The organism is Mucilaginibacter rubeus (assembly GCF_014643835.1).
In the GTDB taxonomy this organism is placed as follows: Bacteria; Bacteroidota; Bacteroidia; order Sphingobacteriales; family Sphingobacteriaceae; genus Mucilaginibacter; species Mucilaginibacter rubeus.
Genome location: NZ_BMKD01000015.1, coordinates 1 through 50426 on the forward strand (window position 1 = coordinate 1; position 50426 = coordinate 50426).

General features: G+C 43.9%; 39 protein-coding genes. 16 read left to right on the forward strand and 23 right to left on the reverse strand.

The features are described from left to right. Positions 1-429: 429 nt before the first annotated feature. The 4 genes from IEX80_RS27355 to rhaT all read right to left on the reverse strand — a co-directional run bounded on the left by IEX80_RS27355 (position 430) and on the right by rhaT (position 6638). A complete protein-coding gene (locus IEX80_RS27355) occupies positions 430-1818 on the reverse strand; it encodes an FGGY-family carbohydrate kinase (protein ID WP_188834793.1) in 1389 nt (462 codons plus the stop codon). Between the two features lie 4 nt (positions 1819-1822). Next, the gene (locus tag IEX80_RS27360; RefSeq protein ID WP_188834794.1) at positions 1823-3097 is read right to left on the reverse strand and encodes a sugar isomerase; all 1275 of its coding nucleotides are present in this window, start codon (positions 3095-3097) and stop codon (positions 1823-1825) included. 250 nt (positions 3098-3347) lie between these two features. Then, complete coding sequence (locus IEX80_RS27365; protein ID WP_188834795.1) at positions 3348-5468, reverse strand: bifunctional aldolase/short-chain dehydrogenase; 2121 nt, start codon at positions 5466-5468, stop codon at positions 3348-3350. 33 nt (positions 5469-5501) lie between these two features. Then, positions 5502-6638, reverse strand: a complete 1137-nt coding sequence (gene rhaT, locus IEX80_RS27370; protein WP_090528196.1) for an L-rhamnose/proton symporter RhaT — start codon at positions 6636-6638, stop codon at positions 5502-5504. Between the two features lie 218 nt (positions 6639-6856). On the opposite strand from rhaT, the gene IEX80_RS27375 reads away from it, so the two are divergent. Then, positions 6857-8350: a gluconokinase gene (locus IEX80_RS27375; protein WP_188834796.1), complete on the forward strand. Its 1494-nt coding sequence runs from the start codon at positions 6857-6859 to the stop codon at positions 8348-8350. A gap of 19 nt (positions 8351-8369) precedes the next feature. Here IEX80_RS27375 and IEX80_RS27380 read toward each other — a convergent pair whose 3' ends face one another. Then, positions 8370-9008, reverse strand: coding sequence for a phosphatase PAP2-related protein (locus tag IEX80_RS27380; protein ID WP_229701782.1), 639 nt, complete (start codon positions 9006-9008; stop codon positions 8370-8372). 144 nt (positions 9009-9152) lie between these two features. Here IEX80_RS27380 and IEX80_RS27385 point away from each other — a divergent pair, with 144 nt between their 5' ends. From IEX80_RS27385 to IEX80_RS27395, 3 genes are all read left to right on the forward strand, one after another. Continuing rightward, a complete protein-coding gene (locus IEX80_RS27385) occupies positions 9153-9572 on the forward strand; it encodes a MerC domain-containing protein (RefSeq protein ID WP_188834797.1) in 420 nt (139 codons plus the stop codon). A gap of 214 nt (positions 9573-9786) precedes the next feature. After that, positions 9787-10233, forward strand: a complete 447-nt coding sequence (locus IEX80_RS27390; protein WP_091175311.1) for a Fur family transcriptional regulator — start codon at positions 9787-9789, stop codon at positions 10231-10233. After that, the gene (locus IEX80_RS27395; protein WP_176628932.1) at positions 10230-11039 is read left to right on the forward strand and encodes an N-acetylmuramoyl-L-alanine amidase family protein; all 810 of its coding nucleotides are present in this window, start codon (positions 10230-10232) and stop codon (positions 11037-11039) included. The genes IEX80_RS27390 and IEX80_RS27395 overlap by 4 nt, the downstream gene beginning before the upstream one ends. Positions 11040-11156: 117 nt before the next feature. On the opposite strand, the gene IEX80_RS27400 is transcribed toward IEX80_RS27395, so the two are convergent. Together IEX80_RS27400 and IEX80_RS27405 are read right to left on the reverse strand one after the other, a co-directional pair. After that, a complete protein-coding gene (locus IEX80_RS27400; RefSeq protein WP_112653632.1) occupies positions 11157-11993 on the reverse strand; it encodes an aminotransferase class IV in 837 nt (278 codons plus the stop codon). Between the two features lie 75 nt (positions 11994-12068). Further along, positions 12069-13103 (reverse strand): RluA family pseudouridine synthase, encoded by a 1035-nt coding sequence (locus IEX80_RS27405; RefSeq protein WP_090528176.1) that lies wholly within the window; start codon positions 13101-13103, stop codon positions 12069-12071. Positions 13104-13178: 75 nt separating this feature from the next. Between IEX80_RS27405 and IEX80_RS27410 the strand changes: the two genes are divergently transcribed. Further along, a complete protein-coding gene (locus IEX80_RS27410; RefSeq protein ID WP_188834798.1) occupies positions 13179-14075 on the forward strand; it encodes a 1-aminocyclopropane-1-carboxylate deaminase/D-cysteine desulfhydrase in 897 nt (298 codons plus the stop codon). Between the two features lie 141 nt (positions 14076-14216). Here IEX80_RS27410 and IEX80_RS27415 read toward each other — a convergent pair whose 3' ends face one another. Further along, positions 14217-16241: a PAS domain S-box protein gene (locus IEX80_RS27415; protein WP_188834799.1), complete on the reverse strand. Its 2025-nt coding sequence runs from the start codon at positions 16239-16241 to the stop codon at positions 14217-14219. 334 nt (positions 16242-16575) lie between these two features. Here IEX80_RS27415 and lat point away from each other — a divergent pair, with 334 nt between their 5' ends. Continuing rightward, the gene (lat, locus tag IEX80_RS27420; RefSeq protein ID WP_188834800.1) at positions 16576-17907 is read left to right on the forward strand and encodes an L-lysine 6-transaminase; all 1332 of its coding nucleotides are present in this window, start codon (positions 16576-16578) and stop codon (positions 17905-17907) included. Between the two features lie 224 nt (positions 17908-18131). After that, positions 18132-18569, forward strand: coding sequence for a hypothetical protein (locus IEX80_RS27425; protein WP_090528165.1), 438 nt, complete (start codon positions 18132-18134; stop codon positions 18567-18569). Between the two features lie 103 nt (positions 18570-18672). Here the strand turns inward: IEX80_RS27425 and bshB1 are convergent, their stop codons facing one another. The 3 genes from bshB1 to IEX80_RS27440 are packed head-to-tail and all read right to left on the reverse strand — an operon-like array spanning position 18673 to position 20537. After that, positions 18673-19398 carry a bacillithiol biosynthesis deacetylase BshB1 gene (gene bshB1, locus IEX80_RS27430; RefSeq protein WP_176628936.1) on the reverse strand — a complete coding sequence of 242 codons (726 nt, stop codon included), beginning with the start codon at positions 19396-19398 and terminating at the stop codon, positions 18673-18675. Between the two features lie 13 nt (positions 19399-19411). Next, entirely contained in the window at positions 19412-19918 is a 507-nt protein-coding gene (locus IEX80_RS27435; protein ID WP_090528159.1) for a glutathione peroxidase, read from the reverse strand. A 4-nt stretch (positions 19919-19922) separates the two neighbouring features. Then, positions 19923-20537, reverse strand: a complete 615-nt coding sequence (locus IEX80_RS27440; protein ID WP_091175285.1) for a DUF4294 domain-containing protein — start codon at positions 20535-20537, stop codon at positions 19923-19925. A 109-nt stretch (positions 20538-20646) separates the two neighbouring features. On the opposite strand from IEX80_RS27440, the gene IEX80_RS27445 reads away from it, so the two are divergent. The 5 genes from IEX80_RS27445 (at position 20647) to IEX80_RS27465 (ending at position 28452) form a co-directional block, all read left to right on the forward strand. After that, entirely contained in the window at positions 20647-22869 is a 2223-nt protein-coding gene (locus IEX80_RS27445; protein ID WP_090529622.1) for a RelA/SpoT family protein, read from the forward strand. Between the two features lie 158 nt (positions 22870-23027). Beyond that, positions 23028-23495 (forward strand): Fur family transcriptional regulator, encoded by a 468-nt coding sequence (locus IEX80_RS27450; RefSeq protein ID WP_112567234.1) that lies wholly within the window; start codon positions 23028-23030, stop codon positions 23493-23495. Positions 23496-23541: 46 nt separating this feature from the next. Further along, positions 23542-24819, forward strand: a complete 1278-nt coding sequence (locus tag IEX80_RS27455) for an adenylosuccinate synthase (protein WP_188834801.1) — start codon at positions 23542-23544, stop codon at positions 24817-24819. 171 nt (positions 24820-24990) lie between these two features. After that, the gene (locus tag IEX80_RS27460) at positions 24991-26256 is read left to right on the forward strand and encodes an anthranilate synthase component I family protein (RefSeq protein ID WP_229701783.1); all 1266 of its coding nucleotides are present in this window, start codon (positions 24991-24993) and stop codon (positions 26254-26256) included. A 237-nt stretch (positions 26257-26493) separates the two neighbouring features. Further along, the gene (locus IEX80_RS27465) at positions 26494-28452 is read left to right on the forward strand and encodes a M1 family metallopeptidase (RefSeq protein ID WP_188834802.1); all 1959 of its coding nucleotides are present in this window, start codon (positions 26494-26496) and stop codon (positions 28450-28452) included. 356 nt (positions 28453-28808) lie between these two features. On the opposite strand, the gene fmt is transcribed toward IEX80_RS27465, so the two are convergent. Together fmt and IEX80_RS27475 are read right to left on the reverse strand one after the other, a co-directional pair. After that, positions 28809-29726, reverse strand: coding sequence for a methionyl-tRNA formyltransferase (gene fmt / locus IEX80_RS27470; protein ID WP_175490000.1), 918 nt, complete (start codon positions 29724-29726; stop codon positions 28809-28811). A gap of 33 nt (positions 29727-29759) precedes the next feature. Further along, positions 29760-31001, reverse strand: a complete 1242-nt coding sequence (locus IEX80_RS27475; protein WP_188834803.1) for an exo-beta-N-acetylmuramidase NamZ family protein — start codon at positions 30999-31001, stop codon at positions 29760-29762. A 155-nt stretch (positions 31002-31156) separates the two neighbouring features. Between IEX80_RS27475 and IEX80_RS27480 the strand changes: the two genes are divergently transcribed. After that, entirely contained in the window at positions 31157-32308 is a 1152-nt protein-coding gene (locus tag IEX80_RS27480; protein ID WP_308421713.1) for an ABC transporter permease, read from the forward strand. 3 nt (positions 32309-32311) lie between these two features. On the opposite strand, the gene IEX80_RS27485 is transcribed toward IEX80_RS27480, so the two are convergent. The 5 genes from IEX80_RS27485 to mazG all read right to left on the reverse strand — a co-directional run bounded on the left by IEX80_RS27485 (position 32312) and on the right by mazG (position 36596). Next, complete coding sequence (locus IEX80_RS27485) at positions 32312-33058, reverse strand: outer membrane beta-barrel protein (protein WP_188834805.1); 747 nt, start codon at positions 33056-33058, stop codon at positions 32312-32314. Then, positions 33055-34575 carry a hypothetical protein gene (locus IEX80_RS27490; protein WP_176628946.1) on the reverse strand — a complete coding sequence of 507 codons (1521 nt, stop codon included), beginning with the start codon at positions 34573-34575 and terminating at the stop codon, positions 33055-33057. Before IEX80_RS27490 ends, IEX80_RS27485 begins: the two co-directional genes overlap by 4 nt. After that, the gene (locus IEX80_RS27495; RefSeq protein ID WP_090528126.1) at positions 34568-35122 is read right to left on the reverse strand and encodes an RNA polymerase sigma factor; all 555 of its coding nucleotides are present in this window, start codon (positions 35120-35122) and stop codon (positions 34568-34570) included. The genes IEX80_RS27490 and IEX80_RS27495 overlap by 8 nt, the downstream gene beginning before the upstream one ends. Before the next feature lie 167 nt (positions 35123-35289). Continuing rightward, a complete protein-coding gene (locus IEX80_RS27500) occupies positions 35290-35718 on the reverse strand; it encodes a hypothetical protein (protein WP_090528123.1) in 429 nt (142 codons plus the stop codon). A gap of 74 nt (positions 35719-35792) precedes the next feature. Beyond that, positions 35793-36596: a nucleoside triphosphate pyrophosphohydrolase gene (gene mazG, locus IEX80_RS27505; RefSeq protein WP_090528120.1), complete on the reverse strand. Its 804-nt coding sequence runs from the start codon at positions 36594-36596 to the stop codon at positions 35793-35795. Positions 36597-36734: 138 nt separating this feature from the next. On the opposite strand from mazG, the gene IEX80_RS27510 reads away from it, so the two are divergent. Then, positions 36735-37565, forward strand: a complete 831-nt coding sequence (locus IEX80_RS27510) for a hypothetical protein (RefSeq protein ID WP_090528116.1) — start codon at positions 36735-36737, stop codon at positions 37563-37565. Between the two features lie 8 nt (positions 37566-37573). Here IEX80_RS27510 and mnmC2 read toward each other — a convergent pair whose 3' ends face one another. The 4 genes from mnmC2 to IEX80_RS27530 form a co-directional block, all read right to left on the reverse strand. Then, entirely contained in the window at positions 37574-38251 is a 678-nt protein-coding gene (gene mnmC2 / locus IEX80_RS27515; RefSeq protein WP_090528114.1) for a tRNA (5-methylaminomethyl-2-thiouridine)(34)-methyltransferase MnmC2, read from the reverse strand. Between the two features lie 111 nt (positions 38252-38362). Then, on the reverse strand, positions 38363-39712 hold the full coding sequence (locus IEX80_RS27520; RefSeq protein WP_090528111.1) for an MBL fold metallo-hydrolase: 1350 nt from the start codon (positions 39710-39712) through the stop codon (positions 38363-38365). Between the two features lie 266 nt (positions 39713-39978). After that, positions 39979-40425, reverse strand: a complete 447-nt coding sequence (locus tag IEX80_RS27525) for a DinB family protein (protein WP_090528107.1) — start codon at positions 40423-40425, stop codon at positions 39979-39981. 159 nt (positions 40426-40584) lie between these two features. Then, entirely contained in the window at positions 40585-42660 is a 2076-nt protein-coding gene (locus IEX80_RS27530) for a M13 family metallopeptidase (protein WP_229701784.1), read from the reverse strand. A gap of 756 nt (positions 42661-43416) precedes the next feature. Here IEX80_RS27530 and IEX80_RS27535 point away from each other — a divergent pair. Next, positions 43417-46113, forward strand: coding sequence for a valine--tRNA ligase (locus IEX80_RS27535; protein WP_188834809.1), 2697 nt, complete (start codon positions 43417-43419; stop codon positions 46111-46113). A gap of 99 nt (positions 46114-46212) precedes the next feature. Continuing rightward, positions 46213-48024 carry an ATP-binding protein gene (locus IEX80_RS27540; RefSeq protein ID WP_090528104.1) on the forward strand — a complete coding sequence of 604 codons (1812 nt, stop codon included), beginning with the start codon at positions 46213-46215 and terminating at the stop codon, positions 48022-48024. Positions 48025-48260: 236 nt separating this feature from the next. On the opposite strand, the gene IEX80_RS27545 is transcribed toward IEX80_RS27540, so the two are convergent. Next, on the reverse strand, positions 48261-50072 hold the full coding sequence (locus IEX80_RS27545; RefSeq protein WP_090528101.1) for a glycoside hydrolase family 2 protein: 1812 nt from the start codon (positions 50070-50072) through the stop codon (positions 48261-48263). Positions 50073-50426 lie beyond the last annotated feature (354 nt).

A 50426-nucleotide genomic window follows, 5' to 3' on the forward strand; every position in this document is an offset into this window, starting at 1 on the left:
TATCAAATAATTTAAACGCGATGCTGCGGCCCGTAATGGTGTCTGCTTATAGGAGATTGATTGGTATTTATCGGTGCATTAACGTAATTGAAAATCGGTGAAGGTTTTCTTAGCCATAGGCGAAAAGATAAAATAAAAAAGTCTCCTGTTATAGAGACTTCTTTTATCTGATTCGGCAGATCATATTGCTGGCAGGTTGCTCCCCAGCAGAGCCTGTTTCCTCTTCTGATCTGCAAAGGAAAATTAAGAAAACATGGTCACGGTTTGCTTAGTCATTTATATATTATAACTTTATATAATCTATTACCACGCTTTTTAGGACTTTTTGCCTTTCTGTAGCAGATTTTCATCATAGGAGATTTCTCCTCACCCCAACCTTTAGCCCCCCGCCATTCGTTCGAAATGACATCGGTTTTTACCGAAATAGAGCTATACTACCTCGCTCTGCACCCCCGAATAATATTTCAGCTCGATCAGGTCATGCGGCAACGTTTTGGTATTCCATGCATGATGGATAGCCAATGCCGTACCTACGGCAGTTGCCTGTGCCATCGACGCGGCGTATACTTCCAAATGGGGGAAGGCCAGCGCCAGCAGGTGCATGAAAACGCTATTTTTACTAAAGCCGCCATCTACAAAAATGCGCTTTACTGTACAGCCGTTTAAAACATAATTGGTTGATATGGTTTGCTGGGCAACAATATCAATCATGAGTTGGTGGTAAGCTTCAACATCATCAGCAAAGCTGTTTAAGTCGCGCTGCTCAAATGCCGATTTCTGTAACTGGCCTTCATTTTCATTTGCCTGTAATGACGGCTGATTATTTAACCGGGCCGCGATGACCGGATCATAATTTATGGTACGGTACCTGATCTCGTCCTGGTTAAAATGGGCGGCAATCCGTTTTACCTGATGCTCATATTCATATCCTGTAAACAGGCGTGATGCTTTTACCGGACTGCCCTTATATTGCAGGTAGTTAAGGCAATCATGCTTCAGTTCATCAGCCGTAAGCGGTGTTTGGTTAAAAGGGTTAAGACTGATTGACCAGGTACCCGTTGAGATCAATACAAAGGGCATATTAAAGCTCACGAGGTAAGGGATGAGCGCTGCCGAACTATCATGCAACCCAATACCAACCTTATAAGTGCTGCCCGGAAATTCGGCCGGAAGCACACTATCCGCGGGATGCAGCGGAGCCATTTTGGGCAGGATCCCTTCATCATTAAGCCAGTTGTGATAGGTGTTCTTAGCAAAATCCCAAAGGGCAGTGTGGCAGCCGATACTGGTTAAGTCGCTCACCATTTGCCCGCTAATAAGATAGCTCATATACTGGGGTAGGTGTAAGGCATACTTTATCCGCTTAAACACTTCGGGCTGTTGATATTTAAGCCTGTATAACTGCAATCCCGAATTAAGGTTGCCCAAAACCGGCGAGGCGGTTTCTAAAGCAAACCTGGCTTCATCCCCATAGTTTTCATAAAACTGCCTGCCCAGTTCAGGCGAATATGGTTTGAGGTAATTATACAGTGGGGTAAGCGGCTTGCCATATTCATCAACATACACAAAGCTGGCCCCGTAAGTTGAAAAGTTGACCGCTTTAAGATCAAACTCCTTATGCTTAAAAATTTCGCGCAATGAGTCAAACACCGATAACCTGAGGCTGTCGAGGTTTTCACATGCGTCGCCATCTTCATCGTGGGTTTCCAAAAAACGGGCTGTCCGTTCAAAAACTATTTTGTAGTTCTCATCGAACAGGAACAGCTTCTTGTTGGTTTTACCCACATCAAAAACGGCTATAACAGGTATCGGCTCCATAGGCTTACAATCCGGTTGATACTGCTTTTGCTCCTCGTTCGTTTATCAGTTGCTGCCTGATAGTTTGCTGCCTGTAAACTGCCAGCGGGTTCAGCGCACCGCCTGCCCTTAAGCGGGCTTCGGCCAGTAACGAACGGACGTCAGTGCGGTAAGCCTGCTGCAATATTTCCTGGGCAAGTACTACATCATTATCCTGTTGTGCCTGTACCAATGCTGGAGTATCTACTAACAATGCCTGTGCATAGGCTATCTTAATGGCTTCTACTGATTGTAACAGGTCTTCAATCGGGTCTTTTACATTGTGTGAAGCATCGATCATCCAGCCAATGGATGTAGCGTGTGCCATGCCGCGGGCATCCATACCTTCAACCAGTTCGTTAAAGATCAGGAACAACTGATATGGGTTGATGCTGCCAACGGTAAGGTCATCATCACCATATTTTGAATCGTTAAAGTGGAAACCGGCCAGCTTGCCTTCCATCAGCAGTAATGAAACTATCTGCTCAATGTTTACCCCCTGTAAGTGGTGACCAAGATCAACTAATGTTTGTGCTTTTTGTCCCAGTTTTGATGATAACAGGTATGATTGCCCCCAATCGCCGATAGTGGTTGAATAGAAGTTAGGCTCATAAGGTTTGTACTCTACCCAAACTTTCCAGTCATCAGGCAAGGCCTCATAAATTTCCTGTAAGCTTTCTAAAGTGCGTTCAAACGCGCCGCGCATGTTTAACTGCCCGGGGAAGTTTGATCCGTCCGACAGCCAAACAGATAATGCTTTGGAATCAAGCTCAACGCCGTATTTGATCACCTCAATATTGTGGGCAACAGCCTGTTTGCGGACCGCTTTATCTACATGGTGCAATGAGCCAAATTTGTAGCTCAATTCCTGATTAGGCTGATCCTGGAAGGTGTTGGAATTAACCGCGTCAAAATGCAAGCCCAATTGTGCTGCATGGGCTTTGATAGCTGAGGCGTTGGATGGGATATCCCAGGGAATATGCAGCGAAATAGAGTTGCTGCTACGGTTAATCGTGTGGATCAAACCTACATCTTCAATTTTTTCTTCCAGGCTACGCGGCTCACCACCGCCCGAAAACCTGCCGAAACGTGTACCGCCGGTACCTAAAGCCCAGCTTGGTATAGCAATATTAAAATCAATTAATTTTTGCAGGATGGTATCCAGATTTTTCACATCGCCGGCAACAAAATCAAATTTGCGCTGATGATCATTCAGCTGCTGATGATTGGCTTCATCAATTTTATATTTTTCTAACTGCATAATTGGTATTGGTTTAAAGCAAGTTCAAGCGTGGACGCTTAAACTTGCTAAGTTTATTTTGTTACCTCCTTCGGGAGGGGCGCGTAGGGCTGTGCATTGGCAGGGAGGGGTTATACGCCTTGCTTAATTAATAAGCTTATCGAAGAAACCCCTCCCTACACCCTCCCAAGGGAGGGAATCGCGCAACCCAACGCTTCTTAATTTATCTTAAGCGATGACCATGAACCATAATCTATCAACCATGAACTAACTATCTCACAAACGCCATCGCCACACCGCCATCAACATTCAACACGTTACCGGTTGATTTGTTAAGCAAACCGCCGGTAAAGGCAAAGCAGGCATTAGCTATATCGGCAGGTAAAATCACCTCGTTTAATAAAGTACGTTTTGCGTAGTACGCTGGCAGTTCATCTACGGTAACGCCGTAAGCTTTAGCACGGCCTTCGGCCCATCCGCCGGCCCAAATGTTGCTGTCGCTGATTACGGCATCCGGGTTAACAACGTTCACACGGATTTTATCGGTGCCAAGCTCGGCCGCGTTCAGTCTGCTCAGGTGTAACTGGGCAGATTTTGCCGAGCCGTAACCGGCGTTGTTCGGTCCGCTCACTAAGGCGTTTTTGCTTACAATGTTGATAATGTCGCCGCCAATGTCTTGTTTTTTCATCACAGCAACTGCCGCCTGGGTAATAAAGAACTGGCCTTTAACCAATACATCGTACAATAAGTCCCAGTCTTTTTCAGTATGGTCGGCAATTGATTTAGAGATGGATAAGCCGGCGTTGTTCACCACAATATCAACGCCGCCAAAAGCTAAAGCAGCAATTTCAAGCGCTTCGTTGATCTGATCGGCTTTGGTTACATCCAGTACGGCTGTGGTGTATGAATCTTTGCCGTATTGTTTTTTGAACTCTTCACCTGCACCTTCCAAACGCTCGGCGTTCATGTCATTCAGAATAACTACAGCGCCTTCATCAACAAATTTTTTGGCGATAGCTTTACCTATGCCGCCTGCGCTACCGGTGATCAGGGCAATTTTACCTGATAAGGCTTTTGGCTTAGGCATACGCTGTAGTTTGGCTTCTTCCAATAACCAGTACTCAATATCAAACGCTTCCTGGCGTGGGAGGGAAGTATATTCTGAAATTGCTTCAGCACCTTTCATTACGTTGATGGCGTTGGTATAAAACTCGGCAGCAACACGGGCGGTTTGTTTATCTTTTGAAAAAGAGAACAAGCCTACACCCGGATACAGGATGATCACCGGGTTGGTATCCCTGATAGCCGGGCTGTTATCATGTTTGCAGGTATTGTAATAATCAGTATACATCTGGCGGTAGGCCTCAAAGGCAGGAGCCAAACGTGCTTTTAAAGCGGTAACATCGCTCAGATCTTCACCTGGTGCAAGGTCAAGCACCAGCGGACTGATCTTTGTACGCAGGAAGTGATCAGGGCAACTGGTACCCAATGGAGCCAGGCGGTCAAGATCATTTGAGTTGATAAATTCCAATACACGGGCATCATCAGTAAAATGGCCAACCATGTGCCTGTAGCTTGAGCAAAAACCACGTAATATAGGTGCAAGGGCAGCCGCCTGTTTTTTACGGTTGGTCTCGTCTAGGCTTTCAACTTTTTGACCACCGAAAACAGGGCCTTTTTTTCCGTAGTTTTCTTCAAGGTATTCAGCACAGCGCTCAATAACCTCAAGTGTGTTCATGTAGCTTTCGTAAGCTGTATCGCCCCAGGTAAATAAACCATGCGAGCCCAGCATTATACCACGGATGCCGGGATTTTCGTCAAGGCATTGTTTTAATTGCAGGCCGAGCTCAAAGCCTGGTTTTTTCCATTCAACCCAGCCGATGGTACCGTTAAAAAGCTCCCGGGTTATTTTTTTACCATCTTTTGCTGCCGCGATGGCGATGGCAGCATCAGGGTGCAGGTGATCGATGTGTTTGAATGGCAGGAAGCCGTGAAGCGGCGTATCAATAGATGGCGCTTTTGAGTTAAGATCGTAGATGCAGTGATTAAACAACTCAACCATTTCATCTTCAAATTCAACCCCGCGATAAATGTTTTTCAGGCTACGAAGGCGATCAACATACAGGGCAGCCAAGCCGCTCTTTTTCAGCGTACCAATGTCACCGCCCGAGCCTTTGATCCACATTACCTCAACATCATTGCCGGTAAGCGGGTCTTTACTCATCAACTTGCATGAGGTGTTGCCGCCACCATAGTTGGTAAGGCGCAAATCGGCACCCAAAAGGTTGGAGCGGTATATGAGCAGGGCTACTTCATCGCCCGCCAGTTCGGCGGCTTTTGCTTCATCCCACAAATAGCTTACGTGTTTAAATTCAGTTGTTTTCGACGACATATATTTTAATTGTTGAATTATTGAGTTAATGAATTATTGATTTGTTTTTATCGTTGGCTTATTTAGCTCGGCTTTTACTGTCGGTTTTTCGGGTTTTATCTTATTTCCATATCCCACAACCAGTACCGATATTACAATTACCGCTATACCGGCTATTACCGTTGCGAATGCTTTTTTACTTACGCCTTTCCACTCTTTAAGTACCAGGCCCCACGTATTAGCAATCAGGATAATGAAAGCCATGTGCAGGATCCAGGAGCTGGCGCCATTACCCATTTTGCTTTCGCCCATACCGTAAAAAAAGAACTGTAAAAACCAGGTTGTTCCGGCCAGTGCCGCAAACAGGTAGTTTTTAAGCAGCGGTGTTTTTTTATCGGTATAATTATCAAACGTTTTGTTGCGGGCATTTAGCACCATACACCATATAAAGTTAGTGGTTAAGCCACCCCATAGTATAATAATATAGGTTACATTGTTTGAAAACAGGAAATTACCTTGTCCCGGATGTGCCGCCTGCCAGATCTGGTTAGCGGTATCGGCCATTGGTTTTCCGGCTTCAATACCGAAGTTGAAACAAGCGCTCAGGATCCCCGAAACTACCGCCACCAGTATACCTAAACCAAAGCGGTAATCCTTATTTTCCTGGGCTATGGTTTTATCGGCCGAGAGTTCTTTCTCTTTCATCATACCTGCTTTACCGCATATAATAATGCCCACTACACAAAGCACAATGCCCAATAAAACCATCTGCCCCCATTCGCTGTGCAGCATCAGCGTAAAAGTATCTTTTCCCTCTTTCGGGAAAAGGTCATAATACACCGACGGAATTATCGACCCAAAAACCGAGCATAAGCCCAGTATAATGGTGCTACCCAGCGATACTCCCAAGTAACGTACCCCTAATCCATATGTTAAACCGCCAATGCCCCACAGCAGTCCCATAAGGTACGTCCAGCCAAGGGTAGCAGTATCCGTATGGCTTATAATATCGGCAAAGCCGGGAATAGTAAGCCATGCCGCCAGCGGCGGTACAATGAGCCATGAAAAAATGCCGCCTACTATCCAGTAGCTTTCCCAGGCCCAACCTTTTATTTTTTTGTAGGGGATGTAAAAACTCCCCGAAGCAAAGCCACCGATAAAATGGAAGATGACCCCTAAAATTACTTGCATATTCTCTGATTGGTTTATATTGGTAAGGCTAATGTAGATAATATAAATGCCGGAACTGTCCTTTGCTGTCATGGGTGTGACCGGTAGCTGTCTGAACTCGAATTTGGGGGAATTAACGAATGAACAGAATGCTAATCAATTCAATAATTCTTTAATTCGTTTAATTCAGTTCAGACAATCCCGGTTCTGTTTATTATTTTGGCGTTAAATACATCACCATGCAGGCATATATTTTAGGTATTGATATTGGCACCGGCAGTACAAAGGCCGTAGCGGTAAGTTTAACGGGCGAACCATTAGGTACAGTATCCAATCATTACCCCATCGATAACCCTGAGCCCGGTTACAGCGAACAGGACCCGCTGTTGATTTGGGATGCTTTTGTAAAATGCCTTGCGGGTATTACTGCCAAATTGGGCGCCGCCCCGCAGGCCGTGAGCCTGAGTAGCGCCATGCATAGTATTATTCCGGTTGATGAGCATGGCGAAGCGCTGCTGCCTATGATGACCTGGGCAGATGCGCGGAGCGAGAGCATCGCGCAGGCATTGCGTGCAACGGAAAAAGGTGAACGCCTTTATCATAACTGCGGCACTGCGATCCATGCCATGTCGCCCTTAAATAAGTTGCTGTGGCTGCGTGATAATCAAAGTAAGATCTTTGAAGCCGCCCATAAATTCATTTCGATAAAGGAGTTTATCTGGTTCAGGCTTTTTGGTGTTTTTGAGGTTGATTATTCCATTGCGTCGGCTGCAGGATTGTTTAATATTGTAACCAAAGATTGGAATGATGAGGCTCTTACACTCACCGGTATTACTGCTTCAAAATTATCCATCCCGGTTAATACCACTTATTACCGTAACAATATCAGGCCCGAAGTAGCTGCATTAACCGGGATAAATGCCGGTACCCCTTTTGTTATAGGGGCAAGTGATGGGGCATGTGCTAATTTAGGCAGCCACACTACCGGCCCGGATGTAGCGGCGCTTACTATAGGTACCAGCGGCGCGGTGCGCATTACCAGCCCGAAGCCGGTTTACAATTACGAAGCCATGGTTTTTAATTACCTGCTTGATGAACACACTTATGTATGCGGCGGAGCAGTAAATAACGGAGGTATAGGGGTAAACTGGCTGCTCAAAAACTTTTTGCAAAAGGATAACCTTACCGCTGCTGATTATGACGCTTTGTTTAATGAGATAGCAACCATACCCGCCGGCAGCAACGGACTTATATTTTTACCTTACCTGTACGGTGAACGTGCTCCGCTCTGGGATACCAAAGCCTGCGGCACATTTTTTAATATCAAGCCGGCACATACCCGGTCGCACTTTTTACGTGCGGGGCTTGAAGGCATTTGCTTTGCGCTGAATGATGTGCTTAAAACATTGGAAGATGCATCGGGCGGGATTACACAAGTTAATATCAGTGGTGGTTTTACCAGCTCGGCAGTGTGGACACAGGTCCTGGCAGATATCACCGGGAAAAGGCTCGCAGTGCTTCAGTCTGAAGATTCATCAGCGCTCGGCGCTATTTATCTCGCTGCACGGGTATTATATCCTGAAAGTTATGGCATGCTTACCCGTGTTGAACAACAGGATTTTATCGAACCAAATACTAAAAATCATGAAGTATACAGCAAAATGTTCCCGGTGTTTAAAAAGCTGTATGGTGATTTAAAGGACAGCATGCATTTGGTGGATGGATGGGAGTGAAGACGGATTAAAAAAGTTATCATTCCAGCCCCAGCCACTTAACCAATCTCCAGCAACCATATACAAAAAACGGCGCGGCCACTACATCAATAGTGTAATGAATATGCTGTATCAACAGTAATACTACCAATACTATTGCGCAAATTAATGCGATCAGTTTGTCTGTTCGCTTTTGCAGGTGGAGGTACACAAGTACCATGGTTGCCGTGTGGCCCGAAAAAAACAGGTCTTTGGTGATAAACGTATGCCCGTAAAACACGCTTGTGCTTGGGTCAATAAGCGGGACAAGGCCCACTGGCGGATTGAGCTTGACCAGGCCGATAGTAATAAACCGGGCAATACATACAAAATTCAGTGTCCAGATATAAGTGATACATACCCTCGGGTTATAAAGCGCCCGCCACATCATGAGCAGGCCCATGCTCCAGATGAGTATAAAAATCGGGACTGAGAAATCGTAAGAGGGTAAATGGGCCAATACCCAATCATTAAGTACAACGCCGTCTTGCCTTTTTTCAACATACTTAAAAAAAGACGGTAACAGGTTAATGATGATGACTATGACTATAGTGGCGCCCAGTAACTTGAGCCTGCTGGCCCGGGTATTGTAGGCGCTCTGCCAAAGCTGTTTTATATGATAAATGGAGGCTAAATTCAATCTGTGTTTTTTTATAAAGCCTGCAAAAATACAGTTTGCTGATTAATATTAAGTAATTGTCAGGTATTTGTTAATTTAATAACGAAAATATGGATAGTGAAAACAAATGCAATTGTGTTGCATTAACTTGTTTATATTTGCGGCATGGATTTTCAAAAGCTTTCGCCCCGGCTGGATAATATTGGTATCACCGCTTCAACGCTTTGTGCTATCCATTGTGCAGTAGTGCCTTTGCTGTTTACGAGTTTGCCCCTGGTGGGCCTTGGGTTTTTGGCTAACGCCTGGGTAGAGTGGGGGATGATCATTTTCGCCCTGGTTATAGGGGTTTATTCTATAGGCTTATCCTACTGGCGTACGCATCGCCGTTCAGTTCCACTATTTATGCTTGTATCAGGTTTTGTTATCATAATGGGAGGGCACGCGTTTACAACAACAGGAAAATCCGAGGCTATGATAGTTCCTGTTGGAGGCTTGTTGATAGCCGCCGCGCATTATGTAAATTATAGGTATACCGGCGCCTGCAACCATGATCATAAAACATATAAACTTAAAAAGGTTGAATAATGGACAAGCGCCACAGGAAATTCTTTTATACGTTTTTGCTATTCAACTGCTTTTTGAGTCCGGCTTGTAACCATGAAAAGCATAGTGCCCGGGCTGTATCAAACCATCATACTAAGCCGATAAAAAATACCGTTATAAAAGCCGGCAACTAATGGCGCATATTATACGTACCATTACTAAATTAGCGGCCTTATAATTATTACCCAATTAATACATGACACAAACCCGCGATATACATCATTTTGAGCACCTGCTTGATAAGCATCACCTGAAAAAAACCGCGCCCAGGCTGCGGGTTTTATCCATGATGTCGTCAAGGCATTCGGCTACCTCGCAGCCCGACCTGGAGAACCTGATGCATGATATCGACAGGGTTACCCTTTACCGGATCCTTAATGCTTTTGAAGAAAAAGGGATCATCCATAAGATATTTGATTTAAACGGTACGGCTAATTATGCCCTTTGCTCGTCGAGCTGTAATGAGCATGACCACCATGACGAGCACCTGCATTTTAATTGCACCCAGTGCAAAAATGTATATTGCCTTAATGATATGAACCTGCCCGCAATAGATCTTCCAGCGGGTTTTGAGTCGCATGGCTTTACCCTGTATGCTCATGGCTTATGCCCCAGGTGCAGTAAAAAGGCGGTGAAAAAATGAAATACATCGCTTTGCCCGGGATGATCATCCTGTTATTCCTGTTTCAAAATTCATTCGCGCAGCAAAAAGATACTATACCTGCTGTTACAACTTTTAGGTTTAAAACGGTTGTTATTGATGCCGGGCATGGCGGCAAGGATGCCGGGGCGCGTGGTTCACATTCGTTTGAGAAAAATGTAACACTGTCAATAGCCCTGAAGCTCAAGGCAGCTCTTGATACGGCCATTACTGATGTTAACGCTATCCTTACCCGTACCGATGATACCTTTATCCCGCTAAACCAGCGCTCGGCTATTGCTAATCAAAACCATGGCAACCTGTTTATTTCCATTCACTGCAATTCATCGCCCGAGGGCACTGCCGCACGTGCACACAAGCAAAAAGGGGTACTGATGTTGGTATACGGTTTCCATCGCCTTAAGGAGCAGGAAGAGGCCGTACGAGAGAATGCTTCTATTTTCCAGGAAAAGGATTACAAACAGAACTACGAGAGCTATGATGAAAGCGATCCTTCAAACCTGATCGTACTGAATGCTTATATTCAGAAATACCGCAAGCAAAGTATCCGTTTTGGCGACCTGCTTGACGATGAGTTTACCGGCGTAGATGGCCGCGAAAGTAATGGTGTGAAAGAACAGGGAGTATTGGTGCTGGCCCATAGCGCTATGCCTGCGGTATTGATTGAAACCGGTTTCATTAATAACCCCGAAGAGGAGGAGTACCTTAACTCGGACGAAGGGCAGCACGAAATTGTAATGACGATCATCAGGGCACTTCGAAATTACAGGAAGGCAATAGGGGCATAAAGAAGCTAAATGCCTAAAGCTGAAAGCCCAACCTTCCGTTACATGGGCTATAGGATTTTCTCCTCAATCCGGCGCTTTGCCCCTCGCTGTTCGTTGAAACGACGCTCTTATTAAAAATTACAATTTATTCAACTCATCCATCAATACCTTGCTGTACTGATTAAAATAGCGCCTTACCCCAAAACCCATAACGGTTTGAATGCCGCGGGTGGCGTTGGTTAAAAATACTTCATCGGCCTCGTATAAAATATCAGGATTGATCTGGGCTTCGGTGATATCAATGTTGTTTTCTTTTGCCAGTTTGATCACTACCTGGCGCATTACACCTTCAACGCAGCCCTCGCTTAGCGCCGGGGTATATAAATGGTTTTGGTAATTGATGAAAATATTGGAACTGCTGGCTTCGCACAGGTTACCGCTTTGGTTCAACAAAAAAACATCATCCAGCTTGTTTTGAGTTTTGTACAAACCCGCCATTACATAAATAAGCGAGTTGCAGGTTTTAATGTTTGATAGATAGTTGGACGGTTTAGGCAGTTCCGTAAACACATCCATGATCAGGCCCTTCTCATTCAAAAAATACCTGGGCTCTTCGGATGGGGTTAGCTCCAGGCAATAACCCATTTTATTTTGAGTAGGGGTATACAAGCCTTCGGCATCGCGGTAAACTGTCAGGCGCAGCCTGCCGTGTTTAACTTTATTTCTGCGGGCAAGCTCATTAACTATTTCGTTCAGAAACCAGGTATCCATTTGCGAATAACCATCAATTTTAAGGGCTTTCATGCCCCGCTGTAGCCGGTCGGCATGCAGTTCGGCAAATTTCAGTTTCCCTTTCATTAGTCGCATGCTTTCAAACAGGCCGTCGCCATATTTAAAGCCCCTGTTACCAATGGTAAGCAATGGTGTGTTTTGGGGGAGATATTCGCCGTTAAAATTGATGAATACGGGCATCATAGGACGGATAGATGTTATAATTTGATCGTGTTGTTAATAATTACCGGGTATTGTTGCTCTTCTATCTAACGTCTGTTATTTCGTATCTGTATCGCTGTACTTTCGCCATTTTGCAAGTACGGCCTCAAAATCAGCCGGCAGCGGCGATTCAAAATGCACCTGCTTTTTTAATGTAGGATGTAAAAAGCCCAGTGTTTGTGCATGCAGGGCTTGCCGCGGCATCAGCTCAAAACAATTTTCAACAAACTGTTTGTACTTGCTGAACATGGTGCCCTTTAAAATTTTATCACCGCCGTAAGTGGCGTCGCTAAACAGGGGGTGACCGATATGCTTCATATGCGCCCTGATCTGATGGGTACGGCCGGTTTCCAGCTGGCACTCAATCAGAGTAACGTAACCCATTCGCTCTAAAACTTTATAATGCGTTACAGACCATTTTCCTTTTTCAGGATCATCATATATCGACATTACCCGCCTGTCGGCCACACTGCGGCCAATATAGCCGGTAACGGTGCCATCTTCAGGTAAATCGCCCCAGGCAAGCGCTATATATTTACGGGTGATGGTATGCTCAAAAAACTGCTTAGCCAGCCAGTTCATGGCACGTTCATTTTTGCTGATAAGCAGCAGGCCTGAAGTATCCTTGTCAATGCGATGCACCAGCCCCGGCCTGCCGTCGTTGCCCGGCAGGGTTGGCAATTGCTGAAAATGGTAAACCAGCGCATTCACCAACGTGCCCGTGTAATTGTTATAGCCGGGGTGAACCACCATACCGGCTTCCTTATCAACCACCAATACATCATCATCTTCATAAATAATATTGATGGGGATGTTTTCGGGATATACTTCCGTATCGCGCGGCGGGTGCGGCAGCACTACCGAAATTATATCAAGCGGCTTTACCTTATAGCTCGATTTGATGGTTTTATCGTTCACCAGCACATTGCCAAGCTCAATGGCATTTTGAATGCGGTTGCGCGAAGCATTCTCCACGCGGTGCATCAAAAATTTATCAATCCGCAAAAGCGACTGGCCCTTGTCAACCACTACGCGTAAGTGTTCGTACAAGTCCTGTTCTTCCTGCTCAATAAGTTCGGGTTCGTGTGCCATTTGAGGCGCAAAAGTAATCGTTTTTTATGGTAGGTTAAACGTAATATTGCAATAGCATTAACGCCGTATTATTTTATGAACATTGAGCTTGAAATTTTTAGCCCGGTACAGCAAATCAGTAACCCCCTGTTTGATGACTACGGCGTTAAAGTTTTCATTAAGCGCGATGACCTGATCCACCCCATGATATCGGGCAATAAATGGCGTAAGCTTAAATATTTACTGAAACAGGCGCAAACTGCACAAAAAACACACCTCGTAACTTTTGGCGGCGCTTACTCCAACCACCTGATGGCCACAGCCGCGGCTGCCGCAAAGTTTGGTTTTAAAGCTACCGGCATAGTTCGCGGCGAGAAGGTTGATAACGATACCTTGTTTTTATGCCGCCTGCATGGTATGGAACTGCAGTTTACCGATCGCGAAAGCTATCGTGATAAACTTGCCCTGTTTAATCGGTATTTTGGTAATGATGAACAGGCTTTTTTTATTGATGAAGGCGGCGCATCTGCCGAAGGGGCCAAAGGCTGCAGCGAACTGGTTAACGAACTAACCGAAACCTACGACCATATTTTTTGTGCCTGCGGTACCGGTACAACAGCGGCGGGTATCATTAACGGATTAAATGGTCATCAGCTTAAAACAAAATTCAACGCGGTGCCGGTTTTTAAGAACGGTGGTTTTATTAAGGAGGAGATAGACCGGTTTTTAACGACCCCGGCAGAATATAACATACATACCGATTACCACTTTGGCGGTTATGGCAAAACGAATGACGAGCTCATCAGTTTCATTAAACAATTTGTTGCTGCAACAGGGATATTGATAGAACCTGTATATACCGGCAAAATGATGTATGCCCTATATGATTTAATAAGCAAAGGGCACTTTAAACCCGGCAGTAAAATCCTGGCTATTCATAGCGGGGGTATTTGGGGATTATTGGGGATGAAAGAAAAGTTTAATCAACACTAATTACACGAGTGAGGTCGAATTTTCGCGAATTGGAATTAAATAGCACTAATTTCACAAATGCGTCCGAATTTACACGAACCAACTAATTCGTGTAATTCGTTCTAATTGCTCAATAATACGCTAAGCATTCGTGCATAAATTTCAATTCGTGTTTATCGGGATCTCAAAATGGAAGGTTGACCCTTCGCCGTAAGTGCTTTCAACCCAAAGCCTGCCCTGGTGACGGTTAACAATTTCCTGGCAAATGTACAGGCCAATTCCTAACCCCGACATGTGAGAGGCGAGGTTCTCAACGCGGTAAAAACGTGAAAACACCCGTTCCAGTTGATCGGGCTGGATGCCGATACCAAAATCCTGTACCGATACCCTGAATTTATTGTTGATAACAAGGGCCTCGATGATCACTTTATCTGCCTTTGGCGAATATTTAACGGCGTTGGTTACCAGGTTAATGACAACCTGCTCAATACGCTGGCTATCGGCATGGATAATTAATTCCCCGGCAGGTAAATTTAAAAGGAGCTGATGGGAGGGGCCGGTTTGTTGCAGGATCTCCCTCAATTCGGTAAGCAGTTTGATCACATCAAAATCGGCATAAGTAAAAGGCAGTTTACCGGTCTGGATTTTGGTAACATCAAGCAAGTCTGATATCAGGATGGTTAATTTGCCCACCTGTTCCAATGCCCTGTTGGCCAGTACTTTGCTTTTATCATCCGGAGGGAGGTTACGGGCTATGATTTGGAGGTAGCCCTTTAAACTGGTGACCGGTGTTTTTAGCTCATGGCTTGCAAGCCCTATAAACTCGTCCTTTTTTTCATTAAGCTCTTTAATATTTTCATAAAGCTTGGCGTTATCAAGTGCTACCGCGGCCTGGGCGGCAACAGCCAAAACAAGCTGCTCATGTTCCCTGGTAAACCTGGCCGGTTGTTCGTGTCCAAAAAATAACCCGCCAATCACCTCGCCCGATTTGCCCCTTACCGGAACAGCGAGGTAGCTTACCACCGGCAGGTGCCCTTTAGGCTGGCCAAAATGTGGTGCATTTTTTCCGTAGCGTGGGTCTTTGGTTATATCATCAACCCTTACCGTTCCCTCACCACTGAAAGTAGGGTGAAAGACTGCCGTATTACGTGGCATGCCAAATTTTTCAAATGCCTCACGCGGCGCGCCCGAAAGCGTGAATAGCATATATGATTCGCCCTGCTCGTTAACCTGGTTGTGAAAAAAAGCGCCAAACTGTGCGCCGCACAACTGGGTGGTGGCATCGGTAACTTTTTGCAGGATATTTTGAATATCCAACTCGGCCGAAATAACCTGTCCTATGGAGTTTAAAATCTCCAGGCGTTCGGCATACTGTTGTAATCTTTCTTCTGATTTTTTTTGCCTGCCTATATCGCGGATTATTTTTGAAGCCCCTATTACCTTATTGTTGTTGTTTCTTATGGGAGATATGGTAAGCGAAATTTGTATTTCCTCGCCGCTTTTTGTTTTACGTATGGTTTCAAAATGTTCTATCCGTTCGTTAGCCCGTATTTTATTAATAATCATTTCTTCCTCATCATAACGGTCTTCCGGTATCAAAACCGTGATATGTTTGCCTATGATCTCATCTTCGGTATAACCAAATAAACGTTGGGCCGCGCCGTTCCAGCTGGTAATTACACCATCAAGGTTTTTACTTACAATGGCATCTTCTGATGATTCGATGATAGAGGCCAGCATTCCTTGCTTCGATTCGGCATTTTTTTGTTCGGTAATATCTATCAGTGTATTGGCGGCGCCTGCCAGTTCGCCATTTTCATTAAAACGGGGCTTAGGGTTGGATAATATATAGCTTACACTTCCATCGGGACGTTTAATAAGTATTTCCTGCTGCTTTACAGCCTTGCCATATTTTAATACTTTACCCGTTGGTGTTTCATCGGGAGTTAATAGTATACCGTCGGAGGTAAATATCTCCCAGTTTACATACCACTTGTCTTTATTGGTTTCAGGCGTTTTTCCCCAAAGCTTTATTGCCGCCTTGTTAAAAGAGGTTATATAGCCCTCTTTATCGCAGGTATAAACTGCAACGGGCAGGTCTTCAAGTAAATCCCAGTCGGCACTATCGTTAAATGTTACTTTTGGGACCGGTTTTGAGTGGCTGGCAGATAATGGTTCTTCTCCCATGGTTATAAATATCCCCTTTGGTTGTATCTGGTACTAATTTAATATTAAAATAATCAATCTATGTTAAATTAATTAAAAAGAAAATTTTATTAAACTATCCCGTTACAATTCAGGTTCGCAGATGGAGGAATTTGATTGTTAACCGGGCGGAAAATGCAAATTTCGGCTGCGTTTTTTTATGAATACGGTGGTTGAAGCAGGTGTACCGGTTTTGAGTTTGGTACAAAAAGTAACTTTAAACAATTTAAAGTTACTTTTTTGTCAATCGGTTCAAAAACCGCTTAAATTTTGATTTTAGGCGGTTTTTACTAAATTTGTAATAAACCAAATTAATATGTACAACCTACTTGTTTCTCCGCAGGATGTCCAGGCATCGCTTCAAAAGCATGTACTGGCCGATGGATTCGACCTCACTTTTGATATGGAAAAAAGTAAGGGTGTTTACATTTATGACGCAAAATATAACCGTACGCTGCTTGATTTTTTTACCTGCTTTGCTTCGGTACCTTTGGGCTATAACCATCCCAAAATGCTGAATGATGAAGAGTTTAAGAAAAACCTCATGCTTGCGGCATTAACCAATCCGTCAAATTCAGATATCTACACTACGCAATACGCCCAGTTTGTTGAAACATTTGACAGGATAGGAATTCCTGAATATTTGCCACACGCTTTTTTCATTGCCGGTGGTGCGCTGGCCATCGAAAACGCGCTGAAAGTAGCTATGGACTGGAAAGTGCAGAAAAACTTTGCCAGGGGTTATACTAAGGAAAAAGGTTTTAAAGTATTACACTTTGAGCATGCTTTTCATGGCCGCTCGGGCTATACACTGAGCCTTACCAATACGCTGCCAAATAAAACCAAGTGGTTTGCCAAGTTTGACTGGCCGCGGGTATCTGTACCTTATATGAATTTCCCGTACAGCGATGCCAATCATGAGGACCTGCTAAGGAGGGAGCAATTATCGGTGGCACAAATCAGAAAAGCATTTGAAGATAATAAGGATGATATATGCGCCATAATTATTGAGCCTGTACAATCAGAAGGAGGCGATAACCATGTACGCAAGGAGTTTTTGGAAAAACTGCGTGAGCTTGCCGATGAGTACGAGGCATTGCTGGTATATGATGAGGTGCAAACAGGTGTTGGTTTAACCGGAAAATTCTGGTGTCATGAGCATTTTGGTGAAAAGGCGCGCCCGGATATCATAGCTTTTGGCAAGAAGATGCAGGTTTGCGGCATATTGGCTGGCAGGCGCATTGACGAGGTTGAAGATAATGTATTTAAAGTATCATCGCGTATCAACTCAACCTGGGGGGGCAGCTTGGTTGATATGGTACGCTCGTCGAAAATAATGGAGATTATTGAGGAGGATAACCTTTGTGATAATGCAGCACTGATGGGAGAGTACCTGCAAAACGGCTTGAGCGAAATTGCCGAAAGACATCCGGTTGTAAGTAATGTAAGGGGAAAAGGATTGCTTACAGCTTTTGATTTTCCGGACAAAGCAATAAGGGACAGCTTTATTAAAAAAGGTTTTGAAAATAATATTATGTACCTTGGCTGCGGCGAAAGGAGTGTGCGTTTCCGCCCCGCGCTGATCATTGAAAAAAGCCACATTGATATAGGCCTTGATATGCTTGAACAGCTTTCGGTCACTTTATAATACAGTAAATAAAGAAAATTAATCCCGGCTACAGCTAAATCCGCTCATGAAACGGATGAAATTAACTAATATTTAATAAGGTAAAATCGACATCTATTATTTGCAAAAATGGAAAGATATTAATATACGCTACTTTTTTTCCAAAATACGCTATATTTTTTGTTATTATTCCGATTAGATTTGTTGCAACCCTATTAAAGTAACGTAGTTCTATTTCAAGCACCATGAGCAAACACATAGAGAAATTAAAGAAACAACTGGTTGAAGTTGCCGAGGTTGTAAACTCATTCAAATCTGAAGCTGTGCAGGTTCGAATAATTGACCGTTTACTGGAAGTTATGATCGAATCGGAGAAAGTAGATGCCGAGGGTGTTGAAATGTTTGGTAAAAAAGTAAGGAAATTACGCGTTGAAGATGAAGGCGGAGGTGTTTCAGGACGTAAAAAGCCCGGCGCTACCAAAATACTTAATCAATTGCTAAATACAGATTTCTTTGATAGTCAGCGGTCTATTTCATCAATTGCCAATTACTGTAAAGAACAGTATGATTCTGATTTTAAAACATCTGAACTTTCAGGGATTCTGTTAAAATTAGCTAATGAAAATAAGCTCAGGAGGGAGCGGAGTAATGAAAACAATCGCTTTGAATATATTAAAGCATAAGTATCATCATACTTGCTAAAATAAACAGGGAGCCTGATTTTCAGGCTCCCTGTTTATTTTAGGGTGAAATTTATTATATATAACTTATAGTTAAATATAAATATTATTTAAGGTTAAATAAATTATCTACCCCTAAAATTTTTCTGCTTGTAAAGCCCTCGGCGTATTTTACCTGGATACTTTTGCCAAACTCGCGTGCGCGGCCGGTTACTATTTCAATAAAATTGGATGTTGAAATATAGGTTTGAGGTTCATCTTCCCAGCTTGGGTTATAAAACTGCGATCCGTAAGCATTAATACTCTCTATCTTTTTATCCCAATGTTCGGTTACATCAATTAATATATCAGGGGTAATATAATTATCCTGTATAAAATGCAGCACCATATCTGGCCGCCAGGCCTCTTGTGGTGTGCCATCAATATCAAATGTTTCTATTTTGCGAAGGCCAGCTAAAAATGCCGAGGCTTCAACAAGTTCATTTGCCCGGCCATGATCGGGGTGGCGGTCATGGTAAGCATTGGTTATTACAATGGAAGGACGAAATTTGCGGATGGCTTCAATAACCTTTACCTGGTGTTCGCGGGTATTTTCAAAAAAGGCATCGGGCAGGCCAAGGTTTTCACGTACGGCTAAACCTAATATTTCGGCGGCTGCCGCAGCTTCCTGTTTACGGATTTCTGCCGAGCCGCGGGTGCCCAGTTCTCCGCGGGTAAGGTCAACAATACCAACTTTATAGCCAAGGGCAATATGTTTTAAAATTGTACCTGAGCAACCTAATTCAGCATCATCAGGATGTACCGATAAAACTAATATATCTAATTTAAGCATGCGCAAAAGTAATTCATTGGTTAAATGCCGCTGTCAGCAGGCGGTCAATCTTTCGCCTGATTTTTGAGGAGTTAGGTTTGGTGAAAGGGTAGTAAAAATCAACTACATACCCATTCTTATCAATCAAGAATTTATGAAAATTCCAGCGCGGAACCGACCGTACATTACCATTCTCCTTTTTATCGGCAAAAAATTGATACAATGGGTCGGCATATGGGCCACGTACCCTTATTTTTTCAAATATGGGATAATTTGCTCCATTGGCTTCACAAAAAACAGCAATAGCTTCGCCATCTAAAGGTTCCTGGCCGCCAAAATCATTTGAAGGGAATGCGAGGATTTCAAAGTCCTTGCCGGCAAGCTGAGTTTTTAAAGCTGCCAATTCTTTTAGTTGAGGTGTAAAGCCGCATTGCGATGCCGTGTTTACAATTAAAAGAACTTTGTTTTTATATTCGGAAAGACTGATCTCTTCACCGTTTAACTTTTTAACGTTAAACTGGTAAATGCTTTTGTTATCCATTAAACTAATTGCTGTATGAATTATATCCGGCCTGGTTTAATATGGCCTCGATATCCTTCTGTTCTTCAGGGTCGTAGGTTTCTTTGAGATTATGACCAAATATGCTGGCTACCGACTGGAACATGAAAGCCTTAAAGCCGCCTTTTAATTCTTTAACCATAGCAAAGCTGGTTTGCCCGGTTTCGCGGTCAATAAGCTTAATTAAAACCTCTCCCTGACTAATTGTCAGGTTTTTTATTTCTTTATTGAACAGGTTTTTTATTTCACCCTCGCAGGTGCTTACCAGTTCTTTTTGTTTTTTCCTGTCGGCAGTAACGGCAAGGTCGCGCTGTAACTGGCGGTACCTTTGCCCTGCAAAACGTGCGTAGGGCAGTACTTTCATTACATTATAACGCAAACGGCGGTAGTTTAGCCTGTCGGCCTCGCTCGCAAAAATACGGGTATCTACAATTCTAACCTCCGGCTCAACTATCCATGGTACAAGCTCACCATCAAGGTTGGTCATCGCTGTTTTGATGGTATCATTTTTGCCAAGAGTTACGGGTGCAGGCGTAGCTGTTTGGGCCTTTGCAGCACCCATTAAGCAACATAACAGCAGCGTAAAACCAATAAATTTCATATTTTTACTTAATACAAAAATAATGTAATTTTTTTTGGTATTTTACTAATACCTGCAATAATATTTATTTGCTGCATGTTTATGATTGAATACCGCTAATACCCCGTACATGAAAGACTTAGTGATAGACCTGGAAGCCGAGAAGAACGAGATACTAAAAAGATACCGTGCTTTGTTGCGTGCCTGTAAATCAACCCTGCAAAAGGGCGATAAACGCATGATACGCAAGGCATTTGATATGGCCCTGGAAAGCCATAAGGACATGCGCCGTAAAAGCGGCGAACCTTATATATACCACCCTATTGCCGTTGCCCAGATAGCCGCCGAAGAAATTGGCCTGGGTACCACCTCAATAGTGTGCGCCCTGCTACATGATGTGGTTGAAGATACCAACATGACGCTTGATGAAATTGAGATGGAATTTGGTAAAAAGGTAGCCAAAATTATTGACGGCCTTACCAAAATATCAGGTGTATTTGATACCAACAGCTCATTGCAGGCCGAAAACTTCCGTAAAATGCTGCTTACCCTTGCCGATGACGTGAGGGTGATATTGATTAAGCTTGCCGACAGGCTGCATAACATGCGTACCATGGAGTTTATGCCCAGGGATAAGCAGCTTAAGTTATCGTCAGAAACGGTTTACCTGTACGCGCCCCTGGCACACCGCCTGGGCTTGTATGCCATAAAATCTGAGCTGGAAGACCTTTCCATGAAATACATGGAGCGTGAAACCTACCAGTTCATCAAAAATAAACTGAACGAGAAAAAGGCCGAACGCGAGCGTTTTATCCGTGATTTTATCGAGCCAATAAATAAATCATTACAAAGCCAGGGGCTTGAGGCCGATATATTCGGGCGACCGAAATCTATCCACTCCATCTGGAATAAGATGAAAAAGAAATCGATACCTTTTGAAGAGGTATATGATCTTTTCGCCATCCGGATTATATTGGATAGCGCCCCTGAACATGAAAAGGCCGACTGCTGGAAAGCCTATTCTATAGTAACCGATCAATACCGCCCAAACCCGGACAGGTTGCGCGACTGGATTTCATCGCCCAAGGCCAACGGTTATGAGTCATTGCATACCACGGTAATGGGCCCGCGGGGGCAGTGGGTTGAAGTGCAGATCCGCACCAAGCGCATGAACGAGATTGCCGAAAAAGGTTTTGCCGCGCATTGGAAATACAAGGAAGCCAGCACCGACAGCGGGCTCGACCAATGGGTACACAAAGTGCGCGAAATGCTCAAAAACCCGGATACCAACGCGCTCGACTTCATCGATGATTTTAAGATGAACCTCTTCAGCGATGAGATCTTCATTTTTACGCCAAAAGGAGCGCTGATCCAGTTGCCATTGAATGCTACGGCGCTCGACTTTGCCTTCGAGATCCATACCGATGTAGGTGCAAGCTGTATCGGTGCTAAAGTAAATCATAAACTGGTGCCGCTAAGCTACAAGCTCCAAAACGGCGACCAGGTAGAGATCATTACCTCAGGCAAGCAAACCCCTAAGGAAGACTGGCTTAATTTTGTAGTTACCGCAAAAGCTAAGGCTAAAATCAAATCGGCTTTAAAAGAGGAGAAACGCAAAATTGCCGAGGACGGTAAAGAGATCCTGGAGCGTAAAATGAAATCGCTCAAGATCACCTATAACTCCGAAAACCTGCAAAAGATCAGCTACTTTTTTAAGCTGCAGGCCACTCAGGATCTTTTTTACAATGTTGCCAAAGGCATTATTGATATGAAAGACCTGAAAGAGTACCAGGCGTCCGAAAAAGTGATTGACAATAAGCCGCAGGATAAAATTGACCAGGAGCAGGTTCAAAACCTCATCAAAAATATCAAGGCCAAAGACAGTGATATCCTGCTCATTGGCGAGGATATGCAAAAGATTGATTACAAGCTTGCCAATTGCTGTAACCCTATCCCCGGCGATGATGTTTTTGGTTTTGTTACCGTGAGCGACGGGATCAAGATCCACCGTACCAATTGCCCTAATGCGGCCAAGCTTATGGCCAACTACGGCTACAGGATAGTAAAAGCCCGCTGGACAAATCAGCAGGAGCTTGCCTTCCTTACCGGCCTGCGCATTACCGGTATTGATGAGGTTGGGTTAATCAACAAGCTCACTACCGTAATATCAAATGATTTTAAAATAAATATCAGGTCTATTACAGTTGATAGTGATAATGGTATATTTGAAGGGTCGCTGATGTTGTATGTGAACGACACCAGCCACCTTGATACCCTGATTAAAAACCTAAAACAAGTAAAAGGCGTAACCGCAGTTAACCGTTTTGATTCGGCGATAGAAAAAGCGTCTTAGGAGAGAAGCAGGAAGTCAAGAGTCAAGAAGCAAGAAAGAAGCAGGAAATTAAGAATTATGAGGCAAGACAGAATTCACCAATCTTGATTCTTGACTCTTGACCTCTTGTCTCTCTAATCCATAATTTATTAATAACTTTGCCCCGTTAATACATCATTATGTCACAGCAGGATACCATACCAATGGTTAAAAAAATTTTTGAGGCCTACCTCGAAAATAAAAACCTCAGGAAAACCCCTGAACGTTTTGCTATACTCGAAGAGATATATTCCCGTACAGATCATTTTGATGTGGAGTCGTTGTACATCCACATGAAAAATAAAAAATATCGTGTAAGCCGTGCAACGGTTTACAATACGCTTGAGCTGTTGGTTTCGTGCGATCTGGTTACTAAACATCAGTTTGGCAAAAACATGGCCCAGTTCGAAAAATCATACGGCTACAAACAGCATGACCACATCATCTGCATCGACTGTGGTAAAGTGGTTGAGTTTTGCGATCCGCGCATCCAGCAGATCCAGAGTATGATGGGCGATATATTGAAATTTGACATCAAACACCACTCATTAAATCTTTATGGTAATTGTACCAAATTAAGAGAGGGTTTTTGTGACAGAAAAATTTAACTTTGCCCCCTTTCATAACACATATTCTTGAACTTACGATAAATTAATGGCTGTTGACGTATTATTAGGCCTCCAGTGGGGCGATGAAGGAAAAGGAAAAATTGTTGATGTGCTTAGCGCAGGTTACGACCTGATTGCACGTTTCCAGGGCGGACCAAATGCAGGTCATACTTTAGAGTTTGACGGTAAAAAGTTTGTTTTAAACACCATTCCTTCAGGTATATTTTTTGAAAACACCATGAACCTTATCGGTAATGGTGTGGTGATTGATCCTATCACCCTGAAAAAAGAACTGGATAAGTTAAAAGATGCCGGACATGACCTGCTGGCTAAAAAGAATCTTTTAATTGCTAAAAAAGCACACCTGATATTACCTACCCACCAGTTGCTTGATGCTGCCAATGAAAAAAAGATGGGCGAAGGCAAAATTGGTTCGACTTTAAAAGGTATCGGTCCAACGTATATGGATAAAACCGGTCGTAACGGTTTACGGATTGGCGATATTACCCTGCCCGATTTTAAGGAGCGTTACCAGAAACTGGTTGATAAACACGTATCAATGCTGCAGCAGCTTTATGGCGAGGTAGCAGATTTTTCAGAACGCGAAACACTATTCTTCGAGGCGCTTGACGTTTTACGCCAGTTCCCGCTGGTTGATTCCGAGCATTTGGTTAATAACTACATCAAAGAAGGAAAGAAAGTTTTGGCCGAAGGTGCACAGGGCGCTATGCTTGATATCGACTTTGGCTCATATCCGTTTGTAACTTCATCAAATACTACCGCTGCCGGCGCTTGCACAGGTTTAGGTATTGCCCCTCAGCAAATTGGCGAAGTAATAGGTATTTTCAAAGCTTATTGCACCCGTGTAGGTGGTGGTCCGTTCCCAACCGAGCTGGAAAATGAAACCGGCGAAGAATTACGTAAGGTAGGCCATGAGTTTGGCGCAACTACCGGCAGGCCACGCCGCACCGGCTGGATCGACCTGCCGGCTTTAAAATATGCTATTATGCTTAATGGCGTTACCCAACTGGTAATGACCAAGGCTGATGTTTTAAGTGGTTTTGAAAAGATCTATGCTGCTACTCATTATAACTATTTAGGTGAGCAGATTGATTATATGCCTTACGATATTTGCTCAGTTAAACCAGAACCGGTATATAAGGAAATTGATGGCTGGAACGAAGACCTGACCGGCATTACCGAGCTGTCTCAAATCCCGGCTAAACTGCAATCATACATTGATTATCTTGAAGCTGAACTTGGCGTACCGGTTAAGTATTTATCAGTAGGCCCAGACAGGAAGCAGACTTTAACATTGCACTAAGAATAAAAAAGCGTCACGCCGAATTTATTTCGGCACCCCACCAGCAGGGTGTACTTCGTGTGTAACCTTCTTGTAGGATACTGAAACGAGTTCAGGATGACATAGCTATAAATAAGAATAAAAAGGCCGGACGTTCCGGCCTTTTTTCATTTACTTGGTTATTTTTGCGGGGTGATAGTACAGGTTAATGATCTGCCGGGATTCAGAAAGAAGGCGTTACAATGGGCCACAACTTTTGATACGCTGTGTTACCTTGATTCGAATGGATTTAATGATCCCTACTCCAAATTTGATACGCTGATAGCGGTTGGCGCCCGTGCCGAACTTACTGCAGATGCAGGTAACGCTTTTGATCAGCTTGATGAGTTCAGGAAAAATAATCCCGGCTGGATGACGGGTTTCCTGGGATATGACCTTAAAAATGAAATTGAAGCGCTTACATCAACTAATCACGATGGCTTAAAATTTCCAGATTTGTATTTCTTTGTTCCTCAGCATCTGATTTTGATAAGGGGGGAAGGGGCTGAAATTATTTCAGATAATCCCGAATTTGTTATAAGATCAATCATTGAACAGGGTTTAATCGAACCTGTACAGCAGGCTAATATCAACCTATCCCCACGCTTCAGCAGGCAGGAATACATTGACACGGTAAACAAAATAAAAGAGCACATTACCCGCGGCGATATTTATGTCACTAACTTTTGTCAGGAATTTTTTGCAGAGGATATACTTCTTGATCCGCTGGAGATTTTTACGAGACTGAACGAAGTTTCGCCCAATCCGTTCTCTACTTTTTTTAAATGGAATGGTAATTATATTCTCGGCGCCTCGCCCGAACGATTTTTGGCTAAACGGGGAAGTAAACTCATCTCGCAACCCATAAAAGGTACGGCTAAAAGGATGGATGATATTGAAGCCGATGAACAGGCTAAACAGCGCCTGCGCAGCCATCCCAAAGAACTGCAGGAAAACGTAATGGTTGTTGACCTGGTAAGAAATGATTTAACCCGCTCGGCTAAACCCGGCACGGTTAAAACCGAAGAACTTTTTGGTATCTACAGCTTTAAGCAGGTGCACCAGATGATCTCGACCGTGGTTTGTGAAATACAGGAGGGCTTATCAAATGTGCAAGCCATCAAAAACACTTTTCCTATGGGCAGCATGACCGGTGCCCCGAAAGTGAGCTGTATGCAGCTGATGGAGCAATATGAGCGCAGTAAGCGTGGCGTATACTCAGGTGCAATAGGCTATTTTAGTCCGGATGATGATTTTGATTTTAACGTAGTGATCCGCTCATTGCTTTATAATTCCTCCAATAAATACCTTTCGTTTCACGCAGGTGGAGCTATAACTTATCACGCCATTGCCGAAAATGAATATGAAGAATGTTTGTTGAAGGCGCAGGCGGTTATGGAAGTTTTGGGAGGGAATTGAAAAATCCAGAAAAATGAAAATAAGTAGTTCATTATTGGCGCAAGTGTTGAGCGATGGCCAGTGTACATGCTCACTTGTGCCTGTAGAGTAGTAGCAGTTTTCTCCGTGACTTGTCCTGATACTGTTTGTCCTATGGGAGCCGCATGTGATGTGCCTCCAAAACACGTTTTACAGATCATCAACTTTTATTATATTGAGCTGTAAAAATTTCAAATCTCCGTTTATTAAATTATTAATATGTTAAGACCCCTACAAAACATAAAGCTAATTATCGTTTCCCTGTGTTTATTAGCAACCGATATTTCTTCAGCCCAAACTAAGTATCGTCCTTCAGATTTATTCCCGGCACAACCCTTATTACCTCCGGGGAACCCCTATCGTACCGCTACCGGTGAACCCGGGCCTGCCTATTGGCAAAACAAGGCTGATTATGTAATTGATGTAGCACTTGACGATAAAACCAATATCATAACCGGTACAGCAACCATTACCTACACCAATAATAGCCCAAAGTCACTTTCCGCCTTGTGGTTGCAGCTGGAACAAAACGTGTTTAAAAAAGATTCGCGGGGGATTCAATCCAAGCTGTTTCTTTACCAGGATCCGGAAAAAACTACTCCTGATGGGGGATACCAGGTAGAAGCTGTGCAGCTTGCAGGCGATAAGGCAGGAAGCGTCAAATATCATATTTATGATACCCGGATGCAACTTGAGCTGGCACAGCCGCTGTTAAGCGGGCAGGCCATCAGTTTTAGTATTCGTTACCGTTATAACTTCCCGGTAAATTATAAAAATGCCGATTTCCTGGTTAACCGTACCGATATCCTCCCAACAAAAAATGGTAATATTTATGCCGTAGCGCAATGGTACCCCAGGATGTGTGTGTTAGATGATGTAGAAGGATGGAACACACTGCCGTATTTGGGCAATGGCGAGTTTTACCTGGAATATGGCAATTTCAGGGTAAACATTACAGTGCCATCAGGACTTATCGTTGAAGGCTCGGGCGATTTACTTAATCCGGAAGAAGTGCTAACGCCAACTGCACTCAAACGCTGGCAGGCAGCTAAACAAAGTGATGTGCCGGTGCAGATCCGTACAGCAAAAGAAGTAACTGACCCTTCATCAAGGCCTGCAAAATCTACCTGTACATGGAAATTTAAATTGGATAATGCAAGGGATTTCGCGTGGACGGCTTCCCGTTCGTTTATTTGGGAAGGCTTAAGTTTTAAACTTGCCGATGGCAGGCGGGTAATGGGCAGTTCGGTGTACCCGGTAGAATCGGAGAAGCAGGGCAGCTGGAAGCGTTCGTCAGAGTATATTAAATTTACCTTACAGCACTTTTCCGAAAAATGGTTCCCGTATCCTTATAACAAAGCGGTTAACGTAGCTTCGAATTTGGATGGAATGGAATATCCCGGCATGGTTTTTTGTTCGGCAAAGGACACCGGCAATATGTATTTTGCAGTAGTAAACCACGAATTAGGGCATACCTGGTTCCCGATGGTGGTGGGGAGTAACGAGCGTAAATATGCCTGGATGGATGAAGGGTTCAATATGTTTATTGATAAAATAGCTACAAAAGCTTTTAACAAGGGCGAGTTTATAGGTTATGTTGAGATCGATAGTCCGCTTGATTCCCTGTTTTCGGAGAAGCTGCTGCCTATTGTTACCCGCCCCGACGCCTTGCCCGGCAACCAGGTGTATCCGCTGCAGTACCAAAAAGTAGCTTATTCTTTAGCACTTTTGCGTAATCAGATATTAGGCTCTGAACGTTTTGACCGTGCTTTCAGAAAATATATCCGTGATTGGGCTTATAAACACCCAACCCCATGGGACTTTTTTAGGAGTATGGATAGTTCGGCCGGCGAAGACCTAACCTGGTTTTGGAAATCGATGTTCCTCGAAAACTATCGCCTCGATCAAAAAATTGTTAAAGTAGAAAGTAAGGCTGGTTCCCAACCTATTATTACAGTCGAAAATATGGACAAAGCAGCGATGCCTTTGGTTGTTGAAATAACTTATGCTGATGGCTCAAAGGAGCATCGTGAATTCTCGGTTGAGATTTGGGAGTACAGCAGTAGTTATTCCTTTACAGGCGATAAAAAGGTTGCGGTTGCCAAAGTGGTTATCGACCCTGAAAAAATTTATCCTGATGCGGATAGGGGGAATAATAGTTATGAAGTAAAAAATTAAAAATCAACTCGTATAAACAAAAATGTCATTTCGATAGAGCAAGCGGGGGAATAAACGCAGGAGCGAAAGAGAAATCTTATACGCCCTGCTTTGTTACAGGGTTTATAAGATTTCTCCTCACGCCCTGCAATACCCTTTCACTGTTCGTCGAAATGACACTCGTAGATATTAACTTCCCGTCCCATCAGAATCACTTGCAGAGGAACCTGATGTTCCGCGGGGACGTTCTTATAACTTCACTCCCCTCAAAAAATCCTCAATACCCATCCGTTTCTTGCCTTCTAACTGAATATCTTTTAATAACCCGTCCCATCAGGGTCTCTCGAAGAGGACCCTGGTGTTCTGCGGGGACGTTCTTACAACTTCACGCCCCTTAAAAAGTCCTCAATACCCATGCGTTTCTTACCCTCTAACTGGATGTCTTTTAACAATACAAAGCCATCTTTGGCTGCAAATTTTAAATAGGTTTTATTGTCGGTTAAAAAGCCGCCGGGTTGTATGGCCGGTTCTGATAATTGATATTCAGATGCATAAACTTTTAGGCTTTTGCCGTTAAGCTCGGTGTATGCGGTGGGTACAGGGCTTAGGCCGCGAATTTTGTTATAGATTGACAGGGCAGGCTGTGTCCAATCTATCCGGCAATCATCCTTAAAAATCTTTGGTGCGTGTTTTAATTCTGTCCCCTCGGCCAATTGCGATTGCGGGTGTTCGTTGTAACGTCCGCTCTCAACCGCTTTAACTGTTTTAACCAGCAGCCCTGCGCCTTTGTTCATGAGGCGGTCATGTAATTCGCCGGCATCTTCATGGCCGGTAAGGGTTATTTTTTCGGTGAACAGGATGTTACCGGTATCAATATCATGTTTTAAAAAAAAGGTGGTTACGCCGCTTTCTTTTTCGCCGTTAATCAGCGCCCAGTTAATTGGCGCGGCGCCGCGGTATTGAGGTAATAATGAGGCGTGTAAATTTATGGTACCTTTGGCAGGCATGTTCCAAACAGCTTCGGGCAGCATCCTGAAGGCTACAACAACCTGCAGATCGGCTTTCAATGCTTTCAATTCGGCAATAAAATCTTCATTCTTAAGTTTTTCGGGTTGCAGCACTTTTAAGCCGTTAGCTACGGCATATTGTTTAACAGCCGACTCACTAACTTTTTGTCCCCTTCCGGCTGGTTTATCAGGCGCTGTAACAACAGCAACGATGTCACTACCGGCTTTAATTAAAGCGTCTAACGAGGCAACGGCAAACTGGGGGGTACCCATAAATATAATTCTCATAGTATGTTTAGGTATTAGATGTGCTTTATTCTGTTATTCGTATAGTAAGTATTTTTTGCGTGTGGCTTTAAACTTAGTTAGTCCGGGTTGCCAGCCGACACGGATCTCTTCTTCGGTTTTACCGGTTTCAATTTGTTTCCTTAGTTCGGCTGTACCTGTAAGCTTTGTAAAATAGGCATTAAAGAAATGGTCTTTGTAGGGGAAGGCGTTATATAACTCCAGGAGCCATTTCAAATTAATAACACCCGTACCCGTGATGTCAGTTGGCGGAATATTTTGCAGATTAATGCCAAAACATTCCTGGTCTTTCTGTGGCGGGTTCTCGCTCATACCCGGGATACTTTTGGGTGTAAACGAAAAACTGTATTTACCTTTCAACGCCGGGTGTCCCAGTACGGCAAATGGGAAGAGCGTACCCCTGCCCAAACTAAATGTTGTACCTTCAAATAAGCAGGTACTCGGATATAATAAAATCGATATAGGCGTATTTAAGTTGGGCGAAGGGTTTACGGGTAAGGTATAAGGCAAATTATGCTTGTAATTAGCCACTTTAATAATCTTCAGTTTACATTTAACCCCATTTTTTAACCAGCCTTCGCCATTTATCATTTGGGCATATTCGCCAATAGTCATACCGTGGGCGATGGGGATGGGGTGCATGCCCACAAATGAACGGTTAACCGTATCCAGAACAGGGCCATCAATCAAATAACCGTTAGGGTTTGGACGGTCAAATATCATGAGCTCTACATTGTTTTCGGCACAGGCCTCCATTAAGTAATGCAGGGTTGAAATATAAGTGTAAAAGCGTACGCCAACATCCTGTATATCAAATATCATGAGGTCGATACCCTTTAAATCGGCAGGGGTTGGTTTGTAATGCTTGTTACCGTACAGCGATATTACAGGCAAGCCGGTTTTAGGGTCTTTAGCGTCGCCAACGGTAGCGCCGTTACTGGCATTGCCCCTGAAACCATGCTCGGGGCCAAAGATTTTTTTTACGCTTACGCCTAAATGCACCAAACTATCTACACTGGCAGTTAAATTTTTACCAATAACCGAAGTTTGATTAATCACCATCCCTATATTTTTTCCCTTAAGATAGTTAATATACAGCGGAATTTGATCAGCGCCGGGAATAATAGGGCTGTTTTTTTTGTTTTTTGAGATGGATGCCGTCTTGCAGCTTTTATAATTGGTTGCCTGGCTGCAGGCCGTGTTTGCAAGTAAAACTGTTATCAGGGCAAATCGTAAAAAAGCACAAATCTTATTCATAAAATATTGAGTTGAAACAATTTTAAAAGTAGCAGGTTTAACAGCAAAACCGCATATTTGCGAAGGTACAAAAAATCAGTCTGCCATTGAGTTTCGCCTCCTTTATATCAGCTCGTATAACATTTAAATCAAAACGCACATTTTCAAAACTGATAGTGCGTATTGCAATAATAGGCATTATGCTGGGCCTTGGTGTAATGATACTGTCACTTGCTATCGTTAAAGGGTTTAAACACGAAATCCGCAATAAAGTTCGGGGCTTTGCCGGCGACATCCGTGTGGTTAAGTTCGACCTGAATAACTCTTACCAAAGTTCCTCATTTCCTGCTGACAGTGAATTTGTTAAGCGCGCGCTTAAAAGCCCGTTTATTACCCATGTAATGCCGGTGGCCACCAAACCGGGCATTGTTAAGGCTAATAATGAAATTGAAGGAGTGGTACTTAAAGGTGTTGACAAAAATTACGACTGGAGCTACTTTAAAAAAATGATGGTTGCCGGCGAGGTGATCAGCTTTGCCGATTCTGTTGAGGCGCAAAAGGAGATCATGATCTCGCAAACAACGGCCGACAGGCTTAAACTAAAGGTCGGGGATAAGCTGCTGATGTATTTTGTGGAAGATGATCTGCGTAAGCGCCAGTTTAAGATCAAAGGTATTTTCAATATCGGTGTTGAAGAGGTTGATAAAACCTTTGTGATCGGTGCCTTATCGCTCATTAACCGCCTTAATAACTGGAAGCTGAATGAGATAGGCCAATACGAACTACGCGTAGCCGACTTTGATCACATTAATGAAGCCGCCTATGCGCTCGAGACTGTTTTGCCGGTAAAATTGAAAGAGTATACCATTGAAGAAGATTATCCTACCATATTTGAATGGCTTAACCTTTTGGATGTAAATTCGGTAGTGATGCTGGTATTGATGGTAGCGGTTGCTGTAATCAATATGATATCGGCTCTGCTGATCATGATCCTTGAACGAACCGCTATGATCGGGATGCTCAAAGCCATGGGGGCATCTAACTGGGCCATCCGCAAAATATTCCTGATCAATGCCAGTTACCTGATAGGATTTGGGCTGCTATTGGGCAATTTACTGGGGATAGGCCTCGGCTATTTCCAGATGTACACTCATTTTTTCCAACTGGACCAGGCTTCCTATTATATGACCTTTGTGCCGGTTGAGTTTAATATTTTTGATATTGTTGCCCTCAATATTGGTACGCTGATCATTTGCCTGCTGGTGCTTATTATACCATCAACGCTGGTAAGCCGGATCTCACCGGTGAAGGCTATCCAGTTTAAGTAAGTTTTAAAGCAACCGGTAACTTAATCCCAACCTAAAATATTCGCTATGCGCGTTAAAGGAAGCATCGCCTACCATATCTTTCATATAGTTGGTCAGGCCGTGGACAAAGCTTGCATTTAAGCCATAGCGGCCGTAACTGGCGGCGGCGCCAAGGCGCAACCGAACATCGGTTGGGGCCTTGCTTCTTTTGTAGTTAACTTTATAAATCTTGCCTTCTTTATCCTTTACTTCGCCTTTATCCCTGGTATCCAGTATCAGGCCAATATCCATCCCCGGTAAAATATCAAGCTTAACTTTATTGAGGGCAAACCGGTATCCGATATATGGATTAAGGTTAATACTTTGACTTTGTAAAGCAACATGGCCGGTTACAGCAAAACTTGCGTCATTTGCTACTATGTCGTATTCCGTTGGATTAAGAATGATAGGGGTATATTTATTAACTTCGGCTTTGCTCCTTAATAATTCATAACCACCCTGTAGCCCTACTATAAACCCGCCTTTTGATACCGTTTGAACCTGGATATTGCCACCATAGCTAAAGCCATTTTTGCTGCCGTATGGGTTATTGGCACGGTTCATCGGATCGCCGGTGATTGAGCCTTGTAATACCTGGGTGGTAGCCGACGATGATTTACCCGCAAAATGAAATAAACCGGTGTTGGCCTGTACAGTAACTTCTAACTTTTGAGCGCGAAGCTGCAACCCACTAATCAACAGTGGGGCAAGGATAAGAATGTACTTTTTCATTTTTTATGTGTTGTAAAGTTCAGTTTCAGGTTTAAGCCGCCTGCCCCAAATTTTATTTGCTGCGAACCAAGGCCGTCAAGCGGGTATTTCAAAAATGGTTCAATAATTATCCTGTTGCTTTTGCCAAGCGGGTAGCCAACACCAAATGCCACGTTCAGGGTTTTGGCAAAATAAAAGCTATTGAAGCTTTTGTGCGTTGTTTCATCGGATGTTTGCGGTTGTACACCTGCAGCCTGTGCCAGCCCGGGGTAACTGTAACTTGCCGTGTAGGCTTCATTTATAAACGTGCCCGAACTTAAACCTGCAGAAATATAAGTGTCATTTTTCTGCGGGTTAAATTCATATTTAAGGTTAACAGGAATATCCAGACCGATCAGGTTAGCACTGTAGTTTTTAAATGAAGGTGTAGACGATACTTTACTAAAATCGGCCAGCGTGTTATAGGCTGTGCTTAATGATGGCGAAAACGATACAGCAGCCGCAACATTTGAGGGTTGGTTTTTATTGTAATTAAGCGTGTTTTGGGCCAAAGCTAAACCGGTAGAAAGTTTGAGGTTTTTGCTTAGCTTAATATCAGATGTAAAGCCGGCGCCGGCATTTACCTGGTTTTGGCTGCCCTTGGCATAGTTAAAGAATGTAGCCGCGTAAACACTGAATTTTACCCTGCGTTCGTTCATGTCCATATCAGGTTTTTTAGGCTGGTCCTGATCGCTGGCAAGTAAAGATTCCATAGAGTTGATCTTTGGTTTTACTTTTACTACTGATGGAACAGCAGGCGGGTTTGCAGTAACAGGTTTGGTATTTGCCGGAGACTGTACAGCAGGGTTATTAGCATATTGCTGCGCGTTGGTTTGCTGCAATACATATTTTACACTATCAGCTTTTTTAGCCGGAGTTACGTTGATTACACTGTTATTCGCCGGTTGAACTGTAGGGGGCACGTTGGTTTTGGCAATACCGTTAACTGGGTTTGCAGTTACAGGATTTGCCGGCACAGGTGTAAACGCTGGTACGGTTGCAGCCGGTTGATTTACGATTGCGTTGCCCGCCGGTTTATTTAAAGCGCTATTGTTTGCAAGTACGTTTGATTTATTTGCCGGGGTGTTGCCTGCCGGATTCGGTTTTGTTGCTGAAGATTGGGTGCTATTGTTGCCCGCAAGGTTTGTTGCAGGTGATTGCTTAGTTGTTACAGGAGATCGTTCCGGGGTAGCGTTTTGAACATTGCTATCTGCCGTGTTGCTATGCGGCAGCGCAGGTTTTACCGGTTTAGCCGAAAATGTTTGGCCATCATTATTAACATTATTTTTGTTCGATGCTATCCATAAGCCTATACTCAAAAACAATAACAGGACAGCAGCGGCGCTTGCCCACCATAGGTAAACCGGGCGGCGCTGTTTTTCCTGAACAGGGAATCTCTCCCTGAGCAGCAGCCAGCCTTCATCAGCGGTAGTGTCTTCGTAATTATCAAACACTTCCCTGATGCGGTCTCTTAAGTCGTTATCCAACTGGTCATCCATGGTTTTGTGCTTCTTTTCTTAATATACTTCTTAATCTTTCTTTCGCCCTGCTTAGGTAAACGCGCGATGAGCTTACCGGGATGCCGAGCGTTGTGGCTATTTCATCATGGTCATAGCCGTCTATCTCATACATGTTAAAAATAGTTCGTTGTATAGCCGGGAGTTCAACCATCAATTTTAAAATATCCTGTACGTTTAAATTATCAACCGGCCCCATATTACTCCTGATGGGGGCGGCATTTTCCAATTCAACATTAAGCTGGAATTTAAGGTCTTTGCGCCGGCGGTCAATGGCCGTGTTAACCAAAATGGTGCGGAGCCAGGCTTTAAACGGCTTATCGATATTGTAGCCGCCAATAGCGTTAAATACTTTTATAAAAGCGTCATTTACTGCTTCAAGGGCATCATCGCGGTTTAAACTGTAACGCAAACTTATACCCATAGCATAGCCATAGAACTGCTTATACAGCAATTCCTGATGTTTTAAACTGCCTTTTTTGCATTGCCTTACGATCTCTTCTTCGGTAATGCGAGGGGGTGGATGCATTAAATGTACTTAGTTCCGCTAAATGTTGTTTTAAAGCCTTTACGCAGCAAAACAGTTAAATGATACAAAATAAAAAAAATTCTGCCCGGATTATTTGCTGTAGTAATCAAAAAAAGCCGGTACCCTCAATGCGGGCACCGGCAACGTAATAAAACAATAAAAAGTAGTTAATTCGTTTTTTTTAAATTGTATTGAACAGTTAACGTATCGCCGTTGCTGTTGCGCTGCAGTTGAAATACGTTACCATCATAATAATATTGGTAAACACCTTTAAGATGAAATTTTTTGACACCTGGTACTACCGCCAATGAATCATTAAACTGGATGTAGTAACCGTTGTACACAAATGCTCCGTAGCTCGCCACGTGTTTCCTGGTGTCGGTAGCTACTTTAAATAATGATGCCGCGGTAAGTTTTAAAGCTATCGTATCACGAACGGTATCATAACCGGTACCGCTTGTTTTTTTAACCAGCGCACCAAATGTACCGGTAAAATTGCCCTGGGGTTGAGCAACCGGAACAACCTCATTTTTAGGAGAGCAGGCTACGCCTAATGTTAACAATAATGGAAGCAGGTAAAATAAATTACGTTTCATATAATCTTATCTCGTTATCAATTTTTAACCATTACGCACGTTTTTAACTAAACGCTACAGCCGGGATGCATTATTTACAGTTTTTTTGCCTCGTCCCAAAAAATATCCATCTCAGCAAGGCTCATGTCATGCAGCTGTTTGCCATTTTCCTGTGCTTTAAGCTCCAGGTATTGAAAGCGCTTAATGAATTTTTTATTGGTTTTTTCGAGAGCGTTTTCCGGGTTAATATTAATAAAACGGGCGTAATTGATCAGCGAAAACAGCAGGTCGCCAAATTCGGCTTCGGCCCTTTCATGGTCGATAGTGCTTTCATCTTCGGCATTAAATTCGTTTTTAAACTCCTGCATCTCTTCCTCAACTTTTGCCCAAACCTGGCTTTTCTCCTCCCAGTCAAACCCAACGCCGCGCGCCTTTTCCTGTATGCGCGATGCTTTTACCAATGCCGGTAAGGAAGCCGGTACGCCACCCAAAACAGATTTGTTACCCTCTTTAAGCTTGATCTGCTCCCAGTTACGTTTTACATCTTCCTCGTTCTGCACTTCTATGTCGCCATAAATATGCGGGTGGCGGTTGATGAGCTTATCGCAAACGCTGTTCAAAACATCGGTAATGGTAAAGTCGTTGGTTTCGGAAGCTATTTTAGCGTAGAATACCAGGTGTAACATGATATCACCGAGTTCCTTTTTTATTTCGGGCATATCGCCGCCCAGTATGGCATCACTTAGCTCATAGGTTTCTTCAATGGTAAGATGGCGCAGGCTTTCGAGCGTTTGCTTTTTATCCCATGGGCAATTGGCCCGCAGGTCGTCCATAATAATGAGCAATCTATCGAACGCTATTGAGGCAGTAGGGGCGGTTTCAGGGGCTTTTAAAGGCATAAATTATTTATAATGAATACTTATGCTGCAAAGGTATGATAACATCTTTAATGAAAACTTACTGTATCATTAATTTTAAACTAACATTAATTAATTTTATTAGCCAATTGTTAATGCTACCTATAAGCACATTTTATCATGAAAAAAACTTACCTGTTTATCCTCCTTTTCGTTTCGATAATTAAAGCTGGTTATGCTCAACAGCAGCCTGCCGGCGATGTGGCCAACAGTACTTTTAGCCAGCCTCAACCATTCCTGTTTACAGTCAGCACACTTAATCCGCAAGGCCGCAACTGGAGCCTAAATTACTCGGGCGGATATGGTGAGCGCACTGTTACACCACTTGGGTTTGATGGCGTAGATCAAAACTTTTCGGCCAAAGGATACTTAGGTAATAAGTTTACGTTGATGGCCATGCTGGGTACAGGTTTTAGTAATAATGGTGGTGTACGTACATTACAGCAGGCCGAAGTGCTTCGAGATTTTGTTGGTGGTAACCAGCCGATGGGTTTCAGGGCAGGGGCAAGCCTTGGTTTCAGGAGGGAGTTTAACAGCGATGCCGTGGCATTCAGTCGTATAACTGCGGCGTATGAGGTATCAAAATGGAAGCTTGGCGCTAATCTTCGCTTTGAAAAAGCGTTTTCAACCCACCGCGATGGTTTGGATTTGATAACCAGTGTTGGCGTGCATCGTCATATTTCAGGACAGTTATTCGGCGGCTTTGAAGCAGTAGGGCAGGACCTGGAAGGTTTTTGGGAAGCCCACGAGGCCGAAGGCGGTGCCCGTTTATTGATTGGCCCATCGCTTAATTACGCTCCGGTTAATTCACGCCTGGCATTTTCACTTTGCGGCGGCCCCATCATTTATGCAACCCGCAGTGCAGCAACGCAAGGCCAGTTTGCTTATCGCGAATTGCCAACTACCAATGGTTTTACACTGAAATTCAATGTAGGCTTCCGGTTTTTATAGCAGGAAGATTAAAGTTTTACTGCCCTGAGCATTTCGCGTTTGCCGGGTGCTCCGGGTGCTTTCTCTATTTTAAAGCCCTGGCTTTTGAGCATGCGTTTCAGGTTGCCGGTAATGGCATAGGTAACAAACACACCACCCGGTTTTAAAAAGCTAACGGTGTGACCGATGGCTTCTTCATCCCACATTTCGGGTTGATGGGCTGCGGCAAAGGCGTCGAAATAGATAATATCAAACTGCTCGTCTGTGTTAAAATCCAGCAGCTTGCTGTGAGCGATATGTAACTGTGTTGTGTTATTGATTTGAACTTTGGCCGTTAACGCAGCGGGATAACTGCTGTTGAATTGTTCCCATAACAGTTCCTGGATATATTGCTGGTAGCCGGTTTGCGCCATCATTTCGGCGCTTAAGGGGTAAGCTTCGATACCGGTGTAGTTAAGTTTTATTTGCGCGCCGGTACATGCATCGGCTGTTAACAGAAAGTTGAGCCCGGTGCCGAAACCAACTTCGAGGATACTAACCCCGCTGGTGTTATTCCGCTCCAGGAAATATTGTAAGCCTGATTTAACAAATACATGTAAGCTCTCCTGCAAAGCCCCGTGGCGCGAGTGGTAATGCTCACCAACTTCGGCATTGTAAATGGTATTGGAGCCGTCGGCTGTGGGGACTATGGTTAGTTCATGGTTCATGGATGATAGTTCATAGTTTTGGGTGGCATACTTAGTTCATGGTTTATGGATGATGGTTCATAGTTTCCAAGACCTTATTGGCCATGAACCATGAACTATCATCCATGACCATTAGCCATGAACCTCTTTCATCATCTCAGTCACCACCTCACCCAGGTCATAAACCGGTACGGCATTTATTGCAGCCGAAACAATGCTCACACCGGCAGCCGAACGATAGCCTGCAGCGCAATGCACTACGACAGGTTTATCGGCAGGGATCTCACTAACGCGTTCGCGCAGTTCGGGCAAAGGTATACTAATGGCATTTTTAAAAACCCTGCCTGCCGCAACTTCTGCCTGATTACGTACATCAACTATCGTGTAATCATTTTCATTTGCCCTGAAGGTGTCTAAATCAAGATCGGGGGATACTTCATTGGCGTTTACAGGAACTAACAATGCGCCTTTGATATTTTGTTCGTAGCCTATTTTGGCTGCTTTTTTAATCAGGGTGTCAAGCTTATCATCATTTTCGGCAATGAGGTAAAACTGCTCATCAGGGCCGATAATGGAACCCAGCCATGTTTCAAATTTTTCACCATCCTGGAGGTTAATAGCGCCATGCAGGTGACCGCTCCTGAACTGTGCTTTGGGACGGCCATCAACTACTAAAATGTCAGCTTCCAAAGCGCTGCCTTCCTCCATACGGGGTACAGCAGTAATGCTGTCCTCAAAACCTGGTACACCATTTTTATTCAACAGCACATCACGGCCAAAGTATTTGGGCATAAAAGGCTGATCGGTGGTAAGCGTTTTAACAAATTCCAGTTCATCCATCAGTTGTAAGGCATAATTTTCACGCAGTTCGCGGCCAATGGTGCTTTCCAGCTCGGGGCTCATGTTTTTACCGCATAACGAACCCGGGCCGTGCGCCGGGTAAACCACTACGTTTTTGGGCAGGGTCATGAGTTTTTGCCGGGTGCTTTGAAACATCTGGCGGGCAAGTTCCTCTTTTTTTGCGGTAATGTTACCCACATTTTCCCGGAGGTCGGGTCGGCCTACATCCCCAACAAATAATGTATCGCCGGTAAAGACGGCGGTTTCGCGGCCTTCTTCATCTACCAGTAAAATACAGATAGAATCGGGCGAGTGACCGGGAGTATTGATGGCTTTTAGTTTAATATCGTTAAGCTGGATAACGTCGCCGTCATCAAAAGTTTCGTGCGGATATGTTGCGCCGGTTAACTTGCTGCAATAAATTACAGCGCGTGTGGTTTCATGAATTTCGAGGTGCGAACTTACAAAATCCGCATGCGGGTGGGTTTCAATAACACCCACAATATCGGCGTCGTGCTGGGCCGCGAAATCATAATAAGGCTGCGGGTTACGGGCCGGGTCAATAACTATCATTTTGCCCGTACGGATCACGGCATATGAACCATGCGCCAGGCCTTTATCGTAAAATTGTTGAATGATCATATTTTGCCTGCAAAGATAATGCTTAGGCGGAATGTTTTATTTGTGCAATGTTTGAGTGGTGTAAATATTGATCCTTTTTGTGTAAACCTGTGAAGCCGGTTGTCTGCATAGATCAGAAAATTATTGAAAAAGAATTTTTACACGAATTTTTACGTATTAATCGAATTACACGAATTTTGAATTTGGTTAATTGACATTCGTGTAATTCGATTAATTGTGATGAGTTTAAAGAAATTCGTGTGGGAATTTTTCAGTATGCTTTGACGTCAATTACTAAACTGCCTTAAATGATGGTCAACATGTTTATAAGCTAACTGACCCATTTGTTCCCTGGTCATTTTGCCAAAAAAAGTATGCTCAAAGTCGGTTTTTGAAGTTTTGCCATATTCCTCAACCAGTTCAATCCATTGTTTTTTCTGAGCCTCTATGTCGCCTCCGGCTTCTGTTACTTTACATTGGGGAACTGTAGGATTATTCTTTGCCAGTGGAGCATCATCCTTCAGCATACCTTTCAGCGCCACTTTGCCAAACAATCGACCGATAAACGCTCGTTTATATGTTTTTTTGCCCAGGTACATTTCGTCCGAAAGGGTGCAATGTTTTAGCATTTGATAAACATTCATTTTTCCCCATTGTGGCTGGCTGTTTTCGTTAATTAAATTGATACGGGTTATGAGGCCATCGCGGGTTTCTTTATCAAATATTGTTTTCATTGTTTTAAAGCGTTTACGGTCATAAAGCTACTGCGAATTACAAAACAAGCACAGGGGTTTTTGAGCCATAAACGGGGAGGATTTACGCCAGTAGAATAACTTGTAAACCAAACAGGCCCGTTTTATAACCGGGCCTGTTATAAAAAACAAAACTATTGCTTACCAGATCTTTGTCCTGTCTTCTGGTTTTTTATACATTTTATCGCCGGGTTTTACGTCAAATGCTTTGTACCATGCGTTGATATTGGTTATAGGCGCATTGGTGCGGAACTGCTCGGGCGAGTGCGGGTCGGTCAGGATCCTTTGCGCTGCCGATTCCGGAGTTTGTGATGAACGCCATACCTGTGCCCACGACAAAAAGAACCGCTGATCGGGTGTAAAGCCATCAATGGTATTGGCCGACTGGCCTTGTTTGGTTTTGCTGAATGCCTCGTAAGCAATGTTCAAACCACCAAGGTCGGCCAGGTTTTCGCCAAGGGTAAGTTTGCCGTTTACGTGCAGGGTATCAAGAACGGTAAAGGCATTGTATTGTTTCACCACCTGGTCGGCGCGCGATTTAAATTTATCGGCATCTTCTTTGGTCCACCAATCGCGCAGTGTGCCGTCGGCATCGTACTGGCGGCCCTGGTCGTCAAAGCCGTGGGTCATTTCATGGCCAATTACCGCTCCAATACCTCCGTAGTTAACGGCGTCATCGGCGTTAAAATCAAAGAACGGGAATTGAAGGATCCCGGCAGGGAACACAATTTCGTTATTAGTTGGGTTGTAATAAGCATTAACGGTTGGCGGTGTCATTCCCCATCGGGTTTTATCAACCGGTTTACCTAATCGGCTTACATTAAAATTGTAGCGCCATTTGACTATTGCATGCAGGTTACTGAAGTAATCGTTACGGTTAATCACCATGCCATCGTATTTTTCCCAGTTGTCCGGATAGCCGATTTTTACGGTGAAAGCATTAAGTTTTTTAAGCGCGCGTTCTTTGGTTGCGGGGCTCATCCAGTCAAGGCGCTTAATCCTGTCGCCAAGAGTTTCTTTAAGGTTGTTTACTAAATCAACCATATATTGTTTGGCGGCCGGGGTAAAGTATTTTTCAACAAAAAGCTGGCCCAGTAATTCGCCAAGGTAGCTATCAACAAGGGCGCTCATGCGCTCAACGCGCGGTGTCTGTACTTTTTGACCGGTCAGCGCGCTGTTGTAAGCAAAGCTTGCGTTAGCAAAGTCGGAGCTTAAATAACTGGCTGTTCCTCTTAAAATATTCCATCGCAGGTATATTCTCCAGTTAGCGATCGGGGTAGCTGCAAACAGCGAGTCGGTAGCCCTGAAAAACGAAGGCTGGCCAACAAGAATGCTGTCCTGTCCGCCTGCATTAAGCGCAGGAAGTATCTTTGACCATTTTAAATGTGGGGTTTGTTTTTCAAAATCTGCAATCAGGAACTTGTTGTAGGTTACATGCGGATCGCGCATGGCTACACGGCTCAATTGCGCCTTAGCCCAGGTATATTCAAGGCCGTAAACTATAGCAGTGTTTTTGGCTGCTTCATCAGCACTGCTTCCGCTAAGGGTGAACAAAGTTGTGATCAGCTTTTTTAAGGCGTCCTGTGCTTTTTTTGAACGCGGATCGTTTTTGAGGTAATAATCCCTGTCGGGCAGGGTAGTGCCTCCCTGACCAAGGCTTATCACATATTTGTTTACATTCTTTTCATCCTGTTCAACCCCAAACCTGAAAATCGGCGCACTTATTCCGTTAACACGCTCGTAAATCAGTTCGTTAATAAAGTCGTCAAGGGTTTTTAACCGGTTAATGCGCTCCAGGTCGGGTTTGATGGGGGCATAACCGTTTTTTTCGATGGTCAGGCTATCCATACCACTGGCGTACAAATCTCCTACAAGTTGTTTCAGGCTGCCTTTGGGTTGCGACGCTGATGTCTGGCTTACTTCATTCAGCAAGCCAATGAGCCTATCTGTATTTTCCTGGCGCAAAATATGGAAACTACCCCAGCGGGTTTCTTTAGCAGGGATGCCGTTTTGTTTTAGCCAGCCGCCATTGGCATATTCAAAAAAATCATCGCCGGGCTTTACGCTCAGGTCCATGTTGGCGGGATCGATAAATTTTTTAGGAGGGGCAGAGGTTTTGTGCCTGGATTTTGCGGGTTTGGGGCCATCTGCAGCAAACACATTTACCGACATGCCAAGGCAGGCAGCCAGTAATAAACAGTTAAACTTTAATTTCATGTCAATACTTAAAAATTAAAGTTAATAAATAGCGGGTATTAAACACAAGTGGCCGGTGGCAGGCCTTTAGTGATTGAACCAGTTAATGATGGCTTCGAGTTTTGTTTTTTTCAAAATATCAAGCCAGAAACGGTGTAAGGGTAATGTTTTCATGACAATTTGAATGTTACATATATAATAACTTGTTAATTGTAAAAATATTGTGGGAGTGGGGTTGTTCATGGTTGATAGATCATGGTTCATGGTTTATAGATGATTGATCATGATTACATGTTGTAGTGATAATCATTTTACAATGTACTGGTTTGCGTTAGGGATGGTAGCGGATACCGGCCAAGTGGCTAAGGCCTTGTGCTGTATGAGCGTACAGCCCGGGCCGCAGGCAACGCCATTATTCTGAACCGGGATTTGGGTGGATTTTTGGGATTAATGGGATTTTCTTTTATGTTGTTGTCTGAACTCGAATTTTTTGAATTAAAGAAATAACAGAATGCTAAGTAAATTCAATAAATTCTTAAAATTCGTTTAATTCGAGTTCAGACAATGGCATTACCTGCGGCCCGGGCTGTACGCTCATACGCCTGCAGGCATTACGCTCGTTGGCCGGTATCCGCTCCCATCCCTAATGCGGCCTCCGCTCTTGACCGATCAAAAACTATCGGTTTAAAACCATCATCTATGAACCATGAACTATATTCCCAAAAAAATCCCCCAACCTTTGGCTATGAACCGTTAACTATCGTATTTTTGCGCGTTATGAGTATTGCTAAAACATATATCCCAAAGGAAACCGAAGAAAAATGGTACAGTTACTGGTTGCAGCACGGCTTTTTTAAGTCGGTGCCTGATGAGCGTGAGCCTTATACCATAGTCATTCCGCCGCCAAACGTTACCGGGGTTTTACACATGGGCCACATGCTTAACAATACCATACAGGATGTGCTGGTTCGCCGCGCCCGGATGAAAGGCAAAAATGCCTGCTGGGTTCCCGGTACCGACCACGCCAGTATTGCTACCGAGGCCAAAGTTGTCGCTATGCTTAAAGAGCGCGGCATCAGCAAAAAAGACCTTACCCGCGAAGAGTTTTTAACTTACGCCTGGGAGTGGAAGGAAAAATACGGCGGCATTATCCTGGAGCAGCTTAAAAAATTAGGTGCCTCCTGCGATTGGGACCGTACCAAATTTACCATGGACGAGAGCCTATCGGAAGCGGTTATTGATACGTTTATCCACCTGTATAAAAAAGGTTTGATCTATCGCGGTATCCGCATGATCAACTGGGATCCGCAGGGCAAAACCGCGGTGAGTGATGAGGAAGTAATCCGTAAAGAGGTTAATCAGAAGCTTTATTATATCCGCTATTTTGTGCAGTCCGAAAGTCCAGAAGTCGGAAAGTCGGAAAGTGGTGAAGCTTCTTCGGACTTCCGGACTTCCGGACTTCCGGACTCTCCTGGCTTCCTAACCATCGCTACCACCCGCCCGGAAACCATTATGGCCGATGCGGCTATCTGTATCAATCCTAATGACGAGCGTTACCTGCACCTGCACGGTAAAAAGGTTTACATCCCGCTTATTAACCGCGAGATCCCGGTGATACTGGATGATTACGTAACTATGGATTTTGGTACCGGCTGTTTGAAGGTTACCCCGGCACACGATTTAAATGACTACGAACTGGGCCAGCGTCATAACCTGCCAGTTATTGATATCCTGAATGACGATGGCACGCTGAACGAGAAAGCGCAGATACTGGTTGGTGAAGACCGTTTTGCCGCCCGTAAAAAAATAGCTGTGCTGCTGGAAGAAGCCGGCGTACTGGAAAAAGTTGAAGAATATAAATCGCAGGTTGGTTTCAGTGAACGTACCAACGCGGTTATTGAGCCAAAACTATCCATGCAATGGTTTTGCAAAATGGGCGAAATGGCCAAACCTGCTTTGGATTACGTACTGAACGGAGAGATCAAATTGATCCCCGAAAAGTTTGTAAACACCTACCGCCACTGGATGGAGAATGTAAGGGACTGGAACATCAGCCGCCAATTGTGGTGGGGACAACAGATTCCGGCATGGTATTTACCTACAGGCGAGTTTGTAATTGCCAAAAACGCCGAAGAGGCGCTGAAAGAAGCACAGCTTAAAAATCCGGAATATACCGCTGCCAACCTTACCCAGGACGAAGACGTAGTTGATACCTGGTTTTCATCATGGTTGTGGCCTATCTCGGTATTTGATGGTTTTAAAGATCCTGATAATGCCGATATTAATTATTATTACCCAACCAATGATTTGGTTACCGCGCCCGAAATTTTATTTTTCTGGGTAGCCAGGATGATCATGGCCGGTCATGAGTTCAGAGGCGAAGTACCATTCAGAAACGTATACCTTACCGGTATAGTAAGGGATAAGCAGGGTCGTAAAATGTCAAAGCAATTGGGCAACTCTCCCGACCCGCTTGACCTGATAGCTCAATATGGTGCAGATGGCGTGCGCGTAGGTATGCTGTTATGCTCGCCTGCAGGTAACGATTTGATGTTTGACGAAAGCTACTGTAAACAAGGCAGCGGCTTTGCCAACAAAATATGGAACGCCTTTAAACTGGTAAAAGGCTGGGAGGTTGATGAAAGCCTTTCCAACCCTAACGGCGTAGCCATTGAATGGTTTGCCAACAGGTTTAACCAGGCGCTAACCGAAATTGAAGCTAACTTTGCCCAATATCGTTTATCAGAGGCCTTAATGGATACCTATAAACTGGTATGGGACGATTTTTGCGCATGGTACCTGGAGATGATCAAACCGGCTTATCAGCATCCTATTGATAAGGCTACTTATGCAGCTACTATTCAATTCTTTGAAAATATTTTGAAGGTATTGCACCCTTTTATGCCGTTCCTTACCGAAGAATTATGGCATGATGAACTGTTTGGCGAACGTTCTGAAACTGACTGCTGTATTGTAGCGCAATTGCCCGCTATTGGGGAAATTAATTCACGTCTATTAAATGAAACAGAGCTTGTTAAAGATGTGGTAACCAACATCAGAAACACCCGCAAAACAAAACAAATTTCTGACAAAGAGCCGCTTGAGTTATTTGTTAAATCAAATTCAGGGATCAATTACGGCCAGTTCGAAGCTATCATTACAAGGCTTGCCAACATCAGCAAATTTGAATCAGTAGCCGATAAAATTGAAGGGGCTATTAATTTCTTGGCCTCAACAGATGAGTTTTATATTCCTTTCAGCGAAGAAATTGACCCGGTTGCCGAATGTGTGAAACTGAAAAAAGAGCAGGAATACCTGTTAGGTTTCCTGAAATCGGTTAATGCAAAATTGGGTAACGAACGGTTTATGGCTAATGCAAAACCCGAGATTATTGAGGTGGAGCAAAAGAAAAAGGCCGATGCCGAAGCTAAATTAACCATCATTGAAGAAAACTTAGCTGCTTTGGCTTGCTAATTGCAGAACTTACCGGCTTTGCGTAACAAGCTACCGTACAGTATTTTGATTGCTGTACGGTGGCCTGTTCAATTGCAGGGCCAATGTTAAGTTCTGAATATGAGTAATAAAGTAAGTTTTTTTAACTTATCAATTTATAAGATTTTGTCGAAGGAGCAATCGTTCCTTGACCAGGCCCGGATTCGTTTATTGTATTATGGGTTCTTCCTTATTTTTGTTGCCCTTGGGGCACTTTACCTGAACGTTTATTTCCAAAACCAAAAAATGCTTGCTGATACCGCCCTGTTTTTGATGGGAGCGGTAGTGGTGTTATTTAAGTATTTAACCTGGCGGCCCGACTGGCGCAGCGCAGCACATGCCCTGCTTATTGTGGGTACACTTGTTAATACCAGCCTGGTTTATGCCTCTATGCAAACGGTAAATATCATTACCGTGCAGGTTATTATAATCGTGATCGTATTCAGCTATTATATGCTCGGCCAGCAATGGGGGCTCATGTACTCATTGCTTAATACAGTACCGGTTTTGGTATTTATGATCATTGAATACAACAGCGGGTACATTATTAGTATAAAGCCTAACAAAGTTGATCAGTCTACCATTATCATCAGCCTGTTTGCCAATTTTATATTGCTTATTTTTATCCATAGCCATTTTTATACTGCTTTCTTAAAAAACATCAGGCACCTTAAAGATAGCAGCAGGGAGCAGGCCCAGCTTTACAATAAGATGGAAACAGCTATTGAAAAGGCAGAGAAATCAGCCCAGGCCAAATCAGAGTTCCTGTCAACCATGTCGCATGAAATCCGTACGCCGTTAAACGCGGTGATCGGGATGAGTAATTTGCTGATGATGAGCAATCCGCGGCCCGACCAGCGGGAGAACATCGAAATCCTTAAATTTTCGGCCAATAACCTGTTAGCCATTGTTAATGACGTGCTTGATTTTAGCAAAATTGAATCGGGGAAGGTAGTATTTGAAAATATCCGCTTCAACCTTGTTGAGCTGATGAACAATATTTGCGGCGGGCAGATACTGAAGGCCGAAGAGAAAGGCTTGCTTTTTAAGCTTGATGTTGACAGCTCATTGAGGGATAAGGTGCTTTTTGGCGATCCTACCCGCATAACCCAGATCATTTTTAACCTGGTTAGTAATGCTATAAAATTTACACCGCAGGGAAACATATGGGTAAGGGTTACTTGTGTGGAAGACCGGCATAATACCGTTACCGTTAACTTTTCGGTAAGGGACACCGGCATCGGTATCGAAAAAGAAAACCTTGAAAGTATATTTGAACCATTTACGCAGGAATCATTAGCTACTACCCGCGAGTATGGCGGCACAGGGCTTGGCCTGGCCATAGTTAAGCGTTTGCTTGAGCTGCAGGAAGTGCAAATGACCGTTAACAGTACAATGGGGCGCGGATCAGAGTTTTCATTCCATATGGAATTTCCTGTATCTACAGAAGCATTGCCTGTTGCAGTAACCACTGCTCCCGAAGCTAAACAATTTTCAGAAAACCCGCTGGCCTGTTTACGTGTACTTATTGCCGAAGATAATATGGTTAATGTGATGCTGATGAAGAAGCTGCTGAGCAAGTGGAGCATTAACCCAACCATTGCCGAAAACGGGGAACGGGCAGTTGAGTTTATGCAGTACGGCAATTTTGATATTATATTAATGGACCTCCAGATGCCGGTGATGAACGGCTTTGACGCAGCTAAAGAGATCCGTAAAATGGCCGATCCTAAAAAATCAGGCATACCGATCATCGCGCTTACAGCTTCCGCACTTTTTGATATCAAAGAACAGGTATACGAAGCCGGCATGAATGATTATGTATCCAAGCCATTTAAACCGGATGAACTGCTGGAGAAGCTTAATAATTATACATTGAACAGGGTGGGGTGAGCCCCACCCAAACCCTCCCCGGAAGGGAGGGCTATGCCATTGTTGGTGTTGTCACCAACAATTCCTAATGCTCTTTTACGCCATTGTTGGTGTTGTCACCAACAATTCCCAATCCTCTTTTAATCACGTTATTTCATATGACCAGTTAAGCTCCCGGTTGCTTATTTAATGCTATAACTGCGTGGAGTAGAGTTGTTGGTGACAACACCAACAACGGCCAGCGCTCACCTAATGGCCTATTTATTCAACTTATCCCCCTCCTTAATCACCGCCTGGTTTATTTCCCTTACTCTTTCGATCTCCATTTTTTCAACGGCCCTGTCGTAGGTTAAAACGCCGTTTACTTCGTGTTCAACGTCGGTGGTTTGGGTATATATGGCAACGCTTAGTCCTTTATATTTCATTAATTGCTCTACCTCATCCAGCAAAAAAACATAACGATCGGTAAGCCTGGCTTTGGTTGGTTCGTAGTCATAAGCATCGTTTTGTACCGGCCACATATGGCCACGCACAAAGAGGCCAACACCGCCAAATTCGCCCAGTGAGGCAGCCCGGCGGCTATCAGGAACAGAAGCACCATACGGGCCAATATAAATATGTGTGTCCACGTAATCGCCATTGCCCGGATCGCCGTAAGGTTTTTGATAGCTGGGATTATTGTTAAAGCCCGAATTGCCGTTAACTAATCGCGAGGGGTCATATTGTTTAACCCAATTGGTTATGTTTTTTACATCAAATGCGCCCCAGTTTTCATTGAAAGGCACCCATGTAATAATGGAAGGCGAGTTATAATGATCGTCGATTATAGCTTTTAACTCCTGCCTATAAACGCGCCTGTTCTTAGTAGTATCTTCATTCTGATACCATATAGCGGGCATATCCTGCCAAACCAATAAGCCCATTTTATCGGCCCAATAATAAAAACGCTGGGGCTCGGTTTTCATGTGCTTACGGATGAGGTTGTAGCCCGCTTTTTTGGTGTATTCTATATCAAATTTAAGTGCTTCTTCCGTAGGTGCGGTTAAAACCCCGTCGGGCCAGTACCCCTGGTCAAGCAGGCCAAGCTGCATGATGAATTTACCGTTAATAAGCGGACGGATCATGCCGTTAAGCTTGCCCAATTTAATATCACGCATGCCGAAATAACTTTTAACCTCGTCGGCTTCGCTACCATCAGTATTGTATAGGGTAAGCTTCAGATCATACAAAAACGGAAAATTTGGTGTCCATAAAACCGGGTTATCTATTGGCAGATAGAAATATGATCCGGCGGCCGCATTAACCTGCGACACCTCTTTGCCGTTGTTTAAGGCAACTGCTTTGATCTTGCCCGCGCCTGCAGCGTTAACAAATACTTTTAAGCGTTTACCTTCCGGATCAGGCAGGAGCCGGATATTTTTGATATAGGAGCTGTTGACAGGCTCCAGCCAAACGGTTTGCCATATACCCGACGAAAAGGTATAATCGCCACGAGGGCCGTTCTTGCCCGATGGTGTTTTACCGTCATTGGGGTCATGAGCAGCAACAATAAGGGTATTGCTGCCTTTTTTAAGATATGAGGTAATGTCAAAGCCGAAAGAATCGTACCCGCCCGAGTGCGAACCTACTTTTTTACCATTCACAAAAATAGTGGCATCATGATCAACTGCTCCGAAATGAATAATGACGTGTTTGTTTTGCCATTTTTCGGGTACTTCAAAACTTCGGCGGTACCACATATTAATCTCCTGTTTACGCTGCACGCCGGACAATACCGATTCAGGGCAATAAGGCACCAGTATTTTATCCGACTTGTCATTAAAAGATACGGGCGTTTGAGGGTTCAGGGCATTAGGCGCGTTTTTACCACCCTGGTAATCCCATTTACCATTTAAGCACAACCAGTCATTACGCTGTAGCTGGGGACGGGGATATTCCGATAAAGGTATTTCGGCCTGCATGGCAGTGTTTGTCCATTGAGTTGGCAGTTTGGCTTCCTGGGCAAAGGCGGCGCATCCGTATAATACAGCGGCCAAAAACAGGGCTTTTGCTTTGAGATAGGCGTTCATAAGGTAATGTTACAATTGATGAGGTTATGAAGGCCAAAATAGGGAATTGATAACTGTTATCATAACATTTTATTGGGAAATAGGATGTTGTCTGAACCCGAATTTATTGAATTTAGGGAACGAGCAGAAAATGCGATACACATTCCATGAATTCTTCAAATTCGTTTCCCCCATGGCGCAAGTGTTGTGCGGCTGTTAGAAGGGCGGATCACTTGTGACTATAAAAATTGTCTTGTCCTGAAATAGGTTTACACATCAGTAAACAAAAATGGAAAGATATTCAAAAGTGTATGGGGGTAAATGGCAGAGCCAGTACAGTGAGGAGTTTAAGCGAAAAATTTGCCAGGAATATTT

Excerpts from the sequence above, each read along its gene's own strand:
- IEX80_RS27355 (WP_188834793.1), bottom strand. The coding sequence starts at position 1,818 with ATGGAGCCGATACCTGTTATAGCCGTTTTTGATGTGGGTAAAACCAAC.
- IEX80_RS27360 (WP_188834794.1), bottom strand. The coding sequence starts at position 3,097 with ATGCAGTTAGAAAAATATAAAATTGATGAAGCCAATCATCAGCAGCTG.
- IEX80_RS27365 (WP_188834795.1), bottom strand. The coding sequence starts at position 5,468 with ATGTCGTCGAAAACAACTGAATTTAAACACGTAAGCTATTTGTGGGAT.
- rhaT (WP_090528196.1), bottom strand. The coding sequence starts at position 6,638 with ATGCAAGTAATTTTAGGGGTCATCTTCCATTTTATCGGTGGCTTTGCT.
- IEX80_RS27375 (WP_188834796.1), top strand. The coding sequence starts at position 6,857 with ATGCAGGCATATATTTTAGGTATTGATATTGGCACCGGCAGTACAAAG.
- IEX80_RS27385 (WP_188834797.1), top strand. The coding sequence starts at position 9,153 with ATGGATTTTCAAAAGCTTTCGCCCCGGCTGGATAATATTGGTATCACC.
- IEX80_RS27390 (WP_091175311.1), top strand. The coding sequence starts at position 9,787 with ATGACACAAACCCGCGATATACATCATTTTGAGCACCTGCTTGATAAG.
- IEX80_RS27395 (WP_176628932.1), top strand. The coding sequence starts at position 10,230 with ATGAAATACATCGCTTTGCCCGGGATGATCATCCTGTTATTCCTGTTT.
- IEX80_RS27400 (WP_112653632.1), bottom strand. The coding sequence starts at position 11,993 with ATGATGCCCGTATTCATCAATTTTAACGGCGAATATCTCCCCCAAAAC.
- IEX80_RS27405 (WP_090528176.1), bottom strand. The coding sequence starts at position 13,103 with ATGGCACACGAACCCGAACTTATTGAGCAGGAAGAACAGGACTTGTAC.
- IEX80_RS27410 (WP_188834798.1), top strand. The coding sequence starts at position 13,179 with ATGAACATTGAGCTTGAAATTTTTAGCCCGGTACAGCAAATCAGTAAC.
- IEX80_RS27415 (WP_188834799.1), bottom strand. The coding sequence starts at position 16,241 with ATGGGAGAAGAACCATTATCTGCCAGCCACTCAAAACCGGTCCCAAAA.
- lat (WP_188834800.1), top strand. The coding sequence starts at position 16,576 with ATGTACAACCTACTTGTTTCTCCGCAGGATGTCCAGGCATCGCTTCAA.
- IEX80_RS27425 (WP_090528165.1), top strand. The coding sequence starts at position 18,132 with ATGAGCAAACACATAGAGAAATTAAAGAAACAACTGGTTGAAGTTGCC.
- bshB1 (WP_176628936.1), bottom strand. The coding sequence starts at position 19,398 with ATGCTTAAATTAGATATATTAGTTTTATCGGTACATCCTGATGATGCT.
- IEX80_RS27435 (WP_090528159.1), bottom strand. The coding sequence starts at position 19,918 with ATGGATAACAAAAGCATTTACCAGTTTAACGTTAAAAAGTTAAACGGT.
- IEX80_RS27440 (WP_091175285.1), bottom strand. The coding sequence starts at position 20,537 with ATGAAATTTATTGGTTTTACGCTGCTGTTATGTTGCTTAATGGGTGCT.
- IEX80_RS27445 (WP_090529622.1), top strand. The coding sequence starts at position 20,647 with ATGAAAGACTTAGTGATAGACCTGGAAGCCGAGAAGAACGAGATACTA.
- IEX80_RS27450 (WP_112567234.1), top strand. The coding sequence starts at position 23,028 with ATGTCACAGCAGGATACCATACCAATGGTTAAAAAAATTTTTGAGGCC.
- IEX80_RS27455 (WP_188834801.1), top strand. The coding sequence starts at position 23,542 with ATGGCTGTTGACGTATTATTAGGCCTCCAGTGGGGCGATGAAGGAAAA.
- IEX80_RS27465 (WP_188834802.1), top strand. The coding sequence starts at position 26,494 with ATGTTAAGACCCCTACAAAACATAAAGCTAATTATCGTTTCCCTGTGT.
- fmt (WP_175490000.1), bottom strand. The coding sequence starts at position 29,726 with ATGAGAATTATATTTATGGGTACCCCCCAGTTTGCCGTTGCCTCGTTA.
- IEX80_RS27475 (WP_188834803.1), bottom strand. The coding sequence starts at position 31,001 with ATGAATAAGATTTGTGCTTTTTTACGATTTGCCCTGATAACAGTTTTA.
- IEX80_RS27485 (WP_188834805.1), bottom strand. The coding sequence starts at position 33,058 with ATGAAAAAGTACATTCTTATCCTTGCCCCACTGTTGATTAGTGGGTTG.
- IEX80_RS27490 (WP_176628946.1), bottom strand. The coding sequence starts at position 34,575 with ATGGATGACCAGTTGGATAACGACTTAAGAGACCGCATCAGGGAAGTG.
- IEX80_RS27495 (WP_090528126.1), bottom strand. The coding sequence starts at position 35,122 with ATGCATCCACCCCCTCGCATTACCGAAGAAGAGATCGTAAGGCAATGC.
- IEX80_RS27500 (WP_090528123.1), bottom strand. The coding sequence starts at position 35,718 with ATGAAACGTAATTTATTTTACCTGCTTCCATTATTGTTAACATTAGGC.
- mazG (WP_090528120.1), bottom strand. The coding sequence starts at position 36,596 with ATGCCTTTAAAAGCCCCTGAAACCGCCCCTACTGCCTCAATAGCGTTC.
- IEX80_RS27510 (WP_090528116.1), top strand. The coding sequence starts at position 36,735 with ATGAAAAAAACTTACCTGTTTATCCTCCTTTTCGTTTCGATAATTAAA.
- mnmC2 (WP_090528114.1), bottom strand. The coding sequence starts at position 38,251 with ATGAACCATGAACTAACCATAGTCCCCACAGCCGACGGCTCCAATACC.
- IEX80_RS27520 (WP_090528111.1), bottom strand. The coding sequence starts at position 39,712 with ATGATCATTCAACAATTTTACGATAAAGGCCTGGCGCATGGTTCATAT.
- IEX80_RS27525 (WP_090528107.1), bottom strand. The coding sequence starts at position 40,425 with ATGAAAACAATATTTGATAAAGAAACCCGCGATGGCCTCATAACCCGT.
- IEX80_RS27530 (WP_229701784.1), bottom strand. The coding sequence starts at position 42,660 with ATGAAATTAAAGTTTAACTGTTTATTACTGGCTGCCTGCCTTGGCATG.
- IEX80_RS27535 (WP_188834809.1), top strand. The coding sequence starts at position 43,417 with ATGAGTATTGCTAAAACATATATCCCAAAGGAAACCGAAGAAAAATGG.
- IEX80_RS27540 (WP_090528104.1), top strand. The coding sequence starts at position 46,213 with ATGAGTAATAAAGTAAGTTTTTTTAACTTATCAATTTATAAGATTTTG.
- IEX80_RS27545 (WP_090528101.1), bottom strand. The coding sequence starts at position 50,072 with ATGAACGCCTATCTCAAAGCAAAAGCCCTGTTTTTGGCCGCTGTATTA.